Source organism: Paenirhizobium selenitireducens ATCC BAA-1503, from assembly GCF_000518785.1.
Taxonomy (GTDB): Bacteria; Pseudomonadota; Alphaproteobacteria; order Rhizobiales; family Rhizobiaceae; genus Allorhizobium; species Allorhizobium selenitireducens.
Genome location: NZ_JAEG01000002.1, coordinates 222503 through 279255, shown reverse-complemented (window position 1 = coordinate 279255; position 56753 = coordinate 222503). Strand labels below are relative to the sequence as shown.

Below are 56753 nucleotides of genomic sequence, written 5' to 3'. Positions count from 1 at the left end.
GTCAGGAAGCCACCCTTCTTGAGCACGGCGCGCAGGCCCGGCTCGAAGTAGGTGAGGGCCTTGGAAAGACCATGGCGCACGGCGCCGGCCTGACCGGAAAGGCCACCGCCGGCGACGGTCGCGACGATGTCGAACTGGCCGGTGCGGGCAGCGGCGACGATCGGCTGCTGCAGGATCATCTGCAGGACCGGACGGGCGAAATAGGTCGTGTAGTCACGGCCGTTGATGATGATCTTGCCGGAGCCCGGCTTGACCCAGACGCGGGCAACGGCGTTCTTGCGCTTGCCGGTCGCGTAGGAGCGGCCTTGGGCGTCGACCTTGCGGACGTGAACCGGAGCAGAGGCTTCCGGAGCAGCCGTGCCGAGATCCTTCAGGGAAGAGAGGTCAGCCATTATCAGGCGCTCCTTACGTTCTTGCTGTTCAGCGAAGCCACGTCGAGTGCGACCGGCTGCTGGGCTTCATGGGGATGGTTCGAACCGGCGTAGACGCGCAGGTTCTTCATCTGGCGACGGCCGAGCGGGCCACGCGGAATCATGCGCTCGACGGCCTTCTCGAGAACGCGCTCCGGGAAGCGGCCTTCGATGATCTGGCGCGCGGTGCGCTCCTTGATGCCGCCCGGATAACCGGTGTGCCAGTAGTACTTCTTGTCGGAGTACTTCTTGCCGGTCAGAGCGACCTTCTCGGCATTGATGACGATGACATTGTCGCCGTCGTCAACGTGGGGGGTGTAGGTGGCCTTGTGCTTGCCACGCAGGCGCATGGCGATGAGGGAGGCGAGGCGACCAACAACGAGGCCTTCGGCGTCGATGATGATCCACTTCTTCTCCACCTCTGCAGGCTTCTGAACGAAGGTAGACATGAGTGATACTTTCCGTTTGGGACCCTGCTTGCCGAAGCACGCCGGGCGTTTCTTGTTGCTTGATTTCGGGCGCTTTTACGCACGAAACAGAAAGCGGCCCCGAAGGCCCGCAGACTGGGCGTTGTATAAGCCGAGGGCTTTTCCCGGTCAAGAGCGTCGGGCCAGACGGGGTTTCGCAATTGCATCATGAAAACAAAGACTTGATGGTGTGGTAATATTTTACCGCATCGATCTCACATCTTGGATGGTGCTAGAGGGCCCCGCTTTGCCCCGAAAACTGGCCGTATCGGTCAGCGCGGCGGAATCGAATAGGTGGCCGTGGCCTGGGCGATCGGACCGTCGCCTCCGTCCTGCAGCAGCAGGGCGTCGATCACGGCAAGCCGCTTGCCAAGCTTCAGCACCCGGCATTCGCAGCGGATGAGTTGCGGCCTGGGCAGGCGCAGGAAATTGATGTTGAGGCTGGTGGTGACAGCCAGCGCCACCGGCCCGATATGGGCGAGCACCGCTGCATAGGCAGCAACATCGGCCAGCGTGAACATCGCCGGCCCAGACACCGTGCCGCCGGGGCGCAGGTGCCGCTCGGAAGGATCAAACGTCATCGTGATGCTGCCAGGCGAGACCTCGGTCACGTGAAAGACACGGCCGTCGGTATGGATCTGCGGAAAGTCCGTCTCGAGAAAGGCATTGATCTCGTCGGCGCTCATGATCGGCTGCATGGGGTCAGATCTCTATTCGAATGGGCTTTCAAAGGGTGAGCGTTTTATGGCAGGCTTTGGCCCAAGTGCAAACGCCAAGGGAGATCGGTGATGGCGGAAGTTGTGTCGTTCAAGAAGGATGGCGGCGAAAGCGGGGCGGGGCCGGTGCTGTCGTCGCGCGACAAGGGCGTTCTGCGCCTGACGCTCAACAACCCGCCGGCCAATGCGCTGTCGATCGCGCTCATGGACGCACTGCTGGCCGAACTCGGCGCCGCTGCGGAGGATCCCGACGTGCGCGTCGTCGTGCTGTCGGCTGCCGGCAAGCTGTTTTCCGCCGGTCACGACCTCAAGGAAATGACCGCCCACCGGGCAGACCCGGATCGCGGCAGGGGCTTCTTCGAAAAGACGATGCGCCTCTGCGCCGACCTGATGCTGGCGATTACCCATCTGCCGAAGCCGGTGATCGCCGAGGTCGACGGACTGGCGACCGCGGCCGGTTGCCAGCTGGTGGCATCCTGCGATCTGGCGATCTGCACGGATACCTCGGCTTTCTGCACGCCCGGCGTCAATATCGGACTTTTCTGCTCGACGCCCATGGTTGCCGTCAGCCGCGCCGCCCACCGCAAGCAGGCCATGGAAATGCTGCTGACCGGCGAGACCATCGATGCCTCGACGGCCAAGGATTTCGGCCTCGTCAATCGCATCGTGCCCAAACAGTATCTTGCCCAGGTCGTCGACAAATACGCCGCGATCATCGCGTCCAAGTCGCCCTTGACGCTGAAGATCGGCAAGGAAGCCTTCTATCGCCAGATCGAAATGCCGCTGGAGGAAGCCTACGACTATGCCGCCCGCGTCATGGTCGAGAACATGCTGGCCCGCGACGCCGCAGAAGGGATCGGTGCCTTCCTCGACAAACGCCACCCGACCTGGACGGGTGAATAAGTTCTGTTTGGCGGCCGGTAAGGCGGGGCCAGTTCTCGCCTCTGGCCGTTAGTTTCATGTTAAAATAATTGTATTCTGAGTCTTTCACAACCATAAGCCTGCACTAATATTGACGTGAATGAAAAGCAAACATAAGAAGAACAAAACGGAATTTCGACTCAATATTCAGGAGCAAGGCCATGTCGCTCGAACGGCGCATATCGATTGTTACCCTCGGCGTCGCCGACGTGGCCGCCAGCACGGCCTTCTACGAACGGCTGGGCTGGAAGAGGTCCTCCGCCTCGCAGGAGGGCGTGACCTTCATCCAGATGAAGGGGACCGTGCTTGCCCTGTTCGGGCGTGAGGCACTGGCCAAGGACGCGGAGGTGGCGGATACCGCGCCCGGTTTCTCCGGCGTGACGCTTGCCCACAACGTCTCCAGTCCGACCGGCGTCGATGCGGTGATCAAGTTTGCCGTCTCCTGCGGCGCCAAGCTGGTCAAGGCGCCGGAAAAGGTCTCCTGGGGCGGCTACTCCGGATACTTCGCCGATCTCGACGGGCACCTGTGGGAAGTGGCGCACAATCCCTTCTTTCCGATGGACGAACAGGGACACGTCGTCCTTCCCGCATAGCCGTGGCTTCCGGCGCAACTGCGCAATGCATCGCATTTGCCCCATTTCGAACATCGTTGATTAAGGTCGCGCTTATATAGTTCAGGCGGGAACGAGGGGCGGGTTCGCCAGACGCGGTTTGACCGCAAGGAGAACACCATGATGCACGACACTTATTCCGATGCCTATCTTGCCGGCATATTGGGCCCGGCGCGTACGGTTGCCATTGTCGGGGCCTCGCTCAGGGACAGCCGACCCAGCCACTGGGTAACCGGCTTCCTGCTCGGCAAGGGTTATCATGTCTTTCCCGTCAATCCTGAGCATGGCGGCGAAAAGATCCTCGGCCAAACGATCTACGCAAGGCTGGCCGACATCCCCGAACCGATCGACCTTGTCGACGTATTCCGCCGGGCCGAGCATTTTTCCGAGGTGGTCGATGAGGTGCTGCGCCTGCCGGATCTGCCCATGGCGATCTGGGGCCAGCTCGGCGTGCGCGACGATGCAGCCGCCGCCCGTGCCGAGTCTGCCGGCATCAAGGTGGTGATGGACCGCGCGCTGGTAACCGAATATCCGCTCGTCTACGAACTGACGCATGCAAACGCCCACCACCCGTTGCCGGGCAGGGGGCGCAACGCAGCTTGAGGCGCTCTCTCTTCGCGAACGGCGGATTCACCTGTCCTCAGAAGGGAATCCACGGGCGGCGTGGACGGGCGAAGCTATCCTCGGGTAGCGGCTCGCAGGCAAGCACCGGGCAACGCGCGTCGTCCTTGGTGGGAATGAAGGCGCGGGCCGCGTATTCGTGTGGGTCGCATTGGCGGTTGTCGCGCACGTAGCGATCATACAGCGTCAGGCCCTGGATCCTTCTGGAGGGGAAGCGGAAGATCACCGCACGCTGGCTGAGGACCGCCTGGCGAGCCGCGGCACAGGTCATCGACTGCGCGTTGTAGCGCGAGATCGCCAAAGCGGGCGACGCCACCAGCAGCGTCGCCAGGATGCAGATCAGTTTCTTCATGTTTCGTGTCCTTTGACTGCGGTGCCGGAGACCGCGCCATCCGTAAACTGTCCTCCGGTCGCCGACAGGCTAACGGAACACGCCGGTCACGTGTTCCATGCCCATCCTTCGGCCAGTCCCGGCGACTGCTGCGCTCAGCGGTGCGTCGGGTCGTTGGGGCCTCGCTCCTGTCTGCCGCCATCGCCGCCGTCACGCGGCTCTTCGGGCTTGCATTTCAGCACCGGACAACGGAGCCGGTCGGCGCTCGGCACGCTGACCCGATCGGTGATTTCCCCTGGCCGGCAGAAGCGACGGCTTGCGACATAGGTGTCGGAAAGCATGCGCCCGCCCTTGGGCTTTGATGGATAGGCCAGCACGACAATGCCGTGCTGGCGCACTGTGGCCTGGACCCGGTCGCAGGACATGCGCGTGGACGTATACTTCGGCACGGCTTGAGCCGATGTTGCAATAATCAGCAGCGGCAGGACGGCAAGCAGGATTTTCATGATGGCACACCTTCCGTGAAAAGAACGTTGTCTTCTATGCGCGTCTGCTTGTTGTCGGGCGGCCTCGTCCCACATAAGCAGGGTAGCAAATCATACGCTCCTCAAGCGAAGACTAAAAGACAGGAGGTCCGCTCATGACGATCAACCACGACCAATATGAAGCCGCTTATCTCTCTGAGATTCTCCGCGACACGAAGACGATCGCTCTGGTCGGCGCATCGCCCAATCCGGCGCGCCCGAGCTATGGTGTCATGCGCTTCCTGCTGTCCAAGGGCTACCGCGTCATCCCGGTCAATCCCGGGCAGGCGGGCAAGGAAATCCTCGGCCAGACCACCTATGCGACCCTGGCCGACATCCCGGAGCCGATCGACATGGTCGACGTCTTCCGCGCCTCGGAATATCTCCACGAAGTCGTCGACGACGCACTCGCTCTCGACCCGCGCCCGAAGGCGATCTGGTCCCAGCTGTCCGTCCGCGACGACCTTGCCGCGAAGGAGGCGGAAGCGGCCGGGATCAAGGTCGTCATGAACCGCTGCCCCGCGATCGAAATGCCGCGCCTCGGGCTCTAGGCCGAAACGCCCGCTGTCTCAGCCGAGCAGAAATTCCGGATTGGCGCGCAACGCATTGAGGTCGCTCGCATTGCCGCAATAGTGGGCGAAGTTTTCACTTGCCGAGTGCGCGCCCAGATCCTTGCGGCATTCGCCCTTGGAGGCGCAGTGTGCACAAGTGATCTGCATTTCACGGAACTGGTTGCGAAGCCGCAATTCGACCTCGGACGGATCGATGTTGAGCGCCCGCATCATCTCGATCATCTCGTCGGCGGCATGCGGGCCGGCCTTGGCAAGCTCGATCAGCTGATCGGGCGAAATGCCGCAATCATGCGCGATGGTGTTGATGGTGAACTGGTCCAGGGAAGCGATCATGTCGGCCTCGGCACTGCTCTCCCACCCCTTGGCGAACCAGTCTACCAGACGTGAAAGCACGGTGCGTGTCGGATCGTTGACGACGGTATTCATGGACAACCTCCAAATTGTATCCGCAGGATGCGACCGCGACACGATGGCTGCATTGATTTCGATCAAAGTAAGCCGCCCGAAACTGGCCTCCGATTGGTGAAAAAACCGGGCTGACATCACGGCTTGAGCCGTTATGATCGCCGCGACTGAATTCTAGTGGAGGCAAGAAATGTCCAAGAACAATCCGGGTTTTGCGACCCTTTCCGTGCATGCAGGCGCCCAGCCGGACCCTGCGACGGGCGCACGCGTCACGCCGATTTACCAGACCACGGCCTATGTCTTCAACGATGCCGACCACGCCGCGGCGCTGTTCGGTCTGAAGCAGTTCGGCAATATCTACACGCGCATCATGAACCCGACTCAGGCCGTGCTGGAAGAGCGCGTCGCAGCCCTCGAAGGCGGCACGGCAGCCCTTGCCGTCGCCTCGGGTCATGCGGCGCAGATGCTGGTCTTCCACACGCTGATGCAGCCGGGCGACAACTTCGTCGCAGCCAAGAAGCTCTATGGTGGCTCGATCAACCAGTTCGGCCACGCCTTCAAGAATTTCGGCTGGCAGGTGCGCTGGGCCGACCCGGCCGATCCCGATAGCTTTGCCGCGCAGATCGACGACCGGACGCGGGCGATCTTCATCGAGAGCCTTGCCAATCCGGGCGGCACCTTCGTCGACATCGCGGCGATTTCCGAAGTCGCCAAGCAGCACGGGCTGCCGCTGATCGTCGACAACACCATGGCAAGCCCCTATCTGCTGCGGCCGCTGGAGCATGGCGCCGATATCGTCGTGCATTCCGCCACCAAATTCCTCGGCGGCCACGGCAATTCCATGGGCGGCATCATCGTCGACGGCGGGACCTTCGACTGGTCGGCCTCCGGTAAGTTCCCGATGCTGTCCGAGCCCCGGCCGGAATATTCGGGTGTCGTGCTGCACCAGACCTTCGGCAATTTCGCCTTCGCCATCGCCTGCCGCGTGCTGGGTCTGCGCGACCTTGGCCCGGCGATCGCGCCGATGAACGCCTTCCTCCTGCTGACCGGTATCGAGACCCTGCCGCTCCGGATGCAGCGCCATTGCGACAATGCGCTGAAGGTCGCAACCTGGCTGAAACAGCATCCGAAGGTCGCCTGGGTAAACTATGCCGGCCTCGACAGTGACCCGAACCACGCGCTGCAGAAGCGCTACTCACCGAAGGGCGCGGGCGCCGTCTTCACCTTCGGCGTCAAGGGCGGATATGCCGCCGGCAAGGCGCTGGTGGAAGGGCTGCAGCTCTTCTCGCATCTCGCCAATATCGGCGACACCCGCTCGCTGGTCATCCATCCGGCCTCCACCACCCATGCCCAGCTGACCGAAGCCCAGCAGATCGCGGCCGGCGCTGGCCCCGACGTGGTCCGGCTGTCGATCGGCATCGAGGATGCCGAAGACATCATCGGCGATCTCGAGCAGTCGCTCGCCAAGGTCTGATCCATCAACCGAACGAGCGCCGCAGCCCTGCGTGGCCGCGGCGCCGAGGAGCGAGCATGTCGCACTACCTGAACTTCGATCCCTCGACGGTCGAGCCGGAGGAGGGCGCGCCTGCCGCCGACCGCCTGATTGCCGGCAATCCGCGTTTCACCACCTGGAACCTCGAAGAGGCGCCGGGGGGCGTCTATGCCGGCATCTGGCAGTCGACCCCGGGCAAATGGCGGATCTCCTACGAGGAGTGGGAATATTTCCACGTGCTCGAAGGCCATTCCGTGGTCACGGAGGACGGCGGAACCCCGGTGCATCTGAAGCCCGGCGATCGCATGATCCTCAGGCCCGGCTTCAACGGCACCTGGGAAGTCGTTGAAACGACTCGCAAGGACTACGTCATCCGCATCTAGCCTTAAGCACACAGCGCACACCGGGATCGATGCGCGCCGTGGTTCTCGATGGAATTGGGGACGGTAGCCGGGTCAGGCGGCGGTGCCGGCCATTGCATCCACTTCGGCCTGGTGCCGGGCGGCAAGGGCGGCGTCATCCTCGGCCACCTTGCGAAACGATTCCAGCGCCGTCATTCGCGCAATGTAGTCGCGGAACACCGACCGGTCCGGCACGAGCCCGAACATCGTCGTCCAGTGCAGCGCCGTTCCCCACAGAAGGTCGGCGGCGCTCATCCTGTCACCGAGCAGAAAGGGACCGGGCTTCAGCGCATCCTCGATCACCGCCAGTATGTCGTCAAAGCTGCTGTACGGCGTGTCGTTGGGGCTGGCCGGTTGGCGCTTCAGGTAGCGGTCGATCATCGCCGGTTCGAAGCAGCTGCCGTAGAAGACCAGCCAGCGCAGATAGGCGCCGCGGTCCGGGTCGTCGAGCGCCGGCGCAAGGCCGGCCTCGGCAAAGAGGTCCGCGAGATAGAGGTAGATCGCCGCCTGCTCGGTGACGAAGGCCTTGCCGTGGCGGATCGCCGGCACTTTGCCGAGCGGATTGATGGCGAGATAGGCGGGCTTGCGCTGTTCGCCGGCCTTCATGTTGAGCACATGCAGCCGATAGGGCGCCTTCAGCTCCTCGAGCAGGAAGCGCGCGCCGGTCGCGCGGGTCTGGGGCGAGTAGTAGAGGGTGATCGGTTCCTGGGTCATGGTCGTCTCCTTCGGTTGGGTGGAATGGATGATTGAAGGATCGCACGTCATACCTGTCAGCTTTTGTCAGGTTGGTCTAAGATAATTTCCGAAAAGGAGATTTCCTGATGCGGGCGAGCCGGCTGATCAACATCCTCACCACCTTGCAGGCAAACGGCCTGGTGACCGCCGAGACCCTGGCGGAGGAGAACGAGGTCTCGGTCCGCACCATCTATCGCGACATCGACGCGCTCTCGCTCGCCGGAATCCCGGTCTACAGCGAACGTGGCTCGGACGGCGGCTACCGGCTGCTCGACGGCTACCGGGTGCGATTGAACGGCATGTCGCAGGCGGAAGCGGAAGCGATGTTTCTGTCAGGCTTGCCGGGCGCGGCCGCTGACCTCGGGCTTGGTTCCCTGATGGCCGGCGCACAGAAGAAGATGACCGCGGCGCTGCCGGAGGAATTGCGCCAGAGTGCGGCCAAGATGCAGGCAAAATTCCATCTCGATGCGCCGACCTGGTTCGGCGAGAACGAGCAGCCGCTCCACCTCCAGGCGATCGCCGATGCGGTGTGGAATTCGAAACGCATTCGCATGCGCTACCGCGCCTGGAAGTCCGAGAAGAACCGCGAGGCCGAACCGCTCGGCGTCGTGCTGAAGGGCGGAGCGTGGTATATGGCGGCGAAGGTCGAGGAGAGCGTCCGGACCTATCGTATTGCCCGCATACTGGATCTCGTCGTCACCGAGGAGCGCTTCGAGCGGCCGGGCGATTTCGATCTCGCGTCCTACTGGAACGAGAACACGCGCCGCCTGGAAGAGGAGCTTCACCCCAACACCGCCACGCTGCGTCTGTCGCCCTGGGGGCTGACCATGCTTCAGCATAATAGTCCGTCTTTCGTGCGCTCACGCATGGAGCTGTCGGACGAAGCCGACCCGGATGGCTGGCGGACGATCAGACTGCCCGTCGCCACGAACCGGCATGCCGTATCCGAATTGCTGCGGCTGGGGGCGGATGTGGAAGTCCTGGAGCCGACGGATCTCCGGGCCGCGATCGGCGCCGAAGTGCGGCGCCTGACGGAGCGCTACCGAGCGGACGCCGGCTGCTGATCGCGCCGCGGCCGGGCGCTGGCGGCTCTTTCAGTGTGATTCCCTGACTGAAACGCCGGGCGCAAGCCGTTGAAACGACTCGGCGAACGCTGCTTGTCCGACTCGCTCCGGTCAGTCCTTTTCTTCGCCTGAAAATGCTGTGGCGAAATCTTTCGAGGCGATGAAGGCAAGCGTGCGCCGAAGTTCTTCCGACCGTTCCTTGCCGAAAACCTTGTCGAAACGCGTCTGGGCGTCCTGCCAGCGGGCGACCATCTCGCGCCGCCGTGCGAGGCCCGCTTCCGTCAGCCGCACCCGCTTGGCCCGCCGGTCTTTCTCGTCCGGCACGAGTTGCACCAGCCCGTCGCGGATCAGCGGCTTCAGCGTGTGTCCGAGCGCCGAGAGATCCATCACCATGGCCTCGGCCAGCTCCTTTTGCGTCGGCGCGCCCGAATGGGCGATCTGCGACAGGAGCGAGAATTGCGTGCCGCGCAACCCGCTGTCGCCCATGGCGTCGTCGTAGAGCTGGCCAAGTTGCCGCGCGGCGCGGCGCACCGCGCTGTTGCTGCAATACTGCCAGACGCCTTCGTCCTCGCTGCCGCTCATGCTGTCCTCTTCGATCCGCTTGTCCGCAATGGCGCAACCATGCCCGCATTCGGGCGCGGCTTCCATCGCCCGCAGAAAATTTGTCGTGGGGGCTTGAATGCCGGCACCTCTTCGCAAATATAGTGGTATATACCAGTAAATACCAACCCCAGGAGAACAGCATGACCTCGAACCCCACAACCGCCCCCGGAACGGCCCTCGTCACCGGCGCCTCGTCCGGCATCGGCGCCACCTATGCCGACCGGCTTGCCCGCCGCGGCTATAACCTCGTTCTCGTCGCCCGCGACGCAGGACGTCTCGATGCGCTCGGAAGCCGGCTGGCCGATCAATACGGGGTAAAGAGCGAAAGCCTGCGGGCCGATCTCTCGGACCGCGCCGACATCAGGAAGGTCGAGGATCGGCTGCGCGGCGATGCGGGCATCACGCTCTTCGTCAACAATGCCGGCGTCGGACCCAAGGGCCCGCTCCTGCAGGGCGATCTCGACGATTTCGACCGCATGGTCGAACTGAACGTGCTTGCCGCCAACCGGCTGGCGATCGCGGCCGCCCAGGCCTTTGCCGGGAGAAGGGCGGGGGCGATCATCAACACCGCATCCGTCGTCGCGCTCGCCCCGCATTTCTTCAACGGCACCTATAGCGCCTCCAAGGCCTTCGTCCTCATCCTGACGGAATCGCTCGCAGCCGAACTGCAAGGCACCGGCGTGCGGCTGCAGGCAGTGCTTCCCGGACTGACCCGCACGGAACTGTTCGACCGCGTCGGCGGCTCGATCGACGATCTCGATCCGAACATGGTGATGGAGGTCGGCGACCTCGTCGACGCGGCCCTGGCCGGTTTCGATCAGGGCGAACTCATCACCATCCCGTCGCTGGCCGACAGCAGCCTCTATGACAGCTATCACGCGGCCCGGAGCGTGCTGATGCCGCATCTGTCGCTGAGCCGTCCGGCGGGGCGCTACGGCCTTGCCGGCTGACGCTCACCAGCTGAGGTCGAGCCGCTCCAGCCCGTGGAAGTGATAGACGTCCTTCACCTTGGGCGGGGCGGCGAGCTTGAGGCCCGGCAGCCGCTTGAACAGCAGCGGCAGGACGATGTTGAGTTCGAGCCTCGCCAGCGGCGCGCCGATGCAGAAATGGATGCCGGCGCCGAAGGAAAGGTTCGGAGCCTCGTTGCGCTCCGGCTTGAAGCTCAGCGGATCGGTGAACTTCAGCGGATCGAGATTGGCGGCGGCAAGAATCAGGCTGACCTTGTCGCCGCGCTTGAACGTGACGCCGTCGATCTCGGCCGGTTCCAGGCAATAGCGCTGGAAGATATGCACCGGCGCGCAGATACGTAGCGTCTCCTCGACCGTGCGTTCCGTCGCCGCTTCGTCGCGGAACATCTCGGCGGTGGACAATCCGCTTTCGAGGATGATCCGCACCGAATTGCCGATCTGGTGCACGGTCGCTTCATGGCCGGCATTGAGCAGCACGATCGTCGTCGAGATCAGCTCGTCCTCGGTGAGGAACTGGCCCTTGTGCTCGGTGTGGATCATATGGGTCAACAGGTCGTCGCGCGGATGGGCGCGACGCTCGGCGATCATGCCGCGCACATAATCGGCGAATTCCCTGGCGGAGCGGTCGGCGGCCTCCTCGTCGGCGCGATTGCGCTTGAACATGTACATGCCGACATAGTCGTGGCTCCATTTCAGAAGCTGCGGTCCCATCTCCTCCGGAATGCCGATCATGCGGGCGATCATCGTCACCGGAATGATGTCGGCGAAGGAGGAGAGCAGTTCCGTCCTGCCGTCCTTTTCGAAGGCGTCGATCAGCCCGTTGGCCAGCGTCTCAATCTCCGGCTTCATCTTCTCGACATGGCGCGAGACGAAGGCGCGGTTGACGAGCGTCCGAAGCCGCGTGTGTTCCGGCGGCTCGAGTTCGAGCAGCGAATGCGCCTCGGCGGCATCGAAGTGCCGCGTATGCGGGCACGGTTCCGGCATGCCCAGTTCTTCCCGCGTGGCGATGTGCAGGATCTGCCGGCCGAAGCGGCGGTCGCGCAGCAGGCCGTTGACGTGGTCATAGCCGGTGAAGAACCACTGCTTCTGTTCCTCCCAGTAGAAGGTCGGGCAGGACGCATGCAGCGCGGCGTAGACGCGGTTCGGGTCGCTGTAGAAGGCCGGGTTGCGGGCGTCGAGGCTGACGCGGCGCGCGGTTGTGTCGATGGTGAGGAAGGGGAGTTGGGTCATCTGGGTGATCTATCGAATTTGCGCGGAGTGCGAAAGGCCGTTTACGGCTTGGACAGACCGGCTTGCGGCGATGCCTTGGCGACCAGGCGCCTGAGGGCGGCAACCTGGCGGTCGGCCTGCGCGTCCAGACCTTCGGGACCATCCGTGGGAACGGTGAGCACACGATCGCCGCTCAGAACGGTGGTGCGGTTGCGGCCGCGTGCCTTGGCCTTGTAGAGCGCCCTGTCGGCATTGCTCATCAACTGGTCGAGATCGACCTTGGCGGCCGGCGCCGTCGCGATGCCGATGCTGACGGTCGCCGAGACCGGCCCCTTGTCGGTTTCTATCCGCGCGGCAGAGAATGCCTGGCGGATGGCCTCGGTGACGAGAGCCGCTTCGCGCACGTCCCGGACCTCGAAACCGGCCATGAATTCCTCGCCGCCGGTGCGCCCGAAGATGCCGCTGGTCGGAACCAGCGCCCGGCACATGTCGGCGAAGGCGATGAGCACCGCGTCGCCGGCCTGGTGGCCGTAGGTGTCGTTGATCTTCTTGAAGTGGTCGAGGTCGAAGAGCGCAAGCGCGACCAGGCGGCCGGAAGCGGCCTTCGACGATGAGAGGCTGGCGAAGTCCTCGACCAGGCCGCGACGATTGAGCGCCCCGGTCAGCGGATCGGTGCGGGTCAGATGACGGAGGCGCTGCTCCGAGCGATCCATGATGATCCTGGCGCCGATCATGATCACGGCGATAAAGCCGAAGACGCTGGACACGGTGGAGATGGCCGAGAATGGTGCGGCCTGAAGGCTGCGGGGCATGGTGGCAAGGCTGATCGCCGCGACGGTCAGGCAGACCAGCGCTTGCCAAACCCAGATCCCCGCCAGCAGGCGGCGCAGGCGTTGCCCGGCGATGTCATGGCGGATGGCGACGGCGGCCAGCATGGCGAAACCGCAGGCGGCAGAAAGATTGTAGAGGGCGATCCGGTAGGCGACGTCGTCCCGGATCGGCTCAAGCAGCATTCCGGCGATCCAGGTGAGCACCGGGATGGCCGCCCATCCGGCCAGCGGACGCTTCGCAAGGGAAAGCATTCCGGCGATCCAGAAGGGGAAGCTCGAGAGCGCGACCGCGTTGGCGAGCAGGATGGACAGCCAGTCCGGGATCGCGCCGCGCGCGGCAACGAGCGCGACGCCCAGCCCATGGCCGGCAAAGCCGAGAGACCAGAGGCCGAAATGACGTTGCGAGCGGTCGTGCAGCCACACCGCAGCGAGTAGCACGGCCAGGGTCGAGGCTTCCATCGCCCACAGGAATAGCGCGGTCTTGATATCGAGCACGGGATCGGCCTTGCGTGCGGTCCTGAGGATTGGCGCAAGATGGGGCAGAGTGTTTAACGAGTCCTTACTCAGAGGCGGCCCACCGCAGGTTCGCACAAGCTTGACGGTATCTATTAGCATTCGGTTTACCAACTGCCGCGCAATAGCTGTGGCTGCTGGGGGCGGCGGCATAGGCGGGGACGGGGCAAGGGTCTATGCCTCTTCATCCACGCCCGAGGTATTAAGGATAACCGAGCCGCGAGTCTTGAAGTCGAGGGTGCGGACACTCTATGTAGGGATTGACAGGTTTTATTTGATTCCCGCCGCGCATCGAGTGTTTGGGGATGAGGCTGATAAAGGACGGACATGAGAAATCCAGTTGATACCGCCATGGCCCTGGTGCCGATGGTTGTGGAGCAGACGAACCGCGGCGAGCGCTCCTATGACATCTTTTCCCGCCTCCTGAAGGAGCGCATCATTTTCCTCACCGGTCCGGTCGAAGATACGATGGCGTCGCTGGTCTGCGCGCAGCTGCTGTTCCTCGAAGCCGAGAACCCGAAGAAGGAAATCGCCCTCTACATCAATTCCCCCGGCGGCGTCGTCACCGCCGGCATGGCGATCTACGACACCATGCAGTTCATCCGTCCGGCCGTTTCGACGCTTTGCGTCGGTCAGGCCGCGTCGATGGGTTCGCTGCTTTTGGCCGCCGGCGAGAAGGGCATGCGCTTCGCCACCCCGAACGCCCGCATCATGGTCCACCAGCCCTCCGGCGGGTTCCAGGGCCAGGCCTCGGACATCGAGCGTCACGCCCGCGACATCATCAAGATGAAGCGCCGCTTGAACGAAATCTATGTGAAGCATACAGGCCGCAGCCTCGAAGAGGTTGAACAGACGCTTGATCGTGACCATTTCATGGAAGCGGGCGAGGCCAAGGACTGGGGCCTGATCGACAAGATCCTGACGTCGCGTCAGGAGAACGAAGGCGCCCCCGCGGCGTGATTGCGGCCCCGGCTGGTCGCGGTTCGATTTCCATGAACCGCTTGTGATCGGCTTTGGGGGTGTAATCAGTCGATGAAAGCGCTATTGGTACCTATTAAGGCTATGTTGTGGTTTTGTGACGTAGCCTTGCGATTTGAAGAGGTTCTCGTTGCCGCCGATCCTGAAACTGGATTGAATGGATCGGTAAGTACCTCCAAATCGGGTAAGGTTTCGGCCGTCAGGTGACAGCCGGAGCCGGCGGTGTGAGTGACCGCCCCCTGCTGGTCGGGGGAGCGGCGTGCTGGAAGGATAAAGACATGAGCAAGGTCAGCGGAAGCAACGGCGGTGACTCCAAGAATACCCTCTATTGTTCCTTCTGCGGCAAGAGCCAGCACGAGGTCCGCAAGCTGATTGCCGGACCGACGGTGTTCATCTGCGATGAATGCGTCGAATTGTGCATGGACATCATCCGCGAAGAAAACAAGTCGTCGATGGTCAAGTCCCGCGACGGCGTTCCCACGCCGCAGGACATCATCAAGATCCTCGACGAATACGTGATCGGCCAGAGGCAGGCCAAGAAGATCCTCTCGGTCGCGGTGCACAATCACTACAAGCGCCTGTCGCACGCCTCCAAGGGCGGTGACGTGGAGCTGGCCAAGTCGAACATCATGCTCGTCGGCCCGACCGGCTGCGGCAAGACCTACCTTGCCCAGACGCTCGCCCGCATCATCGACGTGCCCTTCACTATGGCCGATGCGACGACGCTCACCGAAGCCGGCTATGTCGGCGAGGACGTCGAGAACATCATCCTGAAGCTGCTGCAGTCGGCCGACTACAATGTCGAACGCGCCCAGCGCGGCATCGTCTACATCGACGAAGTCGACAAGATTTCGCGCAAGTCCGACAACCCCTCGATCACCCGTGACGTTTCGGGCGAAGGCGTCCAGCAGGCGCTTCTGAAGATCATGGAAGGCACGGTCGCTTCGGTTCCGCCGCAGGGCGGCCGCAAGCATCCGCAGCAGGAATTCCTGCAGGTCGATACGACGAACATCCTGTTCATCTGCGGCGGCGCCTTTGCCGGCCTCGACAAGATCATCTCGGCCCGTGGCGAAAAGACCTCCATCGGCTTCGGCGCGACGGTTCGGGCGGAAGACGATCGCCGCGTCGGCGAAGTGCTGCGCGAACTGGAACCGGAAGATCTGGTGAAGTTCGGCCTCATCCCGGAATTCATCGGCCGTCTGCCGGTTCTGGCGACGCTCGAGGACCTTGACGAGGATGCGCTGATCCAGATCCTGTCGGAGCCGAAGAACGCCCTGGTCAAGCAGTACCAGCGCCTGTTCGAGATGGAAGACATCGAACTGACCTTCCACGAGGACGCGCTTCGCGAGATTGCCCGCAAGGCGATCACCCGCAAGACCGGTGCCCGTGGCCTGCGCTCGATCATGGAAAAGATCCTGCTCGACACCATGTTCGAACTGCCGGAACTCGAAGGCGTTCGTGAAGTGGTCATCTCCGAGGACGTCGTGCGCGAATCTTCTCGTCCGCTCTACATCTATTCGGACCGGCAGGAAGAGAAAGCCAACGCTTCCGCCTGACGCGAGACTCGTTATTTCGATAGAAAACCCGCCACACCGGCGGGTTTTTTTCGTTTATGCTTTCTTTCGGCGATAAACGACCAAGAAGTCGGCGAATTTGGCGATCCGTGGTTTTCCGAAGCGGAGGGTTGGGCTACAAAGCTAAAGTGCTTCGGCGCGACCGATCGGGTCGCCGGCCGGAGCAGGGCGCCTCGCGCTCCGTTCCGCGCCCGTCGGGCAAGCGTGTTTTGTAGCGTTGTGTCGCCGTCTGTAACGCCGCTGTCACATATGGGTGCGGCAGCTTATTGGGCAGGCTTGAATTCACTGTCGCGGAACTCCACTTGTTGGTGGAGCAAGAGATGTGCCAGTTGCCTTCGGGGATTGGCACCAGGTTCCGGTTCACGCCGGGACGTCGGAAAGGAATGAAAATGTCGAAAACGTCTGCAGCAAACGAAGGCAATATCTATCCCGTATTGCCCCTGCGCGACATCGTGGTTTTCCCACACATGATCGTGCCTCTGTTCGTCGGGCGCGAGAAGTCCATTCGCGCTCTCGAAGAGGTGATGGGCTCCGACAAGCAGATCATGCTGGCAACCCAGATCAATGCCGGGGACGATGATCCGGCATCCGATTCGATCTACGAGATCGGCACCGTCGCCAATGTCCTCCAGCTGCTCAAGCTGCCGGACGGCACGGTAAAGGTCCTGATCGAGGGCCGCGCCCGCGCCAAGATCGAATCCTACACGGGCCGCGAGGAGTTCTATGAGGCGACTGCCCATGTTCTCGCCGAGCCGGACGAGGATCCGGTCGAGATCGAAGCGCTCAGCCGCTCCGTCGTTTCGGAGTTCGAGAATTACGTCAAGCTGAACAAGAAGATTTCGCCGGAAGTCGTTGGCGCCGCAAGCCAGATCGAGGACTATTCGAAGCTGGCCGACACGGTCGCCTCGCATCTCTCCATCAAGATCACCGAAAAGCAGGAAATGCTGGAAACGGTGAGCGTGAAGACGCGCCTCGAAAAGGCGCTCGGCTTCATGGAAGGCGAGATCTCGGTTCTCCAGGTCGAGAAGCGCATCCGCTCGCGCGTCAAGCGCCAGATGGAGAAGACCCAGCGCGAATACTACCTGAACGAACAGATGAAGGCGATCCAGAAGGAACTCGGCGACGGCGAAGACGGCCGCGACGAGATGGCCGAACTGGAAGAGCGCATCGCCAAGACCAAGTTCTCCAAGGAAGCCCGTGAAAAGGCCGACGCGGAGCTGAAGAAGCTGCGCCATATGAGCCCGATGTCGGCCGAAGCCACCGTCGTGCGCAATTATCTCGACTGGTTGCTCGGTCTGCCCTGGGGCAAGAAGTCCAAGGTCAAGATCGATCTGAACGCCGCCGAGAAGATCCTCGACGAGGACCATTTCGGCCTCGACAAGGTCAAGGAGCGCATCGTCGAATATCTCGCCGTCCAGACGCGCGCAACCAAGCTCAGGGGCCCGATCCTGTGCCTCGTCGGCCCTCCGGGCGTTGGCAAGACCTCGCTCGCCAAGTCGATCGCCAAGGCGACCGGCCGCGAGTACATCCGCATGGCACTCGGCGGCGTCCGTGACGAAGCCGAAATCCGCGGCCATCGCCGCACCTATATCGGCTCGATGCCCGGCAAGGTCATCCAGTCGATGAAGAAGGCGAAGAAGTCCAACCCGCTCTTCCTTCTCGACGAGATCGACAAGCTGGGTCAGGACTATCGCGGCGATCCGTCGTCGGCCCTGCTCGAGGTCCTGGATCCGGAACAGAACTCGACCTTCATGGACCACTACCTGGAAGTCGAGTACGACCTGTCGAACGTGATGTTCATCACCACGGCGAATACGCTCAACATTCCCGGCCCGCTCATGGACCGCATGGAGATCATCCGGATCGCCGGCTACACCGAGGACGAGAAGCTGCAGATCGCCAAGCGGCACCTGCTGCCGAAGTCGATCAAGGAACATGCCCTGCGTCCGGAAGAGTTCTCGGTCGCTGACGATGCGATCAAGGCGATCATCCAGCAGTACACCCGCGAAGCCGGCGTCCGCTCGTTCGAACGGGAACTGATGAAGCTCGCCCGCAAGGCCGTCACCGAGATCCTCAAGGGCAAGACCAAGTCGGTCGCCGTGACCGCCGCCAACATCCATGATTATCTCGGCGTGCCGCGCTATCGCCACGGCGAAGCCGAGGGCGAGGATCAGGTCGGTATCGTCACTGGTCTGGCATGGACCGAAGTGGGCGGCGAACTGCTGACAATCGAAGGCGTGATGATGCCGGGCAAGGGCCGCATGACGGTCACCGGCAACCTCAAGGAAGTGATGAAGGAATCGATCTCGGCGGCGGCGTCCTACGTCCGCAGCAGAGCCGTCGATTTCGGCATCGAGCCGCCGCGCTTCGACAAGTCGGACATTCACGTCCACGTTCCGGAAGGGGCAACCCCGAAGGATGGCCCGTCGGCCGGTGTCGCCATGGCAACCGCCATCGTCTCGATCATGACCGGCATCCCGGTCAACAAGGACGTGGCAATGACGGGCGAGATCACGCTTCGTGGTCGCGTCCTGCCGATCGGTGGTCTGAAGGAGAAGCTGCTCGCGGCACTGCGCGGCGGTATCAAGAAGGTCTTGATTCCGGAAGAGAACGCCAAGGACCTGGCGGACATCCCGGACAACGTCAAGAACAACCTTGAGATCGTTCCGGTCTCGCGCATGGGCGAGGTCATCCGCCACGCCCTGATCCGCGTACCTGAACCGATTGAATGGGACGGAACGGTCGAAACACCGGCCATCGGCACCGTCGAAGGAGTCGACGAAACAGGGGCTTCTTTGGCGCATTGAGGCTGATTTCGCCTTAGTCTTGCCAAATTGGCACATCGAACGGAAAAAGGCTGGCAAAAATGCCAGCCTTTTTTGTGCAAACTCCCCGAAAGCGCTTGTTTTCCGGGCCATTGCGGTGCTTTTGAGTTGCTTAGGGCAGATGCATACGTATTCTCCGCCCGACTTATCCATTGAGTCGTTTCATACCAATCAGAAAGGGTGGAAACATGAACAAGAACGAACTCGTATCCGCGGTCGCCGAAAAGGCAGGCCTCACCAAGGCCGATGCAGCTTCCGCCGTTGACGCCGTTTTCGAAACGGTTCAGGCCGAGCTGAAGAACGGCGGCGATGTTCGCCTCGCTGGCTTCGGTGCTTTCACCGTCGCTCGTCGCGAAGCCTCGAAGGGCCGCAACCCGTCGACCGGCGCTGAAGTCGATATTCCGGCCCGTAACGTGCCGAAGTTTACGGCTGGCAAGGGTCTCAAGGACGCCTGCAACAGCTAATCCGCTGATCGCTTCCCTGCCTGGAGCAGGGCAGGCCATACCAAGTGAAAGCCCGGCCGTCGTGCCGGGCTTTTTTCGTCTGGCGTGCTTGTGCGATCTGCGCACTTGCCGTATCGCTCGAAATGCCGGTTTTCCGGCATTCGTTCTCAGGGCGGGGTGCAAGTCCCCACCGGCGGTAAGGAAGCTTGCTTCCAAGCCCGCGAGCGCCTTCCGGGCTTGTTCCGGGAGGGTCAGCAGATCCGGTTGAATTCCGGAGCCGACGGTCATAGTCCGGATGAAAGAGAATGAGGCAATTGGTCGTGGCGCCGCGTTTCCGGATGGATTTGTCCGGATGCAGGCGGCTTGGCCTGCGTATGCCGTTCGGTTTCCGGATGGCGGTGCAAGCGGGTAGGCTCGTCCAGGCGGGCCCTTTCGCGAATGCCCTCATGCGTCCTGATTTGTGTTGGTCCTCGATGAAGGAAAGAAACATGAATCAGAGCTCCCTTACGCTCTCCCGCTCCCGCGCTTTTGCCGGAGCCTCCTACATGGTGCTGGCGGGTATCGCCTTCGCCCTGCTCAATGTCGCGACCCAGTGGCTGGCGATGACATTGGCCTTCCCGCCGGCCTCCACGGCCTTCTGGCAATATGGCTTCGCCCTGGTGCTGTCGCTGCCGCTGCTTTTCAAGCTCGGCCTGCGGGCGATGCGCACGCACTATCCCTGGCGTCATCTGCTGCGCGTTCTGCTCGCCGCTCTCGGCGTGCAGGCCTGGGTCACCGGGCTTGCCACCGTGCCGATCTGGCAGGCGATCGCGCTGGTCATGACCTCGCCCTTTTTCATCATCATCGGCGCGAGGCTCTTCCTTGACGAGAGCGTCGGCTGGCCCCGCTGGGTGGCGACGCTCGTCGGTTTCGTCGGTGCGATGATCATCCTGCAGCCCTGGGCGGACACGTTTTCGCTGGCGGCACTCCTGCCGATCCTGTCGGCATTGCTGTGGGGCGGATCGTCGTTGATGATGAAGAACCTGACGGCCTTCGAGCCGCCGGAGACGATCACGGTCTGGCTGCTGGTGCTTTTGACGCCGATCAATGCCGGGCTGGCGCTCGCCTCGGGCTTCGCCGTGCCGACCGGCCTTGCCCTGGCGCTGCTGCTTGCGGCGGGCCTCCTGACGGTCGTCGGCCAGTATCTGCTGACGCTTGCCTATAACGCGGCGGATGCGGCCTATGTGCAGCCCTTCGACGACCTGAAGCTGCCGCTCAACGTGCTCGCCGGCTGGCTGGTCTTCGGCTATGCGCCGGCCGGTTATCTGTGGCTCGGAGCGCTGCTGATCCTCGGCGCCTCGCTGTTCCTCATGACGGCCGAGATGCGCAAGGAACGGACGTCCGCCTGACGGGGAAGGGGCGTCGCGCAATCCGTCCGGATTGTCATCCGCCTGTCATCCGCATGACGCAAAAGCCTCCTGTTCCTTTCTCACGGAAACAGGAGGTTTCCCATGACGTATGGCTTTTCCCGCGCGGCGCTCACCGCAGCCCTGCTGGCTTCCGTCGCCGCACCCGCCGGCGCCGAGCAGGTTTTCAATCGCATTGCATCCTTCCCCGTCGCCACCAATATTCCGGCCGACAAGGACGCCAAGTCCGTCTCCTCCGCCGAGATCATCACGGCGACTGAAGACGGCATGATGCTGATCTATTCCGACAGCCCGCTGGGCGCCATCGGCTTTGTCGACATTTCCGACGCCAAGGCCCCGAAGGCTGCCGGCGCCCTGATGATGGACGGTGAGCCCACCTCGGTCACCGTGGTCGGTGGCAAGGCGCTCGTCGCCGTCAACACCTCCGAGAGCAAGGCCAAACCGTCGGGCAGGCTTTCGATCGTCGACATCGCCTCGAAGGCGATCGACGCCAGCTGTGATCTGGGCGGCCAGCCTGATTCGGTCGCGGTCTCCGCCGACAAGAGCTTCGCCGTCGTCGCGATCGAGAACGAGCGCGACGAAGATCTGAACGAAGGCGAGCTTCCGCAGCTGCCGGCGGGCGATCTCGCCATCGTCTCCCTGAAGGACGGCGTTGCCGATTGCGCCTCGATCAAGCACGTCGCCCTGACCGGCCTTGCCGAAGTCGGCGCAGATGATCCGGAGCCGGAATTCGTCTCGATCAACAGCCTTGGCGAGATCGCCGTGACGCTGCAGGAGAACAACCACATCGCCATCGTCGACGGCAAGACCGGCACGGTGAAGACCCACTTCTCCGCCGGCGCCATCGACCTGGCCGGCATCGACACCAAGTCCGACGGCGCGCTGAAGTTCGTCGGCAAGAAGGACGGCGTCCTGCGCGAGCCGGACGCCCTGAAGTGGCTGGATGACGATCGCTTCGTCGTCGCCAACGAGGGTGACTACGAGGGCGGTTCGCGCAGCTTCACCATCTTCGACAAGAACGGCAAGGTTCTCCACGAATCCGGCCCGTCGCTCGAACTCGCCATCGCCCAGATCGGCCACTTCCCCGACAAGCGCGCCAAGTCCAAGGGCGTCGAGCTCGAAGGTCTGGAAGCCGCCACCTTCGGTGACCAGAAGTACTTCTTCGTGCTCTCCGAGCGTGGCTCGATCGCCGCCGTCTACAAGGACACCGGCGCCGAGCCCGAACTCGTCCAGCTTCTGCCGTCGGGCGTTTCGCCGGAAGGTGCGGTCGCCATCCCGAGCCGCAACCTGTTCGCCACCGCCAACGAGGTCGACCTGGTCGAGGACGGCGGCGCCCGTTCGCATGTCATGCTCTATGAACTCGGCGAAGGTGAAGCCGCCTATCCGACCATCCGCTCGGAAATCGTCGACGGCGCGCCGATCGGCTGGGGCGCTCTCTCGGGCCTCGTCGGCGATGCCGAGAAGGCAGGCAAGCTCTATGCCGTGAACGACAGCTTCTACGCCATGCAGCCGACGATCTTCACCGTCGACGCGACGCAGAAGCCGGCGGTCATCACGACGGCCCTGCCGGTCACCCGCGCAGGCCAGCCGGCCCAGAAGCTCGACATCGAAGGCATCACGCTTGACGGCAAGGGTGGCTTCTGGCTCGCCTCCGAAGGCGATCCGGCAAAGCTCGTCGGTCACGGCATCTACAATGTTGATGCCAAGGGTGAGATCAAGGCGGAAATCGGCTTGCCGGTCGAACTGCTCGCCGGCCAGACCCGCTTCGGCTTCGAAGGCATTACCTCGGTTGGCGAAGGCGACGACCTGACGCTCTGGATGGCCGTCCAGCGCGAATGGAAAGACGACGACAAGGGCACGGTCAAGCTCGTGTCGTATAACCCGAAGGCGAAGGAATGGGGCGCCGTGCGCTACCCGCTCGACAAGGGTGCCGATGGCTGGGTCGGCCTCTCCGAAATCACCGCCCATGGCGACCACGTCTACATCGTCGAGCGCGACAACCTGATCGGCGATGCCGCCAAGATCAAGAAGCTCTACCGCGTGGCGATTGCCGACCTGAAGCCGGCCAAGATCGGCGAGGCCTTGCCGCTGGTCACCAAGGAGGAAGTCCACGACTTCCTGCCGGACCTCAAGGCCGCGACCAACGGCTATGTCCTCGACAAGCTCGAGGGCTTCACCTTCGACGCCGAAGGCAAGGCCTTTGCCGTCACCGACAATGACGGTGTCGACGACTCCTCGGGCGAGACCCTGTTCTTCCCGGTCGACCTCAAGGGCACCAACTGACCAACATCGTCCTCCCAAGACGATTGGAGGCCGGGTGAGCGATCACCCGGCCTCCACTGCATTTGCGATCCGGATTGACGCTTGGGCGTCGCCTACCAGCGCTGATGGACGTGCGGAGCGATCAGCCGGTCGTAGATGTCCTTCGCCGCAGCCATGACGTCCGGCGAAAGGGCCGGCAGGCCGGAAGCCGCCGCATTGGCCTGAGCCTGGGCGGCATTGCGTGCGCCGGGGATGGCCACGGTGACCGCCTCGTGCATCAGGATCCAGCGCAGCGCGAAGGCCGCCATCGCCGTGCCGGCAGGCACCAGCTTGCGGACCTCCTCGACGGCCTGAAGGCCGGTCTCCAGAGGCACGCCGGCAAAGGTCTCGCCGACATCGAAGGCCTCGCCATGGCGGTTGAAGTTGCGGTGGTCCTCGGCCGCGAACTGCGTCGCTGCGGTGATCTTGCCCGACAGGAGGCCGCTTGCCAGCGGCACGCGGGCGATGACCGCGACGTTGCGGCGCCTGGCTTCCTGGAAGAACAGCCCGGCCGGGCGCTGGCGGAACAGGTTGAAGATGATCTGCACGCTGACGACGCCCGGATATTCGATCGCCTTCAGCGCCTGCTCCACATTCTCGACGCTCACCCCGTAATGGGCGATCTTGCCGGCCCGCTTGAGCTCTTCCAGTCCCTCGAACACTTCCGGGTGATAGTAGACCTCGGCCGGCGGGCAATGCAGCTGCACGAGGTCGAGCCGCTCGACCCCGAGGTTGTGGAGTGAGCGATCGATGAAGCCTTCCAGATTGGCCTTGGTATAGCCGCCTGCCACATGCGGATTGAGCCGTCTGCCGGCCTTGGTGGCAACCATCGGCCGCGCGCCGCCGCGGGCCTTCAGCACCTCGGCAATGATGCGCTCCGAGCGCCCGTCGCCATAGACGTCGGCAGTGTCGACGAAGGTCATTCCGGCATCGAGTGCGGCATTGAGCGCCGCCCGGCCGTCCGCTTCGGAAACTTCGCCCCAGGAGCCGCCGATCTGCCATGCGCCGAAACCGATGTCGCTGACGGTGAAGTCCGTTCTGCCGAATGAATGCTGTCGCATGGTCGATCCTCCTCGTTGATGAACTCTGCATCGTTGCAGTTAGCAAGGGCCGGGCAGGCGGGCAAGGGAAGCGCGGGCGACTGCGCGCGACGAGTGGATCTGTCAGTCATGCACGCCGTAAATTCACCGTGAAAGGCGGATAGGAGAGGGCTCCTCGGTTGCTGCCCCTCGAATCCGGGATGAAGGCGTGAGACTGCTATCGGCGTTCTTGAAGGTTCTGCGACTGGCTTCGCTGCTGGCCCTCGGGCTCGCGGTGTGGAATGCCGCGACCTCCGTCTATCGCTCCGGCATGATGTTCGGGCTGTTCGACCCGGCGGCCCTCGCCGAATACCGGCTGTATGCGGCGCCGGCCGGCGCTTACGTCGCGGAGATCGAAGAGGCCATCGCCGCCGGCGACCACGACTATGCCGTAGCCCTCTTCAATCTGGCGGTCCGCCACGGCCACGCCCTGTCTCCCGCCCTTCGGGAGCGCGCCGAAGGCACATGGCTCGGCCGCGCCTATCTGACCGGCAGCCGCGCGGCAAAAGGCTTCGTCGTCGGCTCGCTCGACAGCGGGGCGGAGATCGCCGGCTCGGTGACCAGCGACCTGATCGGCGTCGGCGATCTGCGCGACTTTTCCGTCCAGGGCTACCGCTATGTGGCGGGCGACGACTACGATCCGATCCTGCTGGGATTGTCTGCCGTCGGGATCGGCCTGACCGTCTCCGCCCTCGGTACCGCCGGCGCCGCAGCCGTTCCCGATGCCGGCCTCTCGGTGCTGAAGAATGCCCACCGCGCGCGTAAGATCTCTGGCCCGCTCACCGCCTATCTGACGAAGAATGCGGCAAAGCTGGTGGACACCCGCATCTTGAAGGCGGAACTAATGGCAGCGAGCGACGAAGGCGCGCTCGGTCTCGCCCGGCTTCAGAAGGTCGCGGCCCGTTCTGTGGACGGCAAGGTCGCGCAGACCCTCGTCGATGACGCGACGGTGCTCGGAACGATCGGGACGAAGGGCGGAGTGCGCAGTTCGCTAGCCGCCCTGGCCATTGCCGACGGCCCGAAGGATCTGCGCAAGCTGCAGCGGGTCGCTACCCGCTTCGGCGACGAATCGCATGCGGTGATGAAATTTCTCGGCCGGTCCATACTGGAGATCGGGGCGGCGCTCTATGCCATCGCCGCAGCCGTCGCCAGTCTGTTGCTGGCATTCATGCTCGCCGTGCTGCGTCTGAGTGCGAGAATGTTTGCCCGGTTCGCTCTGGCCGGGGCGCCGGCGTCCGCACCCGTACTGAAGATCCTGCGACTCATCTGAACCAAGCTCTCCGCCATTCTCCCGAACTGCAGTCGCGCGGGCATGAAAACCAGTCTGCCGCTTCTGCCGTAACGGGATAGGCCGCAACAAATCCCTGGCGGCCCGGAGAGCACCCGACATGACCCATCCGGCGTCGCAGCCGCGGCAGTCCGCCCTGATCTGCTTCTATTACGCCCTGCCGGCCTTGCCGATGGCAGCGATCGCGCTCCCGCTCTACATCATCGTGCCGAGCTTCTACGCGGCCAGCTTTGCCATCCCCCTTGCAGCCATCGGCGGGGTCCTGTTGGCGATTCGCCTGATCGATGCCGTGACGGACCCGCTTTTCGGCTGGCTTGCCGACCGGGTGACGTGCCGATTCGGTCGCCGCCGCGGATTCTTTCTCTCCTCTGTGCCTTTGACGGCCCTTGCCGCCTTGATGCTCTTCTGGCCGCCCGTCGATGCCGGCCTGATCTATCTGGCGCTCTGGGGAACGGCGCTTTCGATCGGCGCCACCTGGACGCTTCTGCCCTATACCGCCTGGGGCGCGGAACTTTCGGACGGCTATCACGACCGCGTCCGGGTCTCGGCCTGGCGCGAAGGCGCGACGCTCGTCGGATCGCTGCTGGCCATCTCGCTGCCCTTCGTCGGCGGACTCGAGCGGGCGGATGCCTTTCACGGCCTTGCCTGGATCGCGGTCTTCGTCGCCGTCGTCCTGCCGCTAGCCGCCGGCCTGGCGGTCTGGCGGGTGCCGGAGCCGGTCGACCGGTCGGTGCGCCGCCTGTCCCTTCGCGAGAGCCTGTCGCATCTCGCCGGCAACCGGCCCTTTCTCCGGCTGGCCGCAGCCTTCCTGCTCAACAGCTTCGCCAATGCCATACCCGCCTCGCTGTTCATCTATTTCGTCACCGCCCGCCTGGACGCGCCGGGATGGGAAGGGCCCTTGCTGTTCTCCTATTTCCTCGCCGCGGTCGCGGGCGTTCCGCTCGCCGTGTGGACGTCGGCCAGAATGGGCAAGCACCGCGCCTGGTCGGTCTCCATGGTGCTCGCCTGCCTGGTCTTCTCGGGCGCGGGCCTGCTCGGGGAGGGGGATGCCGTCCTCTTCGCCGTGATCTGCGTCGCGACCGGTCTGCTGCTGGGATTCGACCTGGCGCTGCCGCCGGCCATTCAGGCCGACGTCATCGACAACGACACCGTGCGATCGGGAGAACAGCGTTCCGGGCTCTACTTCGCCGCCTGGAGCTTCATCACCAAGCTGTCCCTGGCGCTGTCGGCCGGCATTGTCTTTCCGCTGCTGGGATTTGCCGGCTTTTCAACCGCTCCCGGTTCGTCGCAGAGCGCAACGGCACTGCAGGCGCTGGGTGCCCTCTATGCTTGGCTGCCGATTCTGCCGAAGCTGGCCGCCATCGCGCTGATGTGGCGCTTTTCCCTGGACGAAACCGAACAGAAGCGATTGCGCACGCTGCTCGCGTGAGACGCGGGCGCCATGGATGGGATGGTATTTCAAACGGGAAGGGAATGGTGGGCGATGAGAGACTCGAACTCCCGACATCCTCGGTGTAAACGAGGCGCTCTACCAACTGAGCTAATCGCCCTTCCGCAAGGCCGGGCGTTGCCGGCTGCGTCGGTGGCCGTGATCTATGCGGATCGGCAAAAATCCGCAAGAGTGTTTGTGAAGATTTTTTGATTTTTTTGCCCGGCCTTCGATGCGCGTCGGCGGCAACCCCCGGCTTTGCGGGCTTTTGACCGGGGGCGGGCAGGGAGAGTTTTCCACCGGCTTCAGCTGGCCGCGGGAGAGCGCCCGAACAAATTTCGCTCTGTCATGGATTTGTCTCCGATCGTGCTTGACACCAATAACCGAACCCCTTAGTTAGCCGCTCATCGAACGGCCTAGCCGATCGAAACGAAGCGGCAACGCTCTCGTTTGAGAAATGCGCGGGTGTAGCTCAGTTGGTTAGAGTGCCGGCCTGTCACGCCGGAGGTCGCGGGTTCGAGCCCCGTCACTCGCGCCATTCTCAAAATTTCTGCCCTTGTCGTCATGCCGTTCAGGCGGCGCGAGGGATCGGATCTCCTCCCGGTGATCCAACAATGCGCGGGTGTAGCTCAGTCGGTTAGAGTGCCGGCCTGTCACGCCGGAGGTCGCGGGTTCGAGCCCCGTCACTCGCGCCATTCATCCCCCTTCGTCTAGTGTTTTATTGCGCCGCACGGTCATAATATACCGAATTGACGCGACAGGGTTTTTACCGGCTGGTAGAGTCCTTGAGGTATCGGGTGAAAAGCCCTCCGTCGGTCTTGCGCAAGCGGTCCGGCTGCGCTAACCACGGCTCGTTGCAACACTGTTTTCGGCTTGTTGGCCTTGTGCCCGAAGTGCCGCCCGGCATTCGATACAAGCAGGGATGGACATGATGACTGAACTGCTCAGTTCCTACGTTCCGATTGCCATTTTCATCGGTATTGCCCTTGTAATCGGCCTGGCGCTGCTGATCGCGCCGTTCGCCGTTGCCTTCAAGGCGCCCGACTCGGAAAAGCTCTCGGCTTACGAATGCGGCTTCAACGCTTTCGACGATGCGCGCATGAAATTCGACATCCGCTTCTATCTGGTGTCGATCCTCTTCATCATCTTCGACCTCGAAGTCGCTTTCCTTTTCCCCTGGGCGGTCTCGTTCGGGGAGGTGGGCTGGTTCGGCTTCTGGTCCATGATGGTGTTCCTCGGCGTGCTGACCATCGGCTTTATCTATGAATGGAAGAAGGGGGCACTCGAATGGGAGTGAGCCAGTCCAACACGACGCTGGTTGCGCCGCAGGCCAAGGGGATCATCGATCCCAACACCGGCAAGCCGATCGGTTCCGACGATGCCTTCTTCGGCGAGATCAACAATGAGCTTGCCGACAAGGGCTTTCTCGTCACCTCGACCGACGAGCTGATCAACTGGGCGCGCACCGGCTCGCTGATGTGGATGACCTTCGGTCTCGCCTGCTGTGCGGTCGAGATGATGCAGCTCTCCATGCCGCGTTACGACGTCGAGCGCTTCGGTTTTGCGCCGCGCGCCAGCCCGCGCCAGTCCGATGTGATGATCGTCGCCGGCACGCTGACCAACAAGATGGCGCCCGCTCTGCGCAAGGTCTACGACCAGATGCCGGAACCGCGCTATGTCATCTCGATGGGCTCCTGCGCCAACGGCGGCGGCTACTACCACTATTCCTATTCGGTCGTGCGGGGCTGTGACCGCGTCGTGCCGGTCGACATCTACGTGCCGGGCTGTCCGCCCACGGCAGAGGCGCTGCTTTACGGCGTGCTTCTGCTGCAGAAGAAGATCCGCCGCACCGGCACCATCGAACGGTAAGGCGAAGGGACGAGACAAATGAGTGAAGCCCTGAACGAGCTTGCATCCTACCTCTCCGAGGTGCGTGGTGCGCTCATCGCCTCTTCGGAAACGCTGTACGGCGAGCTGACGCTGACGGCAAAGCCGGAAAACGTGATCGCGCTCCTGACCTTCCTGCGCGACGACGTGCAATGCGGGTTCGTCAACCTGATCGACATCTGCGGCGTCGACTATCCGAAGCGCGCAGATCGCTTCGACGTGGTCTACCACCTGCTCTCGCCGCGCCAGAACCTGCGCATCCGCGTCAAGGTCGCGACCAACGAGGACAAGCCGGTTCCTTCGGCCTGTTCCGTCTTTCCGGGCGCCGACTGGTTCGAGCGCGAGGCCTGGGATATGTACGGCATCATGTTCACCGACCATCCGGACCTGCGCCGCATCCTCACCGACTACGGTTTCGAGGGGCATCCGCTGCGCAAGGACTTCCCGACCACCGGCTTCGTCGAGGTCCGCTACGACGACAACGCCAAGCGCGTCGTCTATGAACCGGTCGAGCTCAAGCAGGAATTCCGCAATTTCGACTTCCTCTCGCCCTGGGAAGGCACGGACTACGTGCTGCCGGGCGACGAGAAGGCGAAGCAGTAGGGACGGAAGGTTATCGTCATGTCGGAACACAACGTCCGCAATTTCAACATCAACTTCGGCCCGCAGCATCCCGCGGCGCACGGCGTTCTGCGCCTCGTCCTGGAATTGGACGGCGAAATCGTCGAGCGCGTCGATCCGCATATCGGCCTGCTGCACCGCGGCACCGAGAAGCTGATCGAGACCAAGACCTATCTGCAGGCGCTGCCCTATTTCGACCGGCTCGACTATGTCGCGCCGATGAACCAGGAACATGCCTATTCGCTGGCGGTCGAAAAGCTGCTCGGCGTCGAGATCCCGATCCGCGGCCAGCTGATCCGCGTCCTCTATTCGGAAATCGGCCGTATCCTGTCGCATCTCTTGAACGTCACGACCCAGGCCATGGACGTCGGCGCGCTGACGCCGCCGCTCTGGGGCTTCGAGGAACGCGAAAAGCTGATGGTGTTCTATGAGCGGGCCTGCGGCGCGCGCATGCACTCGGCCTATATCCGGCCGGGCGGCATTCACCAGGATCTGCCGCACGAACTGGTCGAGGACATCGGCAAGTGGTGCGACCAGTTCCCGGCCAAGCTCAACGACATCGACGCTCTTTTGACCGGCAACCGCATCTTCAAGCAGCGCAACGTCGACATCGGCGTCGTCAGCCTTGAGGACTGCTGGGCCTGGGGCTTCTCCGGCGTGATGGTGCGCGGCTCAGGCGCCGCCTGGGACCTGCGCAAGTCGCAGCCCTACGAGTGCTACGCCGATCTCGACTTCGACATCATGGTCGGCAAGAACGGCGACTGCTACGACCGTTACCTGATCCGCATGTTCGAGATGCACGAATCGGTCAAGATCATGAAGCAGTGCGTCAACCGCCTGCTGGGTGACGCCAAGACCGGTCCGATCTCCTCGATCGACGGCAAGGTCGTTCCGCCGAAGCGCGGCGAGATGAAGCGGTCGATGGAAGCGCTGATCCATCACTTCAAGCTCTACACCGAAGGCTACCACGTTCCGGCCGGCGAGGTTTACGCCGCGGTCGAGGCGCCCAAGGGCGAATTCGGCGTCTATCTCGTCTCGGACGGCACCAACAAGCCGTACCGCTGCAAGATCCGCGCGCCGGGCTATGCGCATCTCCAGGCGATGGATTACATCTGCCGCGGCCACCAGCTCGCCGACATCTCGGCGATCCTCGGTTCGCTCGACATCGTGTTCGGTGAGGTCGACCGCTGATGATGCGCCCGCTTTTGACGATCGCCACCGTGCTTTTCGCCGCCGGCGCCTATGCGCAGGATGCGGGCGTGTCGTCGAGCGGCTCCGCGTCGTCGATGGGAGACCTCATCAAGCAGGGCTACGAGATCAAGTCGACCGTCGCCAACGGTTCCAAGCTGATCGTATTCCTGCAGAAAGAAAATTCGGCCTACGCCTGCGAATTCACGTCCCTGACGAATTCGCGGTGTGGATCCATAAATTGAGACAAGGCGTGAGGAAGTAATGTCCGTTCGTCGACTAGCCGATGACCAATTCCAGCCCGCAGCTTTCTCCTTCAACGAGGAGAACACTGCCTGGGCCGAGGCAACGATTGCCAAATATCCGGAAGGCCGGCAGCAGTCTGCGGTGATCCTGCTGCTGATGCGTGCCCAGGAGCAGGACGGTTGGGTCACCCGCGCGGCGATCGAATTCGTCGCCGACAAGCTCTCCATGCCGTATATCCGCGTGTTGGAAGTCGCGACCTTCTACACCCAGTTCCAGCTGAAGCCGGTCGGCACTCGTGCGCACGTCCAGGTCTGTGGCACCACGCCGTGCATGCTGCGCGGCGCCGAGGACCTGATCGGCGTCTGCAAGTCGAAGATCCATCACGATCCGTTGGAACTCAATGCCGACGGCACGCTGTCGTGGGAAGAGGTTGAGTGTCAGGGCGCCTGCGTGAATGCGCCGATGGTGATGATCTTCAAGGACTCTTACGAAGATCTGACGCCGACTCAGCTCGAGCACATCATCGACCGTTTTCAGGCAGGCAAGGGGTCCGACATCACGCCCGGCCCGCAGGTCGATCGTGTCTATTCAGCCCCGGCCGGCGGCCCGACCACGCTGACCGAAGCCGACGTCAAGCCGGCGCCGAGGGTGGAGGCCGCTCCGGCCGCAGCCATCGCCGTTCCGCCGGCGAATGCAGCAAAGCCGGTGACCACCACCGACGAGACCAACGCAGCCCTCAAGACCCCGGCCGACGGCAAGACCGCAACGCCGGGCGGTCCCGAAGTGAAGCCGGCGCGCAAGAGCGCAAAGCCTGCGAGCGACGAGATCAAGGAAGTCATTTCCGAGACGGCTGCAGCTGATGGTGCCGGCAAGGCGCCGAAGGCGCCGGCCGTCGCCCAGCCGTCGCTGGACGACAAGAACCGTCCGGCTTCCGTCGAAAAGCCGGCCACGCCGGACGACCTGAAGATGATCTCCGGCGTCGGTCCGAAGATCGAGGGCATCCTGAACGGCCTCGGCATCTACACTTTTGCCCAGATCGCCGGCTGGAAGAAGGCCGAGCGCGAATGGGTCGACGGCTATCTGAAGTTCGCCGGCCGCATCGAGCGCGACGACTGGGTCAAGCAGGCCAAGGCGCTCGCCAAGGGCGGTGAAGCCGAATACATCAAGGTCTTCGGCAAGAAGCCGCGGTAAGAGGTTAGGATATGTTGAGAGATCAGGATCGCATCTTTACCAATATCTACGGCCTCAAGGACAAGTCCCTGAAGGGCGCCATGAGCCGTGGTCATTGGGATGGAACCAAGCAGCTGCTCGAAAAGGGCCGTGACTGGATCATCAACGAGGTCAAGGCCTCGGGCCTGCGCGGCCGTGGCGGCGCCGGCTTCCCGACCGGCCTCAAGTGGTCCTTCATGCCGAAGGAATCCGACGGCCGTCCGCACTATCTCGTGGTCAATGCCGACGAGTCCGAACCCGGTACCTGCAAGGACCGCGACATCATGCGCCACGATCCGCACACGCTGATCGAAGGCTGCGTGATCGCGTCGTTTGCCATGGGCGCCCACCATGCCTTCATCTACGTGCGTGGCGAGTTCATGCGCGAACGCGAGGCACTGCAGGCGGCGATCGACGAGTGCTATGAATACGGCCTGCTCGGCAAGAACAACAAGCTCGGCTACGACATCGACATCGTCGTCCATCACGGTGCCGGCGCCTATATCTGCGGCGAGGAAACGGCACTGCTCGAAAGCCTGGAAGGCAAGAAGGGCCAGCCGCGCCTGAAGCCGCCGTTCCCGGCCAACATGGGGCTCTATGGCTGCCCGACGACGGTCAACAACGTCGAATCGATCGCGGTCACCCCGACCATCCTGCGTCGCGGCGCCGGCTGGTATTCCAGCTTTGGCCGCCCGAACAACACCGGCACGAAGCTCTATTCGATCTCCGGTCACGTCAACAAGCCGTGCACGGTCGAGGACGCGATGTCGATCCCGTTCCATGAACTGATCGAAAAGCATTGCGGTGGCATCCGCGGCGGCTGGGACAACCTGCTCGCCGTCATCCCGGGCGGCTCTTCGGTGCCTTGCGTGCCGGGCGCCCAGATGAAGGACGCCATCATGGACTATGACGGCCTGCGCGAGGTTGGTTCCAGCCTCGGCACCGCTGCGGTCATCGTCATGGACAAGTCGACCGACATCGTGAAGGCCATCTGGCGCCTCTCGGCTTTCTACAAGCATGAGAGCTGTGGTCAGTGCACGCCGTGCCGCGAAGGCACGGGCTGGATGATGCGGGTGATGGAGCGCATGGTGAAGGGCAATGCCCAGAAGCGCGAAATCGACATGCTGTTCCAGGTGACCAAGCAGATCGAGGGGCACACCATCTGTGCGCTCGGCGATGCGGCCGCCTGGCCGATCCAGGGCCTGATCAAGCATTTCCGTCCGGAAATGGAAGCGCGCATCGACCAGTACACCCGCAATGCCATGGCGCATGGCGTGGTGCTGGAAGCGGCAGAGTAAGGACCAGCGGTCATGGCCAAGGCATCGGACAAGACGGGGGAGGGGCAGTCGGCAGAGCCGGCTGACTTCAGCCATCTTACCGATGCGCTGAAGGACATGCCGCATGTGCCGCTGCATCCGCTGATGGCCCATCCGACCGCGGCGCTGGCGGCGGCCACGGCGATCGGTTTCGGTTTTGCCACGCACATGACCAGCGTGTTCTTTGGCTCGCTGCACGGCGCGCTGGACGCGACCAACAAGCTGGCGCGCAAGCTCGAGGAAGAACAGGCAAAGGCCGGGACTTCGGTCGAGGGCGCAGCGGAAACGGTCGCAACGGTCGAGCCGGCGGCAACGGTCAAGGACGCGAAGCCCCGCAAGGCGGCGCAGCCGAAGCCGGCCACGACCAAGTCGGCGAAACCGACTGCGACGAAGACGAGGCCGGTGGAGGCAAAGGCCAAGCCCGCTGTTGCCAAGGCGCCCGTCGCCAAGGTTGCGGCAGAGGCCAAGGTTGCCGTAACCGAGAAGCCGGTCGTGGCAGCGAAGGCCGCAAGGGCGAATGGCAAGGCCGACGATCTGAAGAAGATCGAAGGGGTCGGCCCGAAGCTGGAGCAGGTGCTGCACGGTCGCGGCATTCGGCGCTTTTCGGATCTGGCGGCGCTTGACGCGGCCGAACTCGAAGCGCTCGACGCGGCGATCGGTCTGGACGGACGCGTCGTTCGCGACGACTGGGCAGGTCAGGCGCGCCAACTGGCGCGTGGCAGGAAATAGGGACGGCGCAACGCCCGACAGGGGGCGTTTCGCGGTCGGCGAAGAACAACGGATCTCCAGCCTCGCGATACGGGGTGAGGATAAGGAAATAAACGGCGGGACGAGCCAATCCAGGTTGGTCGGTTCCGCCTGCCGCAGCGAAGACTGCGGTGCAATGCGCACTATGCGTGAGGCAGGAAGGCGAATATGGCAAAGCTGAAAGTCGACGGTAAAGAGATTGAAGTCCCGGATCATTTCACGCTGTTGCAGGCGTGCGAGGAAGCCGGCGCCGAAGTCCCGCGCTTTTGTTTCCATGAACGGCTGTCGGTTGCCGGCAATTGCCGTATGTGCCTCGTCGAGGTGAAGGGTGGCCCGCCGAAGCCGGCAGCCTCCTGCGCCATGGGCGTGCGCGACATCCGTGGCGGCCCGAACGGCGAACTGCCGGAAGTCTTCACCAACACGCCGATGGTCAAGAAGGCCCGCGAAGGCGTGATGGAATTCCTGCTGATCAACCATCCGCTGGATTGCCCGATCTGCGACCAGGGTGGCGAGTGCGACCTGCAGGACCAGGCCATGGCCTTCGGTATCGACAGCTCGCGCTATACCGAGAACAAGCGCGCCGTCGAAGACAAGTATATCGGCCCGCTGGTCAAGACCGTGATGAACCGCTGCATCCACTGCACGCGTTGCGTCCGCTTCACCACCGAGGTTGCCGGCATTGCCGAGCTCGGCCTGATCGGCCGCGGCGAGGATGCCGAGATCACCACCTATCTCGAGCAGGCGATGACCTCCGAGCTGCAGGGCAACGTCGTCGACCTTTGCCCGGTCGGCGCGCTGACCTCCAAGCCCTTCGCCTTCACCGCCCGTCCGTGGGAACTGAACAAGACCGAATCGATCGATGTCATGGACGCGCTCGGCAGCGCGATCCGCGTCGACACCCGCGGCCGCGAAGTCATGCGCATCATGCCGCGTGTCAACGAGCAGGTGAACGAGGAGTGGATTTCCGACAAGAGCCGTTTCATCTGGGACGGCCTGAAGACCCAGCGCCTCGACCGGCCCTATGTCCGCCGTGACGGCCGCCTGCAGGCTGCCACCTGGGGCGAAGCATTCGCCGCCATCAAGTCGGCTGTTTCCGCCACCACGGGCGCCAAGATCGGCGCGATCGCCGGCGATCTCGCTTCGGTCGAGGAAATGTATGCCCTCAAGGCGCTCATTGCCTCGCTCGGCTCGGCCAATACCGACTGTCGCCAGGATGGGGCGGCACTTGATCCGTCGCTCGGTCGCGCAAGCTACCTGTTCAATTCCACCATCGAAGGCATCGAGTCGGCAGACGCGATCCTGATCGTCGGCGCCAATCCGCGCTACGAGGCGGCCGTGCTCAACGCCCGCATCCGCAAGGCCTGGCGCCGCAGCGGCCTGCCGATCGGCGTGATCGGCGAAGGCGGCGAGATGCGCTATCCTTACGAATACCTGGGTGCCGGCACGGAAACGCTGGCCGAGCTTGTTTCCGGCAAAAACAGCTTCGTCGAGAAGCTCAAGGCCGCCAAGAACCCGCTGATCATCGTTGGCCAGGGTGCGCTCGTCGGGGCTGAAGGTGCAGCCGTGCTGGGCAATGCCGCAAAGCTTGCCGATGCCGTCGGCGCAGTCTCCGACGAGTGGAACGGCTTTGCCGTCCTGCACACCGCCGCCTCGCGCGTCGGTGGCCTCGACCTCGGCTTCGCGCCGGGCCAGGGCGGTGTCGCTGCCGCAGAAATGCTGGCCTCGATGGACGTGCTCTTCCTGCTCGGCGCCGACGAACTCGACTTCACCAAGAAGGCTGCGAAGTTCACCGTCTACATCGGCAGCCATGGGGACAACGGCGCGCACCATGCCGACGTCATCCTGCCGGGTGCGACCTATACCGAAAAGTCGGGCACCTGGGTCAATACCGAAGGCCGCGTCCAGATGGGCAACCGCGCCGGCTTCGCGCCGGGCGATGCCCGCGAAGACTGGGCGATCATTCGGGCACTTTCCGACGTGCTCGGCAAGAAGCTTCCCTATGATTCGCTGGGCGCTCTGCGGGCGAAACTCTATGCGGACTACCCGCATTTCGCCGCGCTCGACGAGATCGCACCGGGCACCGGTGCCGAAATTGCCGCACTTGCGAAAAAAGCCGGGACGATGACGAAATCCGCGTTTGCGTCGCCGGTGAAAGACTTCTATTTGACGAACCCGATCGCTCGCGCTTCGGCCGTCATGGCCGAGTGCTCGGCGTTGGCCCGCAACAATTTCAAGGCTGCGGCAGAGTAAGGGCAGGGGATCATGGATAGCTTCGTTTCCACATATGTCTGGCCGGCGGCCATCATGATCGGCCAGTCGCTTCTGCTTCTGGTCGCCCTCCTGCTGTTCATTGCCTATATCCTTCTGGCCGACCGCAAGATCTGGGCAGCCGTTCAGATGCGTCGCGGTCCGAACGTCGTCGGTCCCTGGGGTCTGTTCCAGTCCTTCGCCGACCTTTTGAAGTTCGTCTTCAAGGAACCGGTCATTCCGGCCGGCGCCAACAAGGGCGTCTTCCTCCTGGCGCCGCTGGTCGCAGTGACGCTGGCGCTCGCCACCTGGGCCGTCGTGCCGCTCGCCGACGGCTGGGTGATCGCCAACATCAATGTCGGCATTCTCTACATCTTCGCCATCTCCTCGCTCGAGGTCTACGGCATCATCATGGGCGGCTGGGCTTCGAACTCGAAGTACCCGTTCCTCGGTGCGCTGCGCTCCGCGGCACAGATGGTGTCCTATGAAGTCTCGATCGGGCTCGTCATCGTCACCGTCCTGCTGTGCGTCGGTTCGCTGAACCTCACCGACATCGTCTACGCCCAGAAGGACGGCCTCGGCACCATGGTCGGCCTGCCGAACTCCTTCCTCGACTGGCACTGGCTGGCACTCTTCCCGATGTTCGTGATCTTCTTCATCTCGGCACTGGCAGAGACCAACCGTCCGCCCTTCGACCTTCCGGAAGCGGAATCGGAACTGGTCGCCGGCTTCATGGTCGAATACGGCTCGACCCCGTACATGATGTTCATGCTCGGCGAATATGCGGCGATCTGCCTGATGTGCGCCATGACCACCATCCTGTTCCTCGGGGGCTGGCTGCCGCCGGTCGACGTGTGGTTCCTGAACTGGGTACCGGGCATCATCTGGTTCGTCCTGAAGGCATCCCTGGTGTTCTTCATGTTCGCCATGGTGAAGGCTTTCGTGCCGCGCTACCGCTATGACCAGCTGATGCGCCTGGGCTGGAAGGTCTTCCTTCCGCTCTCGCTCGCCATGGTCATCATCGTTGCATTCGTGCTGAAGATCATGGGGTGGGCATAATCATGGCCATCCGTTCATTCGGCAGATTTGGAGGTTGAGATGGCTGGTCTTTCCCAGGCTATCAGTTCCCTGTTCCTGAAAGAGTTCGTCGGCGCCTTCTTCCTGTCGATGCGCTATTTCTTCGCGCCCAAGTCGACGATCAACTATCCGTTCGAGAAGGGCCCGATTTCCCCGCGTTTCCGCGGCGAACATGCGCTGCGCCGCTATCCGAACGGCGAAGAGCGTTGCATCGCCTGCAAGCTCTGCGAGGCGATCTGTCCTGCCCAGGCGATCACCATCGAAGCCGGCCCGCGCCGCAACGACGGCACCCGCCGCACGGTGCGTTACGACATCGACATGGTGAAGTGCATCTATTGCGGCTTCTGTCAGGAAGCCTGCCCGGTCGATGCGATCGTCGAAGGTCCGAACTTCGAGTTCGCCACCGAGACCCGCGAAGAGCTTTATTTCGACAAGGCCCGGCTGCTCGACAACGGCGACCGCTGGGAACGCGAAATCGCGCGCAACATCGCGCTGGATTCGCCGTACCGCTGATCGGCGGTATGACGGCGCCATGGCGAGGGACGAGCCCCGCCGCGGCACAATTTGAAACGGGGCGCTTGATCGGTGGGGATGCCGGTTGAGGGTCATCGGGCGGCAGGGCAGGGGCCCGCGCCCGGGGGAAGATGAAAAGGCACCAACATGGGTCTTCAGGCTCTCTTTTTCTATCTCTTCGCCTTTGTCGCGGTAGCGTCGGCGTTCATGGTCATTTCCGCACGGAATCCGGTCCATTCGGTCCTGTTCCTGATCCTCACCTTCGTGAACGCGTCGGCTCTGTTCCTGCTGATCGGCGCCGAGTTCCTGGGGATGATCCTTCTGGTCGTCTATGTCGGCGCGGTGGCGGTTCTCTTCCTCTTCGTCGTCATGATGCTCGACATCGACTTTGCCGAGCTTCGCTCCGGCGCGCTGAAATACGCCCCGATCGGTGCGCTGGTCGGTGTCATTGTCGCGGCCGAGCTGCTGATCGTCATCGGCGGCAGCGCGATTTCTCCGGAAGCTGCCAAGTCGATCACCATGCCGATCCCGGCGCTGACCGATCGCACCAACACCGCGGCCCTCGGCGACGTGCTCTATACCAACTACGTCTATTTCTTCCAGATCGCCGGCCTGGTGCTTCTGGTGGCCATGATCGGCGCGATCGTGCTGACGCTGCGTCACCGCACGAACATCAAGCGGCAGGACGTCTCCCGCCAGGTTGCCCGCACGCCTGAGACCGCCGTCAAGGTGGTCAAGGTCAAGCCGGGCCAGGGCATCTGAGGCAGCTGAGAGGTTAAGGAACAAGAATTATGGAAATCGGTCTTTCCCACTACCTGACTGTCAGCGCGCTGCTTTTTACGCTCGGCGTCTTCGGCATCTTCCTCAACCGCAAGAACGTCATCGTCATCCTGATGTCGATCGAGCTCATCCTGCTTGCGGTCAATGTCAACATGGTGGCCTTCTCGGTCTTCCTGAACGACATCGTCGGCCAGGTCTTCGCCCTGTTCATCCTGACGGTGGCAGCCGCGGAAGCGGCGATCGGCCTCGCAATCCTCGTGGTCTTCTATCGCAATCGCGGCTCGATCGCGGTCGAAGACGTCAATATGATGAAGGGCTGATACGGCTATGCTCATCTACAAGGCTATCGTCTTTCTTCCGCTGATCGGCGCCCTCATCGCCGGCCTGTTCGGCCGCCAGATCGGCGCCAAGGCTTCGGAATACATCACCAGCGGTCTGATGGTCATCGTCGCCGTGCTGTCGTGGATCGTCTTCGTCAATGTCGGCCTCGGCCATGGCGAAGGCCACGAGGTCATCAAGGTCTCCGTCCTGCGCTGGATCCAGTCCGGCGGCATCGATGTGGAATGGTCGCTGCGCATCGACACGCTGACCGCCGTCATGCTGGTCGTCGTCAACACCGTGTCGACGCTCGTTCACATCTACTCGATCGGCTACATGCACCACGATCCGCATCGGCCGCGCTTCTTCTCCTATCTGTCGCTGTTCACCTTCGCCATGCTGATGCTGGTGACCTCTGACAACCTGCTGCAGATGTTCTTCGGTTGGGAAGGCGTGGGCCTGGCCTCGTACCTGCTGATCGGTTTCTGGTTCAAGAAGCCCTCGGCTGCCGCCGCTGCCATGAAGGCCTTCATCGTCAACCGCGTCGGCGACTTCGGCTTCATCCTGGGCATTTCTGCCATTTTCGTGCTGTTCGGCTCGATCAACTTCGAGACGATCTTCGCCGCCGCCCAGACCTATCTGCCGGCCGAAGGCGCAGAAAGCACGGAAGCGGTCATCAACCTGTTCGGCATGAGCCTCGACAAGGGCCATGCGATCACCGCCGTCTGCCTGCTGCTGTTCATGGGCGCCATGGGCAAGTCGGCGCAGTTCCTGCTGCACACCTGGCTGCCGGACGCGATGGAAGGCCCGACTCCGGTCTCAGCCCTCATCCATGCCGCAACCATGGTCACCGCCGGCGTCTTCCTCGTCGCCCGCATGTCGCCGCTGTTCGAACTCTCGCCGGATGCGCTGACCTTCGTCACCCTGATCGGCGCGATCACCGCCTTCTTTGCGGCGACCGTCGGCCTAGTGCAGAACGACATCAAGCGCGTCATCGCCTATTCGACCTGCTCGCAGCTCGGCTACATGTTCGTCGCACTCGGCGTCGGTGCCTATGGCGCCGCCGTCTTCCACCTGTTCACCCACGCCTTCTTCAAGGCGCTCCTCTTCCTCGGCGCCGGCTCGGTCATCCATGCCGTCGACGGCGAGCAGGACATGCGCTACATGGGCGGCCTGCGGAAGCACATTCCCTATACCTTCTGGGCCATGACCATCGGCACGCTGGCGCTCACCGGCGTCGGCATCCCGGGCACGATGATCGGTTTTGCCGGCTTCTTCTCCAAGGACGTGATCATCGAATCCGCCTTCGCCTCGCATTCGAGCGTCGCCGGCTTCGCCTTCACGCTGCTCGTCATCGCCGCGCTGTTCACCAGCTTCTACTCCTGGCGCCTGGCTTTCCTCACCTTCTTCGGCAAGCCGCGCGCTTCGGCCGACGTCATGCACCATGTGCATGAATCGCCGATGGTCATGCTGTTCCCGCTCGTCGTGCTGGTGCTCGGCGCCGTGTTCGCCGGCGTTGTCTTCGAAGGCTACTTCTTCGGCCACGAATACAACGAGTTCTGGAAGGGCGCGCTCTTCACGGGGCCTGAGAACGAGATCCTCGAAGAGTTCCACCACGTCCCGACCTGGGTCAAGTGGAGCCCCTTCGTCGCCATGCTGACCGGCTTCGTCACCGCCTGGTACATGTACATCAAGTCGCCCTCGACGCCGAAGGTTCTCGCAGAGCAGCATCGCGTGCTCTACCAGTTCCTGCTCAACAAGTGGTACTTCGACGAACTCTACGACCTTCTGTTCGTCCGTTCCGCCAAGGCGCTCGGCCGCTTCCTGTGGAAGAAGGGTGACGTCGGCGTCATCGACGCCTACGGCCCCGACGGTGTCGCCGCCGGCGTTGCCGGCCTGACCCAGCGTGTCGTCCGCCTGCAGTCTGGCTACCTCTATCACTATGCCTTCGCGATGCTGATCGGTATCGCGGCCCTTGTTACCTGGATGATGCTCGGGAGTTCCTTCTGATGACCGATTGGCCCATTCTCTCGACGGTCACCTTTCTGCCGCTGGTCGGCGTGGCGTTGCTCCTCCTGACGCGCCAGGACACCAGCCTCGGCCGCCGCAACATCCTCAATGTCTCGCTTCTGACGACGGTCTTCACCTTTGTCGTCTCGCTCTTCGTCTGGATCGGCTTCGACAATTCGAACGCCGGCTTCCAGATGGTCGAGAAGAGCGAGTGGCTCGGCACCGGCATCGCCTATCATCTCGGCGTCGACGGCATTTCCATGCTGTTCGTCATCCTGACGACGATGCTCATGCCGTTCTGCATTCTCGCCAGCTGGGTTTCGGTCGAGAAGCGCATCAAGGAATACATGATCGCGTTCCTGATCCTCGAAACCCTGATGATCGGTGTCTTCGTCTCGCTCGACATCGTTCTGTTCTACGTGTTCTTCGAGGCCGGTCTGATCCCGATGTTCATCATCATCGGTGTATGGGGTGGCAAGGATCGCGTCTACGCTTCCTACAAGTTCTTCCTCTACACGCTGCTCGGCTCCGTGCTGATGCTGCTTGCCATCATGGCCATGTACTGGAATGCCGGCACGACCGACATCACCCAGCTGTTGAACCACAAGTTCCCGGCCGAGATGCAGACCTGGCTGTGGCTCGCTTTCTTCGCCTCGTTTGCGGTCAAGATGCCGATGTGGCCGGTCCACACCTGGCTTCCCGACGCCCACGTTCAGGCGCCGACGGCCGGTTCGATGATCCTGGCCGGCATCCTCCTGAAGCTCGGCGGCTACGGTCTGCTGCGCTTCTCGCTGCCGATGTTTCCGCTGGCCTCCGACTTCTTCGCGCCGATGGTCTTCACGCTTTCCGTCATCGCCATCATCTACACCTCGCTGGTGGCGCTGATGCAGGACGACATGAAGAAGGTCATCGCCTATTCCTCCGTCGCCCACATGGGTTACGTGACGATGGGCACCTTTGCCGCCAATACCCAGGGCGTGCAGGGCGCGATCTTCCAGATGATCAGCCACGGCTTCGTTTCCGCCGCGCTCTTCTTCTGCGTCGGCGTGATCTATGACCGCATGCACACCCGCGAGATCGCCGCCTATGGTGGCCTTGCCAACAACATGCCGAAATACGCCACGGCCTTCATGATCTTCACCATGGCGAATGTCGGCCTTCCGGGCACGTCCGGCTTCGTCGGCGAATTCCTGACCCTGATCGGCGCCTTCCGCGCCAATACCTGGGTCGCGCTGTTCGCCGCCACCGGCGTCATCCTCTCGGCCGCCTACGCGCTCTGGCTCTATCGCCGGGTCGTCTTCGGTGCGCTGGAGAAGGAAAGCCTGAAGGGTCTTCTCGATCTGTCGCTGCGCGAGAAGTTCATTCTCTACCCGCTGATTGCGCTGACGATCTTCTTCGGCGTCTACCCGGCTCCGATCTTCGACGCCACGGCCGCATCGGTCGACCTTCTCGTGAACAACTACGAAGCCGCACTGCAGGCAGCGCAATCCGTTGCGCTCATCGCGAACTGACGACAGGATCCATTGGACATGACCCCTGAAACACTCCTCGCTAGTCTGCATCTGGTCACGCCGGAACTGATCCTCGCGGTCGGCGCTCTGGTGTTGCTGATGATCGGCGTCTTCTCCGGCGAGAAGTCGGCGACGACCGTCATGGGCCTCGCTGTCGCACTGCTGATCGCGTCCGGCCTGTGGATGATCCTGGTTCCGGCCGAGGGCACCGCCTTTGGCGGCGCCTATCTGGCGGACGGCTTCGCCCGCTTCATGAAGGTGCTGGCCCTGGTGGGTTCGATCACCGCCATGATCATGGCGGTCGGCCATGCCCGCCGCGACCATCTCGACAAGTTCGAGTTCCCGGTCCTGCTGGTGCTGGCGACGCTTGGCATCATGCTGATGATCTCCGCCAACGACCTCATCTCGCTCTACCTGTCGCTCGAACTGCAGTCGCTGGCGCTCTACGTCGTCGCCGCGATCAACCGCGACAGCCTGCGCTCGACCGAAGCCGGCCTGAAATACTTCGTCCTTGGCGCCCTGTCGTCGGGCATGCTGCTCTACGGCATGTCGCTGGTCTACGGCTTTACCGGCAATACCGGCTTCGACGAGATCGCCACCGTACTCGCCGCCGGCAAGCCGGGTCTCGGCCTGATCTTCGGCCTGGTCTTCATCCTGGCCGGCCTCGCCTTCAAGATCTCGGCCGTTCCGTTCCACATGTGGACGCCGGACGTCTACGAAGGCGCACCGACCCCGGTCACCGCCTTCCTGGCCGCCGCTCCGAAGATCGGCGCCATGGCGATCATCGTGCGCATCGTCATCGACGCCTTCCTGCCGATCTTCGCCGAATGGCAGCAGATCGTCGTCTTCATCGCGATCGCCTCGATGCTGCTCGGTTCGTTCGCCGCGATCGGCCAGCGCAACATCAAGCGACTGATGGCCTATTCGTCGATCGGCCACATGGGCTACGCCCTCGTGGGCCTCGCCGCCGGAACCGAAACCGGCGTCACCGGCGTCATCACCTACATGCTGATCTACCTCATCATGACGCTCGGTACCTTCGCCTGCATCATGGCGATGAAGCAGAAGGAAGGCGGCAATGTCGAGAACATCGACGATCTCGCCGGCCTGTCGACCACCAAGCCGTTCATGGCGATTGTGCTGACCGCGCTGATGTTCTCGCTGGCCGGCATTCCGCCGCTCGCGGGCTTCTTTGGGAAGTACTTCGTCTTCGTCGCCGCCATCGAAGCCAAGCTTTATGCCTTGGCCATCATCGGCGTGCTGTCGTCGGTCGTCGGCGCCTTCTACTATCTGCGCGTCGTCAAGGTGATGTGGTTCGACGAAGCCAAGGGTGAGTTCTCGCGCATTGCCGGCGAACTCCGCCTCGTCTTCGGCCTCTCCGGTCTGTTCGTCGTAGGCTATGTGCTGGTCGGCGGGCCGCTCGGGACTGCCGCCGAAGCCGCCGCCAAGACGCTCTTTAATTGAGCGAGGGGCGCGGACAGGGCCGGTTGTCGCTCGACGACTTCCGGCATGAGGCCCTCGGCGCCGTCGCGTCGACCAATACGGAATGTCTCGCCCGCGCTCGCGCGGGCGATTTCGGTTTTCTCTGGATCACGGCCGACAGCCAGACCGGAGGGCGGGGGCGTCGTGGCCGTGCCTGGATGTCCGAACCCGGCAATCTCTATGCGTCGCTGCTGCTGATCGACCCGGCACCGCTTGAGCGGATGGCCTCCTTGCCGCTCGCCGTGGCGCTGGCCGTCCATGGCGCGATCCGCAAGGTGCTTCCCGCCGATGCGCCGCCGCTCGACGTCAAGTGGCCGAACGACATCCTGATCGGCCGCAGGAAGACCTGCGGAATCCTGCTGGAAGGCGAGCGACTGGCCGACGGACGCTATGCGCTGGTGATCGGCATCGGCATCAACATTCGCGCCAAGCCGGAAGAGACGGCCTATCCCGTCACCTCGCTCAACGATCACGGGGTCTTTGTCTCGCCGGCGGAGCTCTTTGCCCATCTGTTTGCCAGCATGGCCGACATCCTGGCAATCTGGGACGAGGGCAGAGGGATCGCCAGGATCGTCGAACGCTGGCGCGCGGTCGCCTGCGGCATCGGTGAAAAAATCACGGTGAACCTGCCGGACCGGTCGATTTCCGGTTACTTTTGCGGAATCGATGATAAAGGCATGCTGATACTCGACCGCGGCGAAGATGGCCGCATGGCGATCGCTGCTGGCGACGTCTTCTTCGGGTGAACTGGATCAAGGAAAGAATGGCAAAGAACGAAGAACTGGTGTTCGTGCCGCTGGGCGGCGTCGGCGAAATCGGCATGAACCTCGCACTCTATGGCTACGGCGCCCCGTCGAGCCGCGAATGGATCATGGTCGATTGCGGCGTGACCTTCCCGGGTCCCGATCTGCCGGGCGTCGATCTCGTGCTTGCCGATGTCAGCTTCATCGCCGCCCGCAAGAACAAGCTCAAGGCGATCATCATCACCCATGCGCATGAGGACCACTATGGCGGCCTCAACGACATCTGGCCGGGCCTCAACGTCCCCGTCTATGGCTCCGGCTTCACCGCCGGCATGCTGGAAGCCAAGCGCGACTACGAAGGCAGCCGGGCAAAAATCCCGGTAACCCCGTTCAAGGCCGGCGACGTGATCAATGTCGGCCCGTTCTCGATCGAGGCAGTCGGCGTCAATCACTCGATCCCCGAGCCGATGTCGCTGGTCATCCGCACGCCGCTCGGCAACGTCATCCACACCGGCGACTGGAAGATCGACCATCATCCGTCGCTCGGGCCGCTGACCGACGAAGCGCGCTTCCGCGCGCTCGGCGACGAGGGCGTGCTGGCCGTCATGTGCGACAGCACCAATTCCATGCGCGATGGCGTATCGCCCTCGGAGGAACAGGTCTCGGAGGGGCTGCGCCAGATCATCGAGGCGGCCGAGGGCCGCGTCGCGATCACCACCTTCTCGTCGAATGTCGGCCGTATCCGCTCGATCGCCCAGGCGGCCGAAGCGGCCGGCCGCGAGGTCCTGCTGCTCGGTTCGTCGCTGAAGCGCGTCTGCGCCGTCGCCGACGATCTCGGCATCATGCAGGGCTTGAAGCCCTTCATCGCCGAGGACGAATTCGGCTTCATCCCGCGCGACAAGGTCGTCATCATCCTGACCGGCAGCCAGGGCGAACCCCGCGCGGCGCTGGCCAAGATCGCCCGCGACGAGATGCGCAACGTGGCGCTGACCGCCGGCGACACCGTGGTCTTCTCGTCGCGCACCATTCCGGGCAATGAGAAGGCCATCATCGAGATCAAGAACGGCCTGATGGAGCAGGGCGTTCACATCGTCACCGACAGCGAGGCGCTGGTCCACGTATCGGGCCATCCGCGGCGCAACGAGCTGTTGCAGATGTACGAATGGACGAGACCGCAGATCCTCGTGCCCGTGCATGGCGAAGCCGCCCATCTGATTTCCCAGGCGGAGCTCGCGGAGCAGGCCGGCATCAAGAGCGTGCCGCGTGTGCGAAACGGCGACATGCTGCGTCTGGCGCCCGGTGCGGCTGAGGTCATCGACCAGGTGCCGCATGGCCGTATCTACAAGGACGGCAAGCTGCTTGGCGATCTCGACGAGATGGGCATCGCCAACCGGCGCAAGCTCTCCTATGTCGGCCACGTCGCCATCAACGTGCTGCTGGACAGCAAATTCGAGTTTCTCGGCGATCCGGGATTGGTCACCTTCGGCCTGCCGCAATTCGACCAGGAGGGCGAATCCATGGAGGACACCCTCTATGACGCCGTTCTCGGCGCAGTCGAGAGCATTCCGCGTGCGCGGCGCAAGGATCTGGAAATGGTGCGCGAGAGCATCCGCCGCGCGGTGCGTGGCACGGCCAACGATGCCTGGGGCAAGAAGCCGATCGTCACCGTGTTCGTGACCAAAGTCTGAATGATCTTCGCGGCGAAGCTGGTATAGCTTCGCCGCGTTTCGTCTTTTAGGGAGTCTCTCATGCTTGGACGCGTCAATCACGTCGCCATCGCCGTTCCGGATCTCGTCGCTGCGACCGCATCCTATCGCGATACGCTCGGTGCGCATGTCTCGCAGGCGCAGGCTCTGCCTGAGCATGGCGTGACGGTCGTCTTCGTCGAACTGCCGAATACCAAGATCGAGCTGCTCGAGCCTCTCGGCGCCGACTCGCCGATCACCGCCTTCCTCACCAAGAACCCTGGCGGCGGCATGCATCACATCTGCTATGAGGTCGAGGATATCCTGGCCGCGCGCGACCAACTCGCAAGCGGCGGGGCACGGGTGCTCGGCGGCGGTGACCCGAAGATCGGCGCCCACGGCAGGCCGGTGCTGTTCCTGCATCCGAAGGACTTCTACGGAACGCTGATCGAACTTGAGCAGGTCTGAACCCTGACGGGTCTTGGCATTTGCGCCGCGCGGCGAGCGGTCCTATAAGTCGCCCGAGGCCCTGCACATCGCCTGTGCCGGCCAGCTATAGGAATCCTGACAATGCCCATCCTCTCCGCCTTCGCGGTCTATTTCGTCATCTGGTGGATCACGCTGTTCGCCATTCTGCCGATCGGTATGCGGACCCAGGCCGAGGCTGAAGAGGTTGTCCCGGGCAGCGTCGAGAGCGCGCCGGCGCGTTTTCGCGGCGGCAGGGTCGTGTTGTTGACCACCGTCGTGTCGGCCGCCATCTACGGCGGCTGGTACCTGGTGACGACCTATTTCGGCTTGGGTCTCGACAGCCTGCCGAACTTCCTTCCGAAATTCGACTGATTGCCCGCCTTCATCAGCGCACACATGGACGCGTCTTCGCGCGGAGTCTGATTCAGATCCGCAGAAGTGGCGCTTAAGTAATTGTCATTTCAGCGGAAAGAGCGGTCGGCCCTGGCGCCGCCTGATGCTTCAAGATCTCTGAAGGCAAAAAAAAACAAGGCCCGAAGACCTTGTTCAAGTATCGCGTGATCCTTCACCATTTAAGGGGCTGCGAACGAGCGCGCCTAAGATCTGATCCTCCCAAGACTTGACCGCGAATTGGCAAGAATTTGAACTCCCTGCCTCTTTTGTGGGCTCACGCTAGCCCAACTTGTGCGCTTTGTCACCCCATTTTTTGCATATTTGCTACAGTCGCCCGAAAAAAACCATAGGGTCCGATTTGTCGCAGTCGAAGTGCGCAGAGCGGCACTTGCGCACCGACAGCCTCATTCCGACGGCCGCCCACCATCCACCTGTGGGTGACGGGACGGCGCGGCGGTGGCGGGTTTTCTTCGGGGAGGGAAACCGCTATGAACGCTTCGAGAATTACCCTCGTCATGGCTGATTCCGCCCGTTCTGCGGAATCCTCAACTGTTGGAACCTGTTATGCGTCTTTCGCGCTATTTCCTGCCGATCCTCAAGGAAAACCCCAAGGAAGCGGAGATCGTCTCCCACCGCCTGATGCTGCGCGCCGGGATGATCCGGCAGCAGAGCCAGGGCATCTATTCCTGGCTGCCGCTCGGAAAGCGCGTGCTCGACAAGGTCAACGCCATCATCCGCGAAGAACAGAACCGCGCCGGCGCGATCGAGCTTCTGATGCCGACGCTGCAGTCGGCCGAACTCTGGCAGGAAAGCGGCCGCTACGAGGACTACGGCAAGGAAATGCTGCGCATCAAGGACCGCCAGGAGCGGCCGATGCTCTACGGTCCGACGAACGAAGAAATGGTCACCGACATTTTCCGCTCCTCGGTCAAGTCCTACAAGGACCTGCCGCTCAACCTCTATCATATCCAGCTGAAGTTCCGCGACGAGATCCGCCCGCGTTTCGGCACCATGCGCTCGCGCGAATTCCTGATGAAGGATGCCTATTCCTTCGACCTCACCCAGGACGACGCGATCCACTCCTACAACAAGATGTTCGCCGCCTATCTCCGGACATTCTCCCGCCTCGGCCTGCGGGCGATCCCGATGCGCGCCGACACTGGCCCGATCGGCGGCAATCACAGCCACGAATTCATCATCCTCGCCGACACCGGCGAATCGGAGGTCTTCAGCCACAAGAGCTTTGTCGACTTCGATATCCCGGCCGAAGACACCGATTTCGACGATGTCGCCGGTCTCCAGGCGATCTTCGACAAGTGGACCTCGGTCTATGCCGCGACCTCGGAAATGCACGACGAGGCCGCCTTCAACGCCATTCCCGAAACCGATCGCCTCTCGGCGCGCGGCATCGAGGTCGGCCATATCTTCTACTTCGGCACCAAATATTCCGAGCCGATGGGCGCCAAGGTCCAGGGTCCGGACGGCAAGGAGCACCTTGTCCACATGGGCTCCTACGGTATCGGCCCGACCCGCCTTGTTCCCGCCATCATCGAAGCCTCGCATGACGAGAACGGAATCATCTGGCCGGATTCGGTTGCGCCGTTCGACTGCGTCGTCATCAACATGAAGACGGGCGATGCAGCCTGCGACGCGGCCTGCGACCGGCTCTACGGCGCTCTGACCAAGGCAGGCAAGGACGTGCTCTATGACGACACCGACGACCGCGCCGGCACCAAGTTCGCGACCGCCGACCTGATCGGTGTTCCGGTGCAGATCATTGCCGGCCCGCGCTCGGTCGCCAATGGCGAGATCGAGATCAAGGACCGCAAGACCGGCGCGCGCGAGACGATGACCATCGAGGCCGCCATCAACAAGCTGGTCGGATAAACCGGCCCAGGAGACGACATGACGAGTGCATCCTCCGCCAATGAGACGGCCGGAGCCGGAAGCGGCGGCACCGCCCGGCCTTTCTCCGCCTTCGAGCGCATGGTCGCGTGGCGCTATCTGCGCGCCCGGCGGAAGGAAGCCTTCATCTCGGTGATCGCCGGCTTCTCCTTCTTCGGCATCATGCTGGGGGTTGCGACGCTGATCATCGTCATGGCGGTGATGAACGGTTTCCGCACGGAGCTCATTTCCCGCATCCTCGGCATCAACGGCCACATGATCGTGCAGACGGCTGCCGCTCCGCTGGACAATTACGCGGAACTGGCGACCAGGTTCGCCGCGGTTCCCGGCGTCACCATGGCGCTGCCGCTCGTCGAGGGGCAGACACTGGCCTCGGGTCGTGCCGGGGCCGGAACCGGCGCGCTGGTACGCGGCATCCGGTCCGAGGACATGACGAGGCTCACCACCGTCTCGGGCAATATCCGCGCCGGCGATCTGGTGGGCTTTGCCGCGGGGCAGGGGGTTCTGGTCGGCTCGCGCATGGCGGCCGATCTCGGTATCACGGCCGGTGACACGATCACGCTGGTCTCGCCGGAGGGCGACATCACCCCGCTCGGCGTCAATCCGCGCGTCAAGGCCTATCCGGTTTCGGGCGTCTTCGAGATCGGAATGTCGGAATATGACGCTTCGATCATCTACATGCCGCTCGAGGAATCGCAGCTCTATTTCAACGCCGAAGGGCTGGTTCAGTCGATCGAGCTGTTCGTCTCCGATCCGGACGCGGTCGACGAGATGCGGCCGAAGATCGAGGAAGCGGCCGGCCGGGAGATCCTGATCACCGATTGGCGCCAGCGCAACCAGACCTTCTTCTCCGCCCTGCAGGTGGAGCGCAACGTGATGTTCATGATCCTCACCCTGATCGTGCTGGTCGCGGCGCTCAACATCATCTCCGGCCTCATCATGCTGGTTAAGGACAAGTCGAGCGACATCGCCATCCTGCGCACCATGGGCGCCAGTGCCAATGCCATCATGCGGATCTTCTTCATGACCGGTGCGGCGATCGGTACGGCCGGGACGTTTGCGGGCGTGGCGCTCGGCGTGGTCGTCTGTCTCAACATCGAGTCGATCCGCGGCTTCTTCTCCTGGGTTTCGGGCACGGTGCTGTTCGATCCCGAACTCTACTTCCTCAGCAAGCTGCCCGCTGACATGAACGTCGGCGAGACGGTGTCCGTCGTCGTCATGGCGCTCAGCCTCTCCTTCCTGGCGACGATCTTCCCGGCCTGGCGCGCTTCGCGCCTCGATCCGGTCCAGGCCCTGCGCTACGAATAAGGATACTGGTCCCATGGCCTCCGACACCGTTCTTTCGCTTTCCGGCATCGACCGCCACTACGGGCAGGGCGAAACGATCCTCAGCATCCTCAAGGGTGCCAATTTCAGCCTGAGAAGTGGCGAGACCGTCGCTCTCGTCGCGCCATCGGGCACCGGCAAGTCGACGCTCCTGCACATTGCCGGTCTACTCGAGCATCCGGATGCAGGCGAGGTGACGCTGGGCGGGGTCGCCTGTCAGGACCTGTCGGACGAGCGCCGCACCACCATGCGCCGCCACTCTGTCGGCTTCGTCTACCAGTTCCATCACCTGCTGCCGGAATTCTCGGCGCTGGAAAATATCATGATGCCGCAGCTGATTGCCGGCCTTTCGCGCGAGGAAGCCCGCGAGCGCGCATCGCAGCTGCTCGACTACATGCGCATCGGCCATCGCGGCGAACACCGCCCGGCGGAGCTGTCCGGCGGCGAACAGCAGCGCGTCGCCATCGCCCGCGCGGTCGCCAATGCGCCGCTGGTGCTTCTGGCCGACGAGCCGACCGGAAACCTCGATCCGGAGACGGCTTCTTATGTGTTTTCCGCGCTGGAAGCCTTGGTGCGCCAGTCCGGTCTCGCCGCCCTGATCGCCACCCACAATCACGAATTGGCGCGGCGGATGGATCGTTGCGTCACGCTGGTCGACGGTCAGGTCGTTGATTTCGTCGCATAGTCGATAAGGGGGCGGGATCGTCTAGAGGAGCCCGCAAGCCTTGCTGCCGATCTCGTCCGTCCAATCCTCGATCGACACGGTCGCGGGGGCCACGCTTTGCGCGGTCTCGTCCCGCTTGAGCTTGCCGGTCACGACATTGTAGTCGCAGGAGCCGCTGTTTTCGAGATCGAGCGTGTCATAGTAGGTGTAGGTGTAGCCGGCGACGATGAACCGGCCCTCGCGATAGGCAAGCGTCAGGGTCCTTTCCCAGCGGTTGCGGCCGATGGCGGAGTTTTGCGACATCACGGCGATGGAGCCGTTTGCGAGTGCTGTGATCGCCGGATCCTGGCCATAGACGCCATCCAGTCTGGAATTGCCCCAGACCTTGTCCGGTGCGGCTGTCACCAGCCTCAGCAGGCCGCGATCGCTCTCCGTGACATAGAGATAAATGCCGATAACCTCGTCATCGCTGCCGGGGGCAACGAGCAGGGCCAGATCCGTCGCCCCGTCCTTGTTCCAGTCGCCGGACGCCCCGGCGATAGTCCGCTCGGCCGGAAACGACTGGGCAAGAACACCCATGGCCGGCAGCAGCCCCACCGAAACCCACAAAAAGAACTGCCTGATCACTGCCCATCCCCCAGAAGCCTATCGGCGCAGTCTGTCGGACTTCCGGCGCGAAGTCACGCGAGAGAGCGACTTAAAATGGTATTGACACGTGAACAAAAAAGGAACATAAAAGAAACATAACGAGTAAGGAGAGAGCCATGACCGAAATTCTTCGTGACGTTGCCGCATTCGCCTCGATTTCCATGTTTGTCGCCAGCGTTTCGGTGATCATGCTGGCGCTCTGATCCGGCGTCTTCCCGCCCGTTTTCCCTAAAGCTGTAGAGAGCGCCCTTTCGGGGCAAACTGTTCTGGACTTCCCCTCCCGCTCGGCCGAAAATCACGGCTGATTCAGATGCGGTACGAGGAATGAAGTTTATGGGCGATTTGGCAGCAGGCGGGAGCGGCTCGGAACCGGTCGGCACAGATCCCGGTTTCGTCCATCTGCGGCTGCATTCGGCCTTCTCGCTGCTCGAAGGCGCATTGCCGCTGAAGAAGATCCTCAGCAAGGCCGTCGCCGACAATCAGCCGGCGATCGCCATCACCGACACCAACAATCTGTTCGTCGCGCTCGAATTTTCACAGAAGGCGATCGGCGACGGCCTCCAGCCGATCATCGGCTGCCAGTTGTCGATCGACATGGAGGATGGCGGTGGCGAAAAGCGCAGCGGCCAGTCGTCCGTCAGCGCCTACCCGGCGATCGTTGTTCTGGCCGCCGATGCGGGCGGTTATGAACGGCTGGTCGATCTGGTCAGCCGGGCCTATCTCGGCGGCGATTCCTCGCAGGCCGTTCACATCTGCATGTCCTGGCTTGACGAGCTTGGCACCGACGGCCTGATCGTCCTCACCGGCGCGTCCAAGGGGCCGGTCGACGTGGCCCTGAAGGAGGGGCATCGCGCCCAGGCTGAGGCGCGGCTTCTGGAACTCAAGCGTCTGTTCGGCGACCGTCTCTATATCGAATTGCAGCGTCACGGCGAATTCGACCGCGGCCACGAGCGCCGCATGGTGGCACTGGCCTACGAGCACGATATTCCGCTGGTTGCCACCAATGAGGCCTTCTTTCCGTCGCGTGCCGACTACGAGGCCCACGATGCGCTGATGGCGGTCGCCCACAATGCGATCGTCTCCGACGACAATCGTTTCCGCCTGACGCCCGATCACTATCTGAAGAGCCGGCAGGAGATGCGGGCGCTGTTTGCCGATCTGCCCGAGGCGCTGGACAATACGGTCGAGATCGCCCGGCGCTGCGCCTTCGTGCTCGACACGCGCAAGCCGATCCTGCCGCGCTTCACCGGCGGCAGCGACGATCCGGCGGAGGCCGAGCGCGCCGAGGCGCTCGAACTGCGCCGCCAGGCGGAGGAGGGGCTGGACGGGCGTCTCGCGGCGCTCGGCATGGCCCCGGGTTATGAGGAGAAGGAATATCGCGAGCGGCTGGAGTTCGAACTCGGCGTCATCGAGCGTATGAAGTTCCCGGGCTACTTCCTGATCGTTGCCGACTTCATCAAATGGGCAAAGCAGCACGACATTCCCGTCGGTCCGGGCCGCGGTTCGGGTGCGGGCTCGCTGGTCGCCTATGCGCTGACCATTACCGACGTCGACCCGCTGCGCTTCTCGCTGCTGTTCGAACGCTTCCTCAATCCGGAACGCGTGTCGATGCCCGACTTCGACATCGACTTCTGCCAGGACCGCCGCGAAGAGGTGATCCGCTACGTGCAGCGCAAATATGGCCGCGAACAGGTGGCGCAGATCATCACCTTCGGCTCGCTGCAGGCGCGCGCGGCCCTTCGCGACGTCGGCCGCGTGCTGGAAATGCCCTATGGCCAGGTCGACAAGATCTGCAAGCTCGTGCCGAACAATCCGGCCAACCCGACGCCGCTGTCGAAGGCGATCGAGGAGGAGCCGAAGCTGCAGGAAGCGGCCGACGAAGAGCCTGTGGTCGCGCGCCTGCTCGACATCGCCCAGAAGATCGAGGGCCTCTATCGTCACGCCTCGACGCACGCCGCCGGCATCGTCATCGGCGACCGCCCGCTGTCGAAGCTGGTGCCGATGTACCGCGATCCGCGCTCCGACATGCCGGTCACCCAGTTCAACATGAAGTGGGTCGAGCAGGCCGGCCTCGTCAAGTTCGACTTTCTCGGCCTGAAGACACTCACCGTCCTCAAGACGGCCGTCGACTTCGTGGTGGAGCAGCGCGGCCACAAGGTCGATCTCGCCGCCATCCCGCTCGATGACAAGCTGACCTACGAAATGCTCTCGCGCGGCGAGACGGTCGGCGTGTTCCAGGTGGAAAGTGCCGGCATGCGCAAGGCGCTGATCGGCATGCGGCCCGACTGCATCGAGGACATCATCGCGCTGGTGGCGCTCTATCGCCCGGGCCCGATGGAAAATATCCCGACCTACAATGCCCGCAAGCATGGCGAGGAGGAACTGGAATCGGTCCATCCGAAGATCGATTATCTGCTGAAGGAAACGCAAGGGGTTATCGTCTACCAGGAACAGGTCATGCAGATCGCCCAGGTCCTGTCGGGCTATTCGCTCGGCGAAGCCGACCTTCTGCGCCGCGCCATGGGTAAGAAGATCAAGGCGGAGATGGACCAGCAGAGCGCCCGCTTCGTCGATGGCGCGATGAAGAACGGTGTGTCCAAGCCGCAGGCGGAAAACATCTTCGAACTGCTGGCCAAGTTCGCCAACTACGGCTTCAACAAGTCGCACGCCGCCGCCTACGCCATCGTCTCCTACCAGACCGCCTACATGAAGGCGCACTATCCGACCGAGTTCCTTGCCGCGTCGATGACGCTCGACATGGCGAACACGGAAAAGCTCAACGATTTCCGCCAGGATGCCGGCCGTCTCGGCATCGAGATCGTGCCGCCTTCGGTGCAGACCTCGTTCCGCCATTTCCAGACCGGGCCGAACCGCATCTATTATGCGCTCGCCGCACTCAAGGGCGTCGGCGATTCAGCCGTCCAGCATATCGTCGAGGTCAGGGGCGACAAGCCCTTTGCCGACATCGAAGATTTCTGCCTGCGTATCGATCCGAAACAGGTGAACCGCCGGGTCTTCGAAAGCCTGATCTGCGCCGGCGCCTTCGATTGCTTCGGCCACGACCGCGCCGAGCTCGTGGGCGGCCTCGACCGCATTCTCGGCTATGCCCAGCGCGCCCAGGAAAATGCGGTGAGCGGCCAGTCGGACATGTTCGGTTCCGGTGGCGCGACCGGACCGGAGCGCATCTCATTCCCCGGCTTTACCGGCTGGCTGCCGTCGGAAAAGCTGATGCGCGAATTCCAGGTGCTCGGCTTCTACCTGACCGCCCATCCGCTCGATTCCTATCGCTCACTGCTCGACAAGATGCGGGTGCAGAGCTTTGCCGATTTCTCCCAGTCGGTCCGCCAGGGCGCGACGGCCGGACGCCTCGCCGGCACGGTGATCGCCCGTCAGGAGCGCAAGACGCGCACCGGCAACAAGATGGGCATCGTCACCTTCTCCGACGCGTCGGGCCAGTATGAGGCCGTGCTGTTTTCCGAAGGGTTGAACCAGTACCGGGATCTGCTCGAATCCGGCAAATCGCTGGTCATCACGGTTGCCGCCGAAGAGCGGCCCGAAGGCATCGGCCTCAGGATCCAGACGGCCCAGTCGCTGGAGGAGAAATCGGTGCAGATGCAGAAGGCGCTGCGCGTCTATGTGCGCGATTCCGGCCCGCTGAAGGCGGTCGCCGCGCATCTCAACACACGCGGCGATGCGCTCGTCTCCTTCATCGTCATCAAGGATGACGGCCAGCGCGAGATCGAGGTCGAACTGACCGACAAATTCCGCATCTCGCCCGAGATCGCCGCGGCGCTACGCACGGCGCCGGGCGTCGTCGATGTCGAACTGGTCTGAGCCGGGGCGCGCCGATCAGGCCTTCGGCGCGCGGTGGGTGATGGTGATGAAGTCCGTGCCCGGGCCGGTTTCCGGTCCAAGCCCGGTATCCGAAATCGTCAGCGACGTGCCTTCGCTCATCAGCGTTTCGATCCGGTGGCGGATATGGGCGGGGATGGTGATGCGGTCCAGGGCGGCTGCGGCATTGTAGACGCTCGTATCGTCTGCGGACGTCGTGATGCCCAGCCGCTTGGTGGTGGCGCCGGAGAGGTGGTTCTCGAGTGTCACCGAACGCCACTTGGCCTTGCTGCCGTAGCGATCCACGTCGACGGCCTCGATGAAATGCGTGCCGAGCGCGATCTGCGGATTGGCGATGGTCACGGGCGCTTCGAACAGCGGCGTGAACTTCTGGCGCACCATAATCTGGCCGAGCGGCGGCTCGCCTTTGCCGGCGCTCTTGAACAGTTCGCCGAGGAATTCGGCGGTGATCAGCTCGCCCTTGGTGTCGAGGCCCTTCCAGCGCTTGAAGCCGTTGATGGCCGAGACGGTGGCCTTGCCGATATGGCCGTCCGGAATGCCGGCGTCGAAGCCGAGTTCGCCGAGCAGGGTCTGCGCGTCGATCAGCGTTTCGCGCTGGCCGCGCCGGGTGATGAGGATGCGAAGCGGCGGCTCTTCATCGAGCATGACCTTGGCCGAGGCGCCGGCCTTCGGCAGGACGTCGGCCATGGCCACCTCGACGGTTTTCAGCGATGCGTCGAGCGTGCTCGGGCGCAGTTCCGCGTCGGAAAGCAACTGGCCTGCCTGAACGGGAACGCGTGGCGTGAAGAGGGTTGCGTGCTCAAGCCAGACCGGAGCAACCGGCTGGTCCGTGATGATCACGTGGGCGCCGCGCTCGGTCATGGAGAAGAGCTGCTTGGCAAAGGCCCCGGGCAGGCGAACGCAACCGTGCGAGGCCGGATAGTTCGGCACGCTGTTCGATTCGTGCAGCGCGACGCCTGACCAGGTGATGCGCTGCATCCACGGCATCGGCGCGTTCGAATAGAGGTTGGATTCGTGATACTTCCGTTTTTCCAGGATCGAGAAGACCCCGGAAGGGGTTGTATGGCCGGCCTTGCCGGTGGAAACCTTCGAAGTGGCAATGACCTGATCGCCGTCATAGACGGTCAGCTTCTGCTCCGCCTTCGAGACAAAAATCTGAAGCGAAGCGCCATTGCCGGCCAGCGCCGGCGTGGCGAGGATG

Annotated in this window: 53 protein-coding genes, 3 tRNA genes and 1 riboswitch (2 of these 57 running past the window's edge); of the genes, 42 read left to right on the top strand and 14 right to left on the bottom strand. The window is 63.1% G+C overall.

Annotated elements, in window-relative coordinates; genetic code table 11:
• The 3 genes from rpsI to L867_RS0105830 form a co-directional block, all read right to left on the bottom strand.
• Positions 1-392, bottom strand: partial view of a 30S ribosomal protein S9 gene (rpsI, locus tag L867_RS0105840; RefSeq protein ID WP_028736007.1) — the 5' portion only. Its footprint begins 79 nt before the window's first position; only the first 392 of its 471 coding nucleotides appear in the window; the start codon lies at positions 390-392; its stop codon lies beyond the left edge, outside the window.
• 2 nt (positions 393-394) lie between these two features.
• Positions 395-859, bottom strand: coding sequence for a 50S ribosomal protein L13 (gene rplM, locus L867_RS0105835; protein ID WP_028736006.1), 465 nt, complete (start codon positions 857-859; stop codon positions 395-397).
• A 290-nt stretch (positions 860-1149) separates the two neighbouring features.
• Positions 1150-1575 carry a PaaI family thioesterase gene (locus L867_RS0105830; protein WP_028736005.1) on the bottom strand — a complete coding sequence of 142 codons (426 nt, stop codon included), beginning with the start codon at positions 1573-1575 and terminating at the stop codon, positions 1150-1152.
• Between the two features lie 90 nt (positions 1576-1665).
• On the opposite strand from L867_RS0105830, the gene L867_RS0105825 reads away from it, so the two are divergent.
• The 3 genes from L867_RS0105825 to L867_RS0105815 all read left to right on the top strand — a co-directional run bounded on the left by L867_RS0105825 (position 1666) and on the right by L867_RS0105815 (position 3728).
• The gene (locus L867_RS0105825) at positions 1666-2496 is read left to right on the top strand and encodes an enoyl-CoA hydratase (RefSeq protein WP_028736004.1); all 831 of its coding nucleotides are present in this window, start codon (positions 1666-1668) and stop codon (positions 2494-2496) included.
• Between the two features lie 179 nt (positions 2497-2675).
• Positions 2676-3107 carry a VOC family protein gene (locus tag L867_RS0105820; protein WP_028736003.1) on the top strand — a complete coding sequence of 144 codons (432 nt, stop codon included), beginning with the start codon at positions 2676-2678 and terminating at the stop codon, positions 3105-3107.
• Between the two features lie 138 nt (positions 3108-3245).
• Positions 3246-3728, top strand: coding sequence for a CoA-binding protein (locus L867_RS0105815; protein WP_028736002.1), 483 nt, complete (start codon positions 3246-3248; stop codon positions 3726-3728).
• Positions 3729-3765: 37 nt separating this feature from the next.
• Here the strand turns inward: L867_RS0105815 and L867_RS24655 are convergent, their stop codons facing one another.
• The gene (locus L867_RS24655; protein ID WP_051438841.1) at positions 3766-4098 is read right to left on the bottom strand and encodes a hypothetical protein; all 333 of its coding nucleotides are present in this window, start codon (positions 4096-4098) and stop codon (positions 3766-3768) included.
• A gap of 134 nt (positions 4099-4232) precedes the next feature.
• The gene (locus L867_RS24650; protein ID WP_181141529.1) at positions 4233-4583 is read right to left on the bottom strand and encodes a hypothetical protein; all 351 of its coding nucleotides are present in this window, start codon (positions 4581-4583) and stop codon (positions 4233-4235) included.
• Between the two features lie 140 nt (positions 4584-4723).
• Here L867_RS24650 and L867_RS0105800 point away from each other — a divergent pair, with 140 nt between their 5' ends.
• Positions 4724-5152: a CoA-binding protein gene (locus tag L867_RS0105800; RefSeq protein WP_028736001.1), complete on the top strand. Its 429-nt coding sequence runs from the start codon at positions 4724-4726 to the stop codon at positions 5150-5152.
• A gap of 18 nt (positions 5153-5170) precedes the next feature.
• Here the strand turns inward: L867_RS0105800 and L867_RS0105795 are convergent, their stop codons facing one another.
• Entirely contained in the window at positions 5171-5599 is a 429-nt protein-coding gene (locus L867_RS0105795) for a DUF6455 family protein (RefSeq protein ID WP_028736000.1), read from the bottom strand.
• Positions 5600-5768: 169 nt separating this feature from the next.
• Here L867_RS0105795 and L867_RS0105790 point away from each other — a divergent pair, with 169 nt between their 5' ends.
• Positions 5769-7052 (top strand): O-acetylhomoserine aminocarboxypropyltransferase, encoded by a 1284-nt coding sequence (locus L867_RS0105790; protein WP_028735999.1) that lies wholly within the window; start codon positions 5769-5771, stop codon positions 7050-7052.
• Between the two features lie 56 nt (positions 7053-7108).
• Entirely contained in the window at positions 7109-7453 is a 345-nt protein-coding gene (locus L867_RS0105785; RefSeq protein WP_028735998.1) for a cupin domain-containing protein, read from the top strand.
• 72 nt (positions 7454-7525) lie between these two features.
• On the opposite strand, the gene L867_RS0105780 is transcribed toward L867_RS0105785, so the two are convergent.
• On the bottom strand, positions 7526-8185 hold the full coding sequence (locus L867_RS0105780) for a glutathione S-transferase family protein (protein ID WP_028735997.1): 660 nt from the start codon (positions 8183-8185) through the stop codon (positions 7526-7528).
• A 107-nt stretch (positions 8186-8292) separates the two neighbouring features.
• On the opposite strand from L867_RS0105780, the gene L867_RS0105775 reads away from it, so the two are divergent.
• Complete coding sequence (locus L867_RS0105775; protein WP_028735996.1) at positions 8293-9270, top strand: helix-turn-helix transcriptional regulator; 978 nt, start codon at positions 8293-8295, stop codon at positions 9268-9270.
• A 111-nt stretch (positions 9271-9381) separates the two neighbouring features.
• On the opposite strand, the gene L867_RS0105770 is transcribed toward L867_RS0105775, so the two are convergent.
• A complete protein-coding gene (locus L867_RS0105770; RefSeq protein ID WP_028735995.1) occupies positions 9382-9852 on the bottom strand; it encodes a MarR family winged helix-turn-helix transcriptional regulator in 471 nt (156 codons plus the stop codon).
• A 161-nt stretch (positions 9853-10013) separates the two neighbouring features.
• Between L867_RS0105770 and L867_RS0105765 the strand changes: the two genes are divergently transcribed.
• Entirely contained in the window at positions 10014-10823 is an 810-nt protein-coding gene (locus L867_RS0105765) for an SDR family NAD(P)-dependent oxidoreductase (RefSeq protein WP_028735994.1), read from the top strand.
• Positions 10824-10826: 3 nt separating this feature from the next.
• Here L867_RS0105765 and L867_RS0105760 read toward each other — a convergent pair whose 3' ends face one another.
• Together L867_RS0105760 and L867_RS0105755 are read right to left on the bottom strand one after the other, a co-directional pair.
• Positions 10827-12071 (bottom strand): cytochrome P450, encoded by a 1245-nt coding sequence (locus L867_RS0105760; protein WP_028735993.1) that lies wholly within the window; start codon positions 12069-12071, stop codon positions 10827-10829.
• A 41-nt stretch (positions 12072-12112) separates the two neighbouring features.
• Entirely contained in the window at positions 12113-13375 is a 1263-nt protein-coding gene (locus tag L867_RS0105755; RefSeq protein ID WP_028735992.1) for a GGDEF domain-containing protein, read from the bottom strand.
• Between the two features lie 345 nt (positions 13376-13720).
• On the opposite strand from L867_RS0105755, the gene clpP reads away from it, so the two are divergent.
• From clpP to L867_RS0105725, 6 genes are all read left to right on the top strand, one after another.
• Complete coding sequence (gene clpP / locus L867_RS0105750; protein ID WP_028735991.1) at positions 13721-14353, top strand: ATP-dependent Clp endopeptidase proteolytic subunit ClpP; 633 nt, start codon at positions 13721-13723, stop codon at positions 14351-14353.
• A gap of 296 nt (positions 14354-14649) precedes the next feature.
• The gene (gene clpX, locus L867_RS0105745) at positions 14650-15927 is read left to right on the top strand and encodes an ATP-dependent Clp protease ATP-binding subunit ClpX (RefSeq protein ID WP_028735990.1); all 1278 of its coding nucleotides are present in this window, start codon (positions 14650-14652) and stop codon (positions 15925-15927) included.
• 407 nt (positions 15928-16334) lie between these two features.
• Positions 16335-18752, top strand: a complete 2418-nt coding sequence (gene lon, locus L867_RS0105740) for an endopeptidase La (RefSeq protein ID WP_028735989.1) — start codon at positions 16335-16337, stop codon at positions 18750-18752.
• Positions 18753-18958: 206 nt separating this feature from the next.
• Positions 18959-19234: a DNA-binding protein HupB gene (gene hupB, locus L867_RS0105735; protein ID WP_028735988.1), complete on the top strand. Its 276-nt coding sequence runs from the start codon at positions 18959-18961 to the stop codon at positions 19232-19234.
• Positions 19235-19372: 138 nt separating this feature from the next.
• Positions 19373-19524, top strand: a riboswitch (FMN riboswitch).
• 177 nt (positions 19525-19701) lie between these two features.
• A complete protein-coding gene (locus L867_RS0105730; RefSeq protein WP_028735987.1) occupies positions 19702-20601 on the top strand; it encodes a DMT family transporter in 900 nt (299 codons plus the stop codon).
• 102 nt (positions 20602-20703) lie between these two features.
• Complete coding sequence (locus tag L867_RS0105725) at positions 20704-22902, top strand: esterase-like activity of phytase family protein (protein WP_028735986.1); 2199 nt, start codon at positions 20704-20706, stop codon at positions 22900-22902.
• Between the two features lie 92 nt (positions 22903-22994).
• Here L867_RS0105725 and L867_RS0105720 read toward each other — a convergent pair whose 3' ends face one another.
• The gene (locus tag L867_RS0105720; protein WP_028735985.1) at positions 22995-23981 is read right to left on the bottom strand and encodes an aldo/keto reductase; all 987 of its coding nucleotides are present in this window, start codon (positions 23979-23981) and stop codon (positions 22995-22997) included.
• Positions 23982-24168: 187 nt separating this feature from the next.
• On the opposite strand from L867_RS0105720, the gene L867_RS0105715 reads away from it, so the two are divergent.
• Positions 24169-25269: a hypothetical protein gene (locus L867_RS0105715; protein WP_146086586.1), complete on the top strand. Its 1101-nt coding sequence runs from the start codon at positions 24169-24171 to the stop codon at positions 25267-25269.
• Positions 25270-25387: 118 nt separating this feature from the next.
• The gene (locus L867_RS0105710; RefSeq protein ID WP_028735983.1) at positions 25388-26716 is read left to right on the top strand and encodes an MFS transporter; all 1329 of its coding nucleotides are present in this window, start codon (positions 25388-25390) and stop codon (positions 26714-26716) included.
• Positions 26717-26761: 45 nt separating this feature from the next.
• On the opposite strand, the gene L867_RS0105705 is transcribed toward L867_RS0105710, so the two are convergent.
• Positions 26762-26837: transfer RNA gene (locus tag L867_RS0105705), tRNA-Val, on the bottom strand.
• A gap of 340 nt (positions 26838-27177) precedes the next feature.
• Between L867_RS0105705 and L867_RS0105700 the strand changes: the two genes are divergently transcribed.
• From L867_RS0105700 to L867_RS0105580, 25 genes are all read left to right on the top strand, one after another.
• Positions 27178-27254: transfer RNA gene (locus L867_RS0105700), tRNA-Asp, on the top strand.
• An 80-nt stretch (positions 27255-27334) separates the two neighbouring features.
• Positions 27335-27411 (top strand) — tRNA-Asp (locus L867_RS0105695).
• Positions 27412-27647: 236 nt separating this feature from the next.
• Complete coding sequence (locus L867_RS0105690) at positions 27648-28013, top strand: NADH-quinone oxidoreductase subunit A (RefSeq protein ID WP_028735982.1); 366 nt, start codon at positions 27648-27650, stop codon at positions 28011-28013.
• On the top strand, positions 28004-28585 hold the full coding sequence (locus L867_RS0105685) for a NuoB/complex I 20 kDa subunit family protein (protein ID WP_028735981.1): 582 nt from the start codon (positions 28004-28006) through the stop codon (positions 28583-28585). Before L867_RS0105690 ends, L867_RS0105685 begins: the two co-directional genes overlap by 10 nt.
• Before the next feature lie 18 nt (positions 28586-28603).
• Positions 28604-29206: an NADH-quinone oxidoreductase subunit C gene (locus tag L867_RS0105680; protein WP_028735980.1), complete on the top strand. Its 603-nt coding sequence runs from the start codon at positions 28604-28606 to the stop codon at positions 29204-29206.
• A gap of 18 nt (positions 29207-29224) precedes the next feature.
• Positions 29225-30415 carry an NADH-quinone oxidoreductase subunit D gene (locus tag L867_RS0105675; RefSeq protein WP_028735979.1) on the top strand — a complete coding sequence of 397 codons (1191 nt, stop codon included), beginning with the start codon at positions 29225-29227 and terminating at the stop codon, positions 30413-30415.
• 2 nt (positions 30416-30417) lie between these two features.
• The gene (locus L867_RS0105670; RefSeq protein WP_037172767.1) at positions 30418-30657 is read left to right on the top strand and encodes a hypothetical protein; all 240 of its coding nucleotides are present in this window, start codon (positions 30418-30420) and stop codon (positions 30655-30657) included.
• A 19-nt stretch (positions 30658-30676) separates the two neighbouring features.
• A complete protein-coding gene (locus L867_RS0105665; protein ID WP_028735977.1) occupies positions 30677-31849 on the top strand; it encodes an NADH-quinone oxidoreductase subunit E in 1173 nt (390 codons plus the stop codon).
• Between the two features lie 11 nt (positions 31850-31860).
• Positions 31861-33165 (top strand): NADH-quinone oxidoreductase subunit NuoF, encoded by a 1305-nt coding sequence (nuoF, locus tag L867_RS0105660; RefSeq protein WP_028735976.1) that lies wholly within the window; start codon positions 31861-31863, stop codon positions 33163-33165.
• Between the two features lie 12 nt (positions 33166-33177).
• A complete protein-coding gene (locus L867_RS0105655) occupies positions 33178-33912 on the top strand; it encodes a hypothetical protein (protein WP_028735975.1) in 735 nt (244 codons plus the stop codon).
• Between the two features lie 186 nt (positions 33913-34098).
• Complete coding sequence (nuoG, locus tag L867_RS0105650) at positions 34099-36180, top strand: NADH-quinone oxidoreductase subunit NuoG (protein ID WP_028735974.1); 2082 nt, start codon at positions 34099-34101, stop codon at positions 36178-36180.
• A gap of 12 nt (positions 36181-36192) precedes the next feature.
• Positions 36193-37236: an NADH-quinone oxidoreductase subunit NuoH gene (gene nuoH, locus L867_RS0105645; RefSeq protein ID WP_028735973.1), complete on the top strand. Its 1044-nt coding sequence runs from the start codon at positions 36193-36195 to the stop codon at positions 37234-37236.
• A 39-nt stretch (positions 37237-37275) separates the two neighbouring features.
• Positions 37276-37767, top strand: a complete 492-nt coding sequence (nuoI, locus tag L867_RS0105640; protein WP_028735972.1) for an NADH-quinone oxidoreductase subunit NuoI — start codon at positions 37276-37278, stop codon at positions 37765-37767.
• Between the two features lie 147 nt (positions 37768-37914).
• A complete protein-coding gene (locus tag L867_RS0105635; protein ID WP_028735971.1) occupies positions 37915-38529 on the top strand; it encodes an NADH-quinone oxidoreductase subunit J in 615 nt (204 codons plus the stop codon).
• A gap of 29 nt (positions 38530-38558) precedes the next feature.
• Positions 38559-38867, top strand: coding sequence for an NADH-quinone oxidoreductase subunit NuoK (nuoK, locus tag L867_RS0105630; RefSeq protein ID WP_028735970.1), 309 nt, complete (start codon positions 38559-38561; stop codon positions 38865-38867).
• Positions 38868-38874: 7 nt separating this feature from the next.
• On the top strand, positions 38875-40875 hold the full coding sequence (nuoL, locus tag L867_RS0105625; protein WP_028735969.1) for an NADH-quinone oxidoreductase subunit L: 2001 nt from the start codon (positions 38875-38877) through the stop codon (positions 40873-40875).
• The gene (locus L867_RS0105620; protein WP_028735968.1) at positions 40875-42386 is read left to right on the top strand and encodes an NADH-quinone oxidoreductase subunit M; all 1512 of its coding nucleotides are present in this window, start codon (positions 40875-40877) and stop codon (positions 42384-42386) included. Before nuoL ends, L867_RS0105620 begins: the two co-directional genes overlap by 1 nt.
• Before the next feature lie 18 nt (positions 42387-42404).
• Positions 42405-43850, top strand: a complete 1446-nt coding sequence (nuoN, locus tag L867_RS0105615) for an NADH-quinone oxidoreductase subunit NuoN (RefSeq protein WP_028735967.1) — start codon at positions 42405-42407, stop codon at positions 43848-43850.
• The gene (locus L867_RS0105610) at positions 43847-44614 is read left to right on the top strand and encodes a biotin--[acetyl-CoA-carboxylase] ligase (protein WP_037172663.1); all 768 of its coding nucleotides are present in this window, start codon (positions 43847-43849) and stop codon (positions 44612-44614) included. Before nuoN ends, L867_RS0105610 begins: the two co-directional genes overlap by 4 nt.
• A 17-nt stretch (positions 44615-44631) precedes the next feature.
• Positions 44632-46299, top strand: coding sequence for a ribonuclease J (locus L867_RS0105605; RefSeq protein WP_028735965.1), 1668 nt, complete (start codon positions 44632-44634; stop codon positions 46297-46299).
• A gap of 60 nt (positions 46300-46359) precedes the next feature.
• A complete protein-coding gene (gene mce / locus L867_RS0105600; protein WP_028735964.1) occupies positions 46360-46764 on the top strand; it encodes a methylmalonyl-CoA epimerase in 405 nt (134 codons plus the stop codon).
• 102 nt (positions 46765-46866) lie between these two features.
• Entirely contained in the window at positions 46867-47136 is a 270-nt protein-coding gene (locus L867_RS0105595) for a DUF1467 family protein (RefSeq protein ID WP_028735963.1), read from the top strand.
• A 585-nt stretch (positions 47137-47721) separates the two neighbouring features.
• Positions 47722-49044: a proline--tRNA ligase gene (gene proS, locus L867_RS0105590; RefSeq protein ID WP_028735962.1), complete on the top strand. Its 1323-nt coding sequence runs from the start codon at positions 47722-47724 to the stop codon at positions 49042-49044.
• Between the two features lie 18 nt (positions 49045-49062).
• On the top strand, positions 49063-50370 hold the full coding sequence (locus L867_RS0105585; protein WP_028735961.1) for a lipoprotein-releasing ABC transporter permease subunit: 1308 nt from the start codon (positions 49063-49065) through the stop codon (positions 50368-50370).
• Positions 50371-50383: 13 nt separating this feature from the next.
• A complete protein-coding gene (locus L867_RS0105580) occupies positions 50384-51073 on the top strand; it encodes an ABC transporter ATP-binding protein (protein WP_028735960.1) in 690 nt (229 codons plus the stop codon).
• Positions 51074-51094: 21 nt separating this feature from the next.
• Here the strand turns inward: L867_RS0105580 and L867_RS0105575 are convergent, their stop codons facing one another.
• On the bottom strand, positions 51095-51679 hold the full coding sequence (locus L867_RS0105575; RefSeq protein ID WP_232363893.1) for a hypothetical protein: 585 nt from the start codon (positions 51677-51679) through the stop codon (positions 51095-51097).
• 354 nt (positions 51680-52033) lie between these two features.
• Here L867_RS0105575 and dnaE point away from each other — a divergent pair, with 354 nt between their 5' ends.
• Positions 52034-55534, top strand: a complete 3501-nt coding sequence (dnaE, locus tag L867_RS0105565) for a DNA polymerase III subunit alpha (RefSeq protein ID WP_028735958.1) — start codon at positions 52034-52036, stop codon at positions 55532-55534.
• Positions 55535-55549: 15 nt separating this feature from the next.
• Here the strand turns inward: dnaE and L867_RS0105560 are convergent, their stop codons facing one another.
• Positions 55550-56753, bottom strand: the 3' portion of a protein-coding gene (locus tag L867_RS0105560; RefSeq protein WP_028735957.1) for a L,D-transpeptidase family protein. Its footprint extends 44 nt past the window's final position; only the last 1204 of its 1248 coding nucleotides appear in the window; the start codon falls outside the window, past its right edge; its stop codon occupies positions 55550-55552.

Excerpts from the sequence above, each read along its gene's own strand:
- rplM (WP_028736006.1), bottom strand. The coding sequence starts at position 859 with ATGTCTACCTTCGTTCAGAAGCCTGCAGAGGTGGAGAAGAAGTGGATC.
- L867_RS0105830 (WP_028736005.1), bottom strand. The coding sequence starts at position 1,575 with ATGCAGCCGATCATGAGCGCCGACGAGATCAATGCCTTTCTCGAGACG.
- L867_RS0105825 (WP_028736004.1), top strand. The coding sequence starts at position 1,666 with ATGGCGGAAGTTGTGTCGTTCAAGAAGGATGGCGGCGAAAGCGGGGCG.
- L867_RS0105820 (WP_028736003.1), top strand. The coding sequence starts at position 2,676 with ATGTCGCTCGAACGGCGCATATCGATTGTTACCCTCGGCGTCGCCGAC.
- L867_RS0105815 (WP_028736002.1), top strand. The coding sequence starts at position 3,246 with ATGATGCACGACACTTATTCCGATGCCTATCTTGCCGGCATATTGGGC.
- L867_RS24655 (WP_051438841.1), bottom strand. The coding sequence starts at position 4,098 with ATGAAGAAACTGATCTGCATCCTGGCGACGCTGCTGGTGGCGTCGCCC.
- L867_RS24650 (WP_181141529.1), bottom strand. The coding sequence starts at position 4,583 with ATGAAAATCCTGCTTGCCGTCCTGCCGCTGCTGATTATTGCAACATCG.
- L867_RS0105795 (WP_028736000.1), bottom strand. The coding sequence starts at position 5,599 with ATGAATACCGTCGTCAACGATCCGACACGCACCGTGCTTTCACGTCTG.
- L867_RS0105790 (WP_028735999.1), top strand. The coding sequence starts at position 5,769 with ATGTCCAAGAACAATCCGGGTTTTGCGACCCTTTCCGTGCATGCAGGC.
- L867_RS0105785 (WP_028735998.1), top strand. The coding sequence starts at position 7,109 with ATGTCGCACTACCTGAACTTCGATCCCTCGACGGTCGAGCCGGAGGAG.
- L867_RS0105780 (WP_028735997.1), bottom strand. The coding sequence starts at position 8,185 with ATGACCCAGGAACCGATCACCCTCTACTACTCGCCCCAGACCCGCGCG.
- L867_RS0105775 (WP_028735996.1), top strand. The coding sequence starts at position 8,293 with ATGCGGGCGAGCCGGCTGATCAACATCCTCACCACCTTGCAGGCAAAC.
- L867_RS0105770 (WP_028735995.1), bottom strand. The coding sequence starts at position 9,852 with ATGAGCGGCAGCGAGGACGAAGGCGTCTGGCAGTATTGCAGCAACAGC.
- L867_RS0105765 (WP_028735994.1), top strand. The coding sequence starts at position 10,014 with ATGACCTCGAACCCCACAACCGCCCCCGGAACGGCCCTCGTCACCGGC.
- L867_RS0105760 (WP_028735993.1), bottom strand. The coding sequence starts at position 12,071 with ATGACCCAACTCCCCTTCCTCACCATCGACACAACCGCGCGCCGCGTC.
- clpP (WP_028735991.1), top strand. The coding sequence starts at position 13,721 with ATGAGAAATCCAGTTGATACCGCCATGGCCCTGGTGCCGATGGTTGTG.
- clpX (WP_028735990.1), top strand. The coding sequence starts at position 14,650 with ATGAGCAAGGTCAGCGGAAGCAACGGCGGTGACTCCAAGAATACCCTC.
- lon (WP_028735989.1), top strand. The coding sequence starts at position 16,335 with ATGTCGAAAACGTCTGCAGCAAACGAAGGCAATATCTATCCCGTATTG.
- hupB (WP_028735988.1), top strand. The coding sequence starts at position 18,959 with ATGAACAAGAACGAACTCGTATCCGCGGTCGCCGAAAAGGCAGGCCTC.
- L867_RS0105730 (WP_028735987.1), top strand. The coding sequence starts at position 19,702 with ATGAATCAGAGCTCCCTTACGCTCTCCCGCTCCCGCGCTTTTGCCGGA.
- L867_RS0105725 (WP_028735986.1), top strand. The coding sequence starts at position 20,704 with ATGACGTATGGCTTTTCCCGCGCGGCGCTCACCGCAGCCCTGCTGGCT.
- L867_RS0105720 (WP_028735985.1), bottom strand. The coding sequence starts at position 23,981 with ATGCGACAGCATTCATTCGGCAGAACGGACTTCACCGTCAGCGACATC.
- L867_RS0105710 (WP_028735983.1), top strand. The coding sequence starts at position 25,388 with ATGACCCATCCGGCGTCGCAGCCGCGGCAGTCCGCCCTGATCTGCTTC.
- L867_RS0105690 (WP_028735982.1), top strand. The coding sequence starts at position 27,648 with ATGACTGAACTGCTCAGTTCCTACGTTCCGATTGCCATTTTCATCGGT.
- L867_RS0105685 (WP_028735981.1), top strand. The coding sequence starts at position 28,004 with ATGGGAGTGAGCCAGTCCAACACGACGCTGGTTGCGCCGCAGGCCAAG.
- L867_RS0105680 (WP_028735980.1), top strand. The coding sequence starts at position 28,604 with ATGAGTGAAGCCCTGAACGAGCTTGCATCCTACCTCTCCGAGGTGCGT.
- L867_RS0105675 (WP_028735979.1), top strand. The coding sequence starts at position 29,225 with ATGTCGGAACACAACGTCCGCAATTTCAACATCAACTTCGGCCCGCAG.
- L867_RS0105670 (WP_037172767.1), top strand. The coding sequence starts at position 30,418 with ATGCGCCCGCTTTTGACGATCGCCACCGTGCTTTTCGCCGCCGGCGCC.
- L867_RS0105665 (WP_028735977.1), top strand. The coding sequence starts at position 30,677 with ATGTCCGTTCGTCGACTAGCCGATGACCAATTCCAGCCCGCAGCTTTC.
- nuoF (WP_028735976.1), top strand. The coding sequence starts at position 31,861 with ATGTTGAGAGATCAGGATCGCATCTTTACCAATATCTACGGCCTCAAG.
- L867_RS0105655 (WP_028735975.1), top strand. The coding sequence starts at position 33,178 with ATGGCCAAGGCATCGGACAAGACGGGGGAGGGGCAGTCGGCAGAGCCG.
- nuoG (WP_028735974.1), top strand. The coding sequence starts at position 34,099 with ATGGCAAAGCTGAAAGTCGACGGTAAAGAGATTGAAGTCCCGGATCAT.
- nuoH (WP_028735973.1), top strand. The coding sequence starts at position 36,193 with ATGGATAGCTTCGTTTCCACATATGTCTGGCCGGCGGCCATCATGATC.
- nuoI (WP_028735972.1), top strand. The coding sequence starts at position 37,276 with ATGGCTGGTCTTTCCCAGGCTATCAGTTCCCTGTTCCTGAAAGAGTTC.
- L867_RS0105635 (WP_028735971.1), top strand. The coding sequence starts at position 37,915 with ATGGGTCTTCAGGCTCTCTTTTTCTATCTCTTCGCCTTTGTCGCGGTA.
- nuoK (WP_028735970.1), top strand. The coding sequence starts at position 38,559 with ATGGAAATCGGTCTTTCCCACTACCTGACTGTCAGCGCGCTGCTTTTT.
- nuoL (WP_028735969.1), top strand. The coding sequence starts at position 38,875 with ATGCTCATCTACAAGGCTATCGTCTTTCTTCCGCTGATCGGCGCCCTC.
- L867_RS0105620 (WP_028735968.1), top strand. The coding sequence starts at position 40,875 with ATGACCGATTGGCCCATTCTCTCGACGGTCACCTTTCTGCCGCTGGTC.
- nuoN (WP_028735967.1), top strand. The coding sequence starts at position 42,405 with ATGACCCCTGAAACACTCCTCGCTAGTCTGCATCTGGTCACGCCGGAA.
- L867_RS0105605 (WP_028735965.1), top strand. The coding sequence starts at position 44,632 with ATGGCAAAGAACGAAGAACTGGTGTTCGTGCCGCTGGGCGGCGTCGGC.
- mce (WP_028735964.1), top strand. The coding sequence starts at position 46,360 with ATGCTTGGACGCGTCAATCACGTCGCCATCGCCGTTCCGGATCTCGTC.
- L867_RS0105595 (WP_028735963.1), top strand. The coding sequence starts at position 46,867 with ATGCCCATCCTCTCCGCCTTCGCGGTCTATTTCGTCATCTGGTGGATC.
- proS (WP_028735962.1), top strand. The coding sequence starts at position 47,722 with ATGCGTCTTTCGCGCTATTTCCTGCCGATCCTCAAGGAAAACCCCAAG.
- L867_RS0105585 (WP_028735961.1), top strand. The coding sequence starts at position 49,063 with ATGACGAGTGCATCCTCCGCCAATGAGACGGCCGGAGCCGGAAGCGGC.
- L867_RS0105580 (WP_028735960.1), top strand. The coding sequence starts at position 50,384 with ATGGCCTCCGACACCGTTCTTTCGCTTTCCGGCATCGACCGCCACTAC.
- dnaE (WP_028735958.1), top strand. The coding sequence starts at position 52,034 with ATGGGCGATTTGGCAGCAGGCGGGAGCGGCTCGGAACCGGTCGGCACA.